This is a genomic window from Leifsonia aquatica H1aii (assembly GCF_000633535.1).
GTDB classification, from domain to species: Bacteria; Actinomycetota; Actinomycetes; order Actinomycetales; family Microbacteriaceae; genus Leifsonia; species Leifsonia aquatica_A.
Genome location: NZ_AYMR01000002.1, coordinates 1 through 57,671, shown reverse-complemented (window position 1 = coordinate 57,671; position 57,671 = coordinate 1). Strand labels below are relative to the sequence as shown.

At 70.8% G+C, this 57,671-nt stretch carries 48 protein-coding genes (1 of these 48 running past the window's edge); 23 read left to right on the top strand and 25 right to left on the bottom strand.

Features of this window, described 5'->3' with window-relative positions; translation table 11 throughout:
* The 5 genes from U870_RS0101575 to zapE all read right to left on the bottom strand — a co-directional run.
* A protein-coding gene (locus tag U870_RS0101575) for an O-acetylhomoserine aminocarboxypropyltransferase/cysteine synthase family protein (protein WP_025155668.1) crosses the window boundary here: on the bottom strand, positions 1 to 1,178 show its 5' portion. Its footprint begins 118 nt before the window's first position; only the first 1,178 of its 1,296 coding nucleotides appear in the window; the start codon lies at positions 1,176 to 1,178; its stop codon lies off the left edge, out of view.
* Positions 1,179 to 1,284: 106 nt separating this feature from the next.
* On the bottom strand, positions 1,285 to 1,677 hold the full coding sequence (locus tag U870_RS22285; protein WP_240183608.1) for a type II toxin-antitoxin system PemK/MazF family toxin: 393 nt from the start codon (positions 1,675 to 1,677) through the stop codon (positions 1,285 to 1,287).
* Positions 1,678 to 1,705: 28 nt separating this feature from the next.
* Entirely contained in the window at positions 1,706 to 2,956 is a 1,251-nt protein-coding gene (locus U870_RS0101565) for an ammonium transporter (RefSeq protein WP_025155667.1), read from the bottom strand.
* Between the two features lie 141 nt (positions 2,957 to 3,097).
* Positions 3,098 to 4,372: an ammonium transporter gene (locus U870_RS0101560; RefSeq protein WP_025155666.1), complete on the bottom strand. Its 1,275-nt coding sequence runs from the start codon at positions 4,370 to 4,372 to the stop codon at positions 3,098 to 3,100.
* Positions 4,373 to 4,575: 203 nt separating this feature from the next.
* Complete coding sequence (zapE, locus tag U870_RS0101555) at positions 4,576 to 5,631, bottom strand: cell division protein ZapE (protein WP_025155665.1); 1,056 nt, start codon at positions 5,629 to 5,631, stop codon at positions 4,576 to 4,578.
* Between the two features lie 159 nt (positions 5,632 to 5,790).
* On the opposite strand from zapE, the gene U870_RS0101550 reads away from it, so the two are divergent.
* Both U870_RS0101550 and U870_RS0101545 read left to right on the top strand, forming a co-directional pair.
* On the top strand, positions 5,791 to 6,690 hold the full coding sequence (locus U870_RS0101550) for a sulfurtransferase (protein WP_025155664.1): 900 nt from the start codon (positions 5,791 to 5,793) through the stop codon (positions 6,688 to 6,690).
* A 9-nt stretch (positions 6,691 to 6,699) separates the two neighbouring features.
* Complete coding sequence (locus tag U870_RS0101545) at positions 6,700 to 7,134, top strand: SufE family protein (protein ID WP_025155663.1); 435 nt, start codon at positions 6,700 to 6,702, stop codon at positions 7,132 to 7,134.
* Between the two features lie 26 nt (positions 7,135 to 7,160).
* Here U870_RS0101545 and U870_RS0101540 read toward each other — a convergent pair whose 3' ends face one another.
* Positions 7,161 to 8,348, bottom strand: coding sequence for an alpha/beta hydrolase family protein (locus tag U870_RS0101540; RefSeq protein WP_025155662.1), 1,188 nt, complete (start codon positions 8,346 to 8,348; stop codon positions 7,161 to 7,163).
* Positions 8,349 to 8,448: 100 nt separating this feature from the next.
* Between U870_RS0101540 and U870_RS0101535 the strand changes: the two genes are divergently transcribed.
* From U870_RS0101535 to U870_RS0101520, 4 genes are all read left to right on the top strand, one after another.
* Complete coding sequence (locus U870_RS0101535; protein WP_025155661.1) at positions 8,449 to 9,042, top strand: DUF3000 domain-containing protein; 594 nt, start codon at positions 8,449 to 8,451, stop codon at positions 9,040 to 9,042.
* On the top strand, positions 9,035 to 10,231 hold the full coding sequence (locus U870_RS0101530; protein WP_025155660.1) for an HRDC domain-containing protein: 1,197 nt from the start codon (positions 9,035 to 9,037) through the stop codon (positions 10,229 to 10,231). The genes U870_RS0101535 and U870_RS0101530 overlap by 8 nt, the downstream gene beginning before the upstream one ends.
* 72 nt (positions 10,232 to 10,303) lie before the next feature.
* Positions 10,304 to 11,512, top strand: coding sequence for a thiolase family protein (locus U870_RS0101525; RefSeq protein WP_025155659.1), 1,209 nt, complete (start codon positions 10,304 to 10,306; stop codon positions 11,510 to 11,512).
* Between the two features lie 6 nt (positions 11,513 to 11,518).
* Positions 11,519 to 13,657: a 3-hydroxyacyl-CoA dehydrogenase NAD-binding domain-containing protein gene (locus tag U870_RS0101520; protein WP_025155658.1), complete on the top strand. Its 2,139-nt coding sequence runs from the start codon at positions 11,519 to 11,521 to the stop codon at positions 13,655 to 13,657.
* Between the two features lie 58 nt (positions 13,658 to 13,715).
* Here the strand turns inward: U870_RS0101520 and U870_RS0101515 are convergent, their stop codons facing one another.
* A complete protein-coding gene (locus U870_RS0101515) occupies positions 13,716 to 14,333 on the bottom strand; it encodes a TetR/AcrR family transcriptional regulator (protein ID WP_052357497.1) in 618 nt (205 codons plus the stop codon).
* An 83-nt stretch (positions 14,334 to 14,416) separates the two neighbouring features.
* On the opposite strand from U870_RS0101515, the gene U870_RS0101510 reads away from it, so the two are divergent.
* Genes U870_RS0101510 through U870_RS0101495 form a run of 4 tightly spaced genes read left to right on the top strand, consistent with a single transcriptional unit; the run spans position 14,417 to position 20,524 of the window.
* Positions 14,417 to 15,754, top strand: coding sequence for an extracellular solute-binding protein (locus U870_RS0101510; RefSeq protein WP_025155656.1), 1,338 nt, complete (start codon positions 14,417 to 14,419; stop codon positions 15,752 to 15,754).
* Positions 15,751 to 16,638 carry a carbohydrate ABC transporter permease gene (locus tag U870_RS0101505; protein ID WP_025155655.1) on the top strand — a complete coding sequence of 296 codons (888 nt, stop codon included), beginning with the start codon at positions 15,751 to 15,753 and terminating at the stop codon, positions 16,636 to 16,638. Before U870_RS0101510 ends, U870_RS0101505 begins: the two co-directional genes overlap by 4 nt.
* A complete protein-coding gene (locus U870_RS0101500) occupies positions 16,635 to 17,558 on the top strand; it encodes a carbohydrate ABC transporter permease (RefSeq protein ID WP_025155654.1) in 924 nt (307 codons plus the stop codon). The genes U870_RS0101505 and U870_RS0101500 overlap by 4 nt, the downstream gene beginning before the upstream one ends.
* Positions 17,555 to 20,524 carry a glycoside hydrolase family 2 TIM barrel-domain containing protein gene (locus U870_RS0101495; protein ID WP_430623513.1) on the top strand — a complete coding sequence of 990 codons (2,970 nt, stop codon included), beginning with the start codon at positions 17,555 to 17,557 and terminating at the stop codon, positions 20,522 to 20,524. Before U870_RS0101500 ends, U870_RS0101495 begins: the two co-directional genes overlap by 4 nt.
* 106 nt (positions 20,525 to 20,630) lie before the next feature.
* On the opposite strand, the gene U870_RS0101490 is transcribed toward U870_RS0101495, so the two are convergent.
* The 8 genes from U870_RS0101490 to dut form a co-directional block, all read right to left on the bottom strand.
* On the bottom strand, positions 20,631 to 21,611 hold the full coding sequence (locus U870_RS0101490) for an aldo/keto reductase (RefSeq protein WP_025155652.1): 981 nt from the start codon (positions 21,609 to 21,611) through the stop codon (positions 20,631 to 20,633).
* On the bottom strand, positions 21,608 to 21,997 hold the full coding sequence (locus U870_RS0101485; RefSeq protein ID WP_025155651.1) for a MerR family transcriptional regulator: 390 nt from the start codon (positions 21,995 to 21,997) through the stop codon (positions 21,608 to 21,610). Before U870_RS0101485 ends, U870_RS0101490 begins: the two co-directional genes overlap by 4 nt.
* Positions 21,998 to 22,112: 115 nt before the next feature.
* Positions 22,113 to 24,050, bottom strand: coding sequence for a 1-deoxy-D-xylulose-5-phosphate synthase (dxs, locus tag U870_RS0101480; RefSeq protein ID WP_025155650.1), 1,938 nt, complete (start codon positions 24,048 to 24,050; stop codon positions 22,113 to 22,115).
* 78 nt (positions 24,051 to 24,128) lie between these two features.
* Complete coding sequence (gene acnA, locus U870_RS0101475; protein WP_430623512.1) at positions 24,129 to 27,020, bottom strand: aconitate hydratase AcnA; 2,892 nt, start codon at positions 27,018 to 27,020, stop codon at positions 24,129 to 24,131.
* Positions 27,021 to 27,112: 92 nt separating this feature from the next.
* Positions 27,113 to 29,500, bottom strand: a complete 2,388-nt coding sequence (locus U870_RS0101470; RefSeq protein WP_025155648.1) for an HAD-IC family P-type ATPase — start codon at positions 29,498 to 29,500, stop codon at positions 27,113 to 27,115.
* A 20-nt stretch (positions 29,501 to 29,520) separates the two neighbouring features.
* Positions 29,521 to 30,414, bottom strand: a complete 894-nt coding sequence (locus U870_RS22280; RefSeq protein WP_081815134.1) for a DUF3159 domain-containing protein — start codon at positions 30,412 to 30,414, stop codon at positions 29,521 to 29,523.
* Between the two features lie 6 nt (positions 30,415 to 30,420).
* Positions 30,421 to 31,065, bottom strand: a complete 645-nt coding sequence (locus U870_RS0101460) for a DUF3710 domain-containing protein (protein ID WP_052357501.1) — start codon at positions 31,063 to 31,065, stop codon at positions 30,421 to 30,423.
* Positions 31,066 to 31,103: 38 nt separating this feature from the next.
* Entirely contained in the window at positions 31,104 to 31,562 is a 459-nt protein-coding gene (gene dut / locus U870_RS0101455; RefSeq protein ID WP_025155645.1) for a dUTP diphosphatase, read from the bottom strand.
* A 39-nt stretch (positions 31,563 to 31,601) separates the two neighbouring features.
* Between dut and U870_RS0101450 the strand changes: the two genes are divergently transcribed.
* The gene (locus U870_RS0101450; protein WP_025155644.1) at positions 31,602 to 32,048 is read left to right on the top strand and encodes a DUF3093 domain-containing protein; all 447 of its coding nucleotides are present in this window, start codon (positions 31,602 to 31,604) and stop codon (positions 32,046 to 32,048) included.
* Positions 32,049 to 32,075: 27 nt separating this feature from the next.
* Here the strand turns inward: U870_RS0101450 and U870_RS0101445 are convergent, their stop codons facing one another.
* Positions 32,076 to 32,369, bottom strand: a complete 294-nt coding sequence (locus tag U870_RS0101445) for a DUF4193 domain-containing protein (RefSeq protein WP_025155643.1) — start codon at positions 32,367 to 32,369, stop codon at positions 32,076 to 32,078.
* Between the two features lie 206 nt (positions 32,370 to 32,575).
* Here U870_RS0101445 and sepH point away from each other — a divergent pair, with 206 nt between their 5' ends.
* Positions 32,576 to 33,730 (top strand): septation protein SepH, encoded by a 1,155-nt coding sequence (gene sepH, locus U870_RS0101440; protein ID WP_025155642.1) that lies wholly within the window; start codon positions 32,576 to 32,578, stop codon positions 33,728 to 33,730.
* A 2-nt stretch (positions 33,731 to 33,732) separates the two neighbouring features.
* Here sepH and U870_RS0101435 read toward each other — a convergent pair whose 3' ends face one another.
* Entirely contained in the window at positions 33,733 to 34,857 is a 1,125-nt protein-coding gene (locus U870_RS0101435) for an alkaline phosphatase family protein (RefSeq protein WP_052357496.1), read from the bottom strand.
* Between the two features lie 66 nt (positions 34,858 to 34,923).
* On the opposite strand from U870_RS0101435, the gene U870_RS0101430 reads away from it, so the two are divergent.
* Entirely contained in the window at positions 34,924 to 37,416 is a 2,493-nt protein-coding gene (locus tag U870_RS0101430; RefSeq protein ID WP_025155640.1) for a DNA gyrase/topoisomerase IV subunit A, read from the top strand.
* A 103-nt stretch (positions 37,417 to 37,519) separates the two neighbouring features.
* Here U870_RS0101430 and U870_RS0101425 read toward each other — a convergent pair whose 3' ends face one another.
* On the bottom strand, positions 37,520 to 39,604 hold the full coding sequence (locus tag U870_RS0101425) for a DNA gyrase/topoisomerase IV subunit B (protein ID WP_025155639.1): 2,085 nt from the start codon (positions 39,602 to 39,604) through the stop codon (positions 37,520 to 37,522).
* A 211-nt stretch (positions 39,605 to 39,815) separates the two neighbouring features.
* Here U870_RS0101425 and U870_RS0101420 point away from each other — a divergent pair, with 211 nt between their 5' ends.
* Genes U870_RS0101420 through alr form a run of 3 tightly spaced genes read left to right on the top strand, consistent with a single transcriptional unit; the run spans position 39,816 to position 41,875 of the window.
* Entirely contained in the window at positions 39,816 to 40,052 is a 237-nt protein-coding gene (locus tag U870_RS0101420) for a DUF7455 domain-containing protein (protein WP_025155638.1), read from the top strand.
* Positions 40,053 to 40,088: 36 nt separating this feature from the next.
* A complete protein-coding gene (locus U870_RS0101415; protein ID WP_115644382.1) occupies positions 40,089 to 40,802 on the top strand; it encodes an alanine racemase in 714 nt (237 codons plus the stop codon).
* Positions 40,799 to 41,875 (top strand): alanine racemase, encoded by a 1,077-nt coding sequence (gene alr / locus U870_RS0101410; RefSeq protein ID WP_025155636.1) that lies wholly within the window; start codon positions 40,799 to 40,801, stop codon positions 41,873 to 41,875. The genes U870_RS0101415 and alr overlap by 4 nt, the downstream gene beginning before the upstream one ends.
* Positions 41,876 to 41,932: 57 nt before the next feature.
* On the opposite strand, the gene U870_RS0101405 is transcribed toward alr, so the two are convergent.
* The 5 genes from U870_RS0101405 to U870_RS0101385 all read right to left on the bottom strand — a co-directional run bounded on the left by U870_RS0101405 (position 41,933) and on the right by U870_RS0101385 (position 47,822).
* Positions 41,933 to 42,649, bottom strand: coding sequence for a type 1 glutamine amidotransferase (locus tag U870_RS0101405; protein WP_025155635.1), 717 nt, complete (start codon positions 42,647 to 42,649; stop codon positions 41,933 to 41,935).
* Complete coding sequence (locus U870_RS0101400) at positions 42,646 to 43,920, bottom strand: MurT ligase domain-containing protein (RefSeq protein ID WP_025155634.1); 1,275 nt, start codon at positions 43,918 to 43,920, stop codon at positions 42,646 to 42,648. Before U870_RS0101400 ends, U870_RS0101405 begins: the two co-directional genes overlap by 4 nt.
* A gap of 4 nt (positions 43,921 to 43,924) precedes the next feature.
* Positions 43,925 to 45,244 (bottom strand): RNA polymerase sigma factor, encoded by a 1,320-nt coding sequence (locus tag U870_RS0101395; RefSeq protein WP_025155633.1) that lies wholly within the window; start codon positions 45,242 to 45,244, stop codon positions 43,925 to 43,927.
* A 243-nt stretch (positions 45,245 to 45,487) separates the two neighbouring features.
* Complete coding sequence (locus U870_RS0101390) at positions 45,488 to 46,828, bottom strand: MFS transporter (RefSeq protein WP_025155632.1); 1,341 nt, start codon at positions 46,826 to 46,828, stop codon at positions 45,488 to 45,490.
* Between the two features lie 64 nt (positions 46,829 to 46,892).
* Entirely contained in the window at positions 46,893 to 47,822 is a 930-nt protein-coding gene (locus U870_RS0101385) for a proteasome assembly chaperone family protein (protein WP_025155631.1), read from the bottom strand.
* 106 nt (positions 47,823 to 47,928) lie between these two features.
* On the opposite strand from U870_RS0101385, the gene U870_RS0101380 reads away from it, so the two are divergent.
* The 3 genes from U870_RS0101380 (at position 47,929) to sucB (ending at position 52,485) form a co-directional block, all read left to right on the top strand.
* The gene (locus tag U870_RS0101380; protein ID WP_025155630.1) at positions 47,929 to 49,416 is read left to right on the top strand and encodes a leucyl aminopeptidase; all 1,488 of its coding nucleotides are present in this window, start codon (positions 47,929 to 47,931) and stop codon (positions 49,414 to 49,416) included.
* 103 nt (positions 49,417 to 49,519) lie between these two features.
* Positions 49,520 to 50,893, top strand: coding sequence for a dihydrolipoyl dehydrogenase (gene lpdA, locus U870_RS0101375; RefSeq protein WP_025155629.1), 1,374 nt, complete (start codon positions 49,520 to 49,522; stop codon positions 50,891 to 50,893).
* A 68-nt stretch (positions 50,894 to 50,961) separates the two neighbouring features.
* A complete protein-coding gene (gene sucB, locus U870_RS0101370; protein ID WP_025155628.1) occupies positions 50,962 to 52,485 on the top strand; it encodes a 2-oxoglutarate dehydrogenase, E2 component, dihydrolipoamide succinyltransferase in 1,524 nt (507 codons plus the stop codon).
* 6 nt (positions 52,486 to 52,491) lie between these two features.
* On the opposite strand, the gene U870_RS0101365 is transcribed toward sucB, so the two are convergent.
* Positions 52,492 to 54,291 (bottom strand): hypothetical protein, encoded by a 1,800-nt coding sequence (locus U870_RS0101365; RefSeq protein WP_162819069.1) that lies wholly within the window; start codon positions 54,289 to 54,291, stop codon positions 52,492 to 52,494.
* A gap of 139 nt (positions 54,292 to 54,430) precedes the next feature.
* Between U870_RS0101365 and lipB the strand changes: the two genes are divergently transcribed.
* The 3 genes from lipB to U870_RS0101350 are packed head-to-tail and all read left to right on the top strand — an operon-like array spanning position 54,431 to position 56,833.
* Positions 54,431 to 55,099, top strand: coding sequence for a lipoyl(octanoyl) transferase LipB (lipB, locus tag U870_RS0101360; protein ID WP_025155626.1), 669 nt, complete (start codon positions 54,431 to 54,433; stop codon positions 55,097 to 55,099).
* Complete coding sequence (gene lipA / locus U870_RS0101355; RefSeq protein WP_025155625.1) at positions 55,096 to 56,085, top strand: lipoyl synthase; 990 nt, start codon at positions 55,096 to 55,098, stop codon at positions 56,083 to 56,085. The genes lipB and lipA overlap by 4 nt, the downstream gene beginning before the upstream one ends.
* Positions 56,086 to 56,134: 49 nt before the next feature.
* Positions 56,135 to 56,833 carry a DUF4191 domain-containing protein gene (locus U870_RS0101350; protein ID WP_025155624.1) on the top strand — a complete coding sequence of 233 codons (699 nt, stop codon included), beginning with the start codon at positions 56,135 to 56,137 and terminating at the stop codon, positions 56,831 to 56,833.
* Between the two features lie 81 nt (positions 56,834 to 56,914).
* Here U870_RS0101350 and U870_RS0101345 read toward each other — a convergent pair whose 3' ends face one another.
* A complete protein-coding gene (locus U870_RS0101345; protein ID WP_025155623.1) occupies positions 56,915 to 57,337 on the bottom strand; it encodes an RDD family protein in 423 nt (140 codons plus the stop codon).
* A gap of 137 nt (positions 57,338 to 57,474) precedes the next feature.
* Between U870_RS0101345 and U870_RS22275 the strand changes: the two genes are divergently transcribed.
* Positions 57,475 to 57,671 (top strand): glutamine synthetase (locus U870_RS22275; protein ID WP_043709161.1); only part of this gene is annotated, 197 nt, incomplete at its 3' end.

Here is a 57,671-nt window from a genome sequence, read left to right as displayed (position 1 = left end):
GGCGTGAGCTTGGCGTGGATCGTGCTCGCGAGGTGGATGGCCAGGCTGCGCACGTCGCCGATGTGGGTCATCGGGGTCACCAGGCGCAGGGCGTCGATGAACCGGCGCGCCGCCTCCCGCCCGCCGGTCAGCTCGAACGACACGATCGAGCCGGTGCCCTTCGGCAGGTAGGTGCGGGCGAGAGCGTGGCCCGGGTCCGTCTCCAGCCCCGGATAGAACACGCGCGCGACCTCCGGACGCCCGGCGAGCAGCTCGGCGACGGTCTGCGCGTTGGCGACGTGCCGGTCCATCCGCACCGAGAGCGTCTCGATGCCGTGCAGCAGCAGGAACGTGCTCGACGGCGGCACCGTGGGGCCGTACTCGAGCACGATCACGGTGCGCACGTACGCCAGGTAGGCTCCCGCGCCGCAGCGGTCGACGAACGACGGAACTCCCGCGCGCGGCGGCTCGGTCAGCTGCGGGAAACGCTCGGCGTTCGCCGCCCAGTCGAACCTCCCCGCGTCCACGATCGCGCCGCCGAGCACGGCTCCATGGCCGGCCAGCCATTTGGAGGTCGAGTGGATGACGATGTCGGCGCCGTCCTCGATCGGCCGCCACAGGTACGGCGTCGGGACCGTGTTGTCCACCACCAGCGGCAGCCCCGCGGCGTGGGCGATGCGCGCAAGGCGGCGGATGTCGACCACCTGGTTGAGCGGGTTCGGCAGGGTCTCGGTGTACACCGCGCGCGTGGTCGGGCGCACCCGGGCGGCCCACTCCTCGTCCGACGCGTCGTCGGCCACGTATTCGAAGTCGATGCCCTGGCGGGCCAGCACGCCACGGAACATCTCGCGCGTGCCCTCATAGAGGGAGCGGGTGACGAGCACGTGGTCGCCGGAGGCGGCCAGGGCGGTGAGCGCGGCGGCGATCGCCGCCTGTCCGCTGGCGACGACGATGCCGTCGACCCCGCCCTCCAGGTCGGCGATCCGGCGCCCGGCGACCGCATTGGTCGGGTTCTCGTTGCGCGAGTACGCCCGCTGGGTGCTGCGCCCGGCGAACCGCTCCTCGCCGTCGTCGAAGTCCTCGAAGACATAGCCGGCGGTCTGGTAGATCGGCGTCACCCGCGCGTGCGTCTCGGCGTCGATCACCGCCCCCGCGTGGATCTGGCGCGTCTCGAAGTCCCAGCTACAGTCCTCTGGCATGCGGCCACCCTAGTGTCCGCTTGCCGGCACGGCGCGGTCGCGTTGCGCTGTGCGACGCTCCATGACGAACGGTGTCGTGGAGGGCGACCGACGTGACCCCGCTCGCTCAGCGCCAGCCGTACCGCTGCCGCAGGGCCGCGCGCACGGCGTCGAAGGGCGCCCGGCCGAGCGCGGCCGCCTCGCGGCGCATCCCGGCCTGATGCAACCGGTAGACCCGGTCCACGCGCGCATAGCTGGGCCGGTGGCGGCCGTCCCACGCGCCGGCGCCGATCGGCACGTACTCGGGCCGCCCCGGATGCTCCTGGCTCGTCAGCGCGACGGCCAGCACCGTCCCACCGGCCTCCGCCGCCACGACGAGGACGGGCCGGTCCTTGCCCCGACCGTCCGCCTCCTCGTACGGCACCCAGGTCCAGACGATCTCACCCGGGTCGGCATCGCCGTCCGTGCTCGGCACGTACGAGGTGCGGATGGCGCCCAGCCGCCGCGGGTCGACCGGCACCGTGGCTGCGGCGCCGGTGCGGCCGGGTTCAGCGGTCGGAGCGGAGCGAGCGCCGGGAGCGGAGGGCGCGGGGCGCGGGCTCGGCCGGAACAGCCGCCGGAGCGCGGTCAGGAGTCGTCGAGGGGAGGCCACGCTCCGCACCATAGCGGACCCGGGTGAGGCCGATGGTGAAGCGCAGCAGCAGAGCGAGCAGGAGGGCCACGACGAACGCGTAGACCAGCACCGCGACGGCGGAGATGCCCTGGGCGATGAACAGGTCGAAGTTGCCGCTCTCGACCATCCCGCCGCCACGCCCGAACAGCCCGACGAAGAGGAGGCCGACCATGCTGCCGACGATCATGATGACGCACAGCGCGAGCGCCGGTCCGAAGCGGGCCCGCGCCGCCACGTCGACCATCGTCGCGCACGCCAGGGCGGCGAGGGCGCCGAGCAGCAGCGACCAGCCCAGCGTCAGCACGCCGGACGCGGGGGTGATGGCCACCATCCCGGAGAACGCTCCGCAGAACACGCTGGCGAGCGTCGGCCGGCGCAGCAGGATGCGGTCGACCAGCATCCACATCAGGCACCCGGCCGAGGCGGCCAGGAAGGCGTTGATCGCGATCGGCGCGGTGTACTGGTCGACGGCGCCCTCCGACCCGGTGACCAGCCCGAGCCAGCCGATCCAGACGAGCGTGCCGCCGACGGCGACGATCGGGAGGCTGCGCCCGCTCTCCACGAGGTGCTCGCCACGCCCGCACGCCACGATGACGCCGGCGGCCGACGCCCCCGCAGCGAGCCCGACCGGGAGCGCGCCTCCGTAGTCCACGACACCGAGTAGAGAGACCGCCCAGCCGTCGCTGAGGGCGAAGACGGCGTACCCGGCGGGGAAGAGCACGAGCACGCTCCAGAGGGCGGAGAAGACCAGCCACGCCCGCAGGGTGATCCGCGACGCGACAGCAGCCCCGAGGACGGCGACCGCGACGGCACAGACGGCGATCAGCGAACCTGCGCGGGCGAGCGCGTACGCGCCGTGCTGACCGGCGAGGCCGAGATCGGGCACACCGATCAGGTGCGGGATCAGCGGGTCTCCGGCCAGCATCCCGTAGCCGCCCAGCACGGCCAGCACGACCACGACGGCGGTGCCGGTGAGCACGAAGAGGAGCGCCCGTCGGGCGCGGGCGCGACCGGCGAGGCCGCCGACGAAGAACGCCAGGCCCGGGACGATCAGCAGGGTCAGCGCGCCGCAGAAGAGCAGCAGCAGCGCATCCACCTGCGCGCTCGTCGCTGTCGCCGTCGCCATCCCGCTCCTCCGCTTCGAAAGGCCAGCATCACCCTACCGAGCCCGGACCCGGACGCCTCGACGCCGGACGGCCCGACGCCGAACGGGGCACCGCCGGATGGCGGCACCCCGTTCGGTGTGCTGTGTGTCGGGTCGAGCGGGTCAGACCGTCTCGAGGGCGTAGCCCTCTTCACCGTGGACCACGGTGTCGACGCCGGCCAGCTCGTCCTCGTTGTTGATGCGGAAGCCCATCGTCTTCTGGATCGCCCAGCCGATGGCGTAGGCCAGGACGAAGGAGTAGATCAGGACGGCTGCGGCACCGAGTGCCTGGACGCCGAGCTGCTGGAAGCTGCCGCCGTAGAGGAGGCTGGAGAACGGCTTGCTGGCGTCGCCGTCCACGTGGGTGAACCCGAAGAAGCCGATCCACAGGGTTCCGATGATGCCGCCGACGAGGTGGATGCCGACCACATCGAGCGAGTCGTCGAAGCCGAGCTTGAACTTCAGGTCGACGGCCAGGGCGCAGACCGCGCCGGCGACGACACCGAGGAGGATGGCCCACCCGGGGGTGAGGATGTTACAGGCCGGCGTGATCGCGACGAGACCCGCGACCGCGCCGGAGGCGGCGCCGATGGAGGTCGGCTTGCCGTCGCGGAGCTTCTCGACGACCAGCCAGCCGATGGTCGCGGCGGCCGGGGCGGCCAGCGTGTTGACCCAGGCGAGGGCGGCGACCCCGTCGACCGCGGCCTCGGAGCCGGCGTTGAAGCCGAACCAGCCGAACCAGAGGAGTGCGGCGCCGAGGAGGGTGAGCGGCACGTTGTGCGGCTTGCTCATGCCCTTCTGGAAGCCGACGCGCTTGCCGAGGACCAGGGCGAGCGCGAGACCTGCCGCACCGGCGTTGATGTGCACCGCGGTGCCGCCGGCGAAGTCGTTCACGTGCAGACCGGCCGCGATCCAGCCGTTGGAGAGGTTGAACACCCAGTACGCGACCGGGAAGTAGACGACCGTGACCCAGATGCCGGCGAAGACCATCCACGAGCCGAACTTGGCGCGGTCGGCGATCGCGCCCGAGATCAGGGCGACGGTGATGATGGCGAAGGTCGCCTGGAAGCCCGCGAAGGCCAGGCCGCCGAGGTCGGGGGTCAGGCCATCCTTGCCCATCAGGCTGCTGAGGAACCAGTCGGGCGTGCCGAGGACGCCCTTGATCGACTCCGGGCCGAACGAGAGGCCGTAGCCGTAGACGACCCAGAGGACGCCGACGAGGGCCATCGCGCCGAAGCTCATCATCATCATGCTGACGACGCTCTTGGCCCGGACCATGCCGCCGTAGAAGAAGGCGACACCCGGGGTCATGAGCAGAACGAGGGCCGCGGCGACCAGGAGCCACAGGGCGTTGACCGTCCCGGCTTCTGCGTAGTCCGCTGCTGTGTGGAGCACCATGCGTATTGTCTACCTCTCTGTGCGTGCCCCGGCTCTCGTGCGCTCCCATTCGGGGCGGGAGCGGTTCGGGGTGGAGCCAGTCTGAACGCGGGAGGTTTCGGTCGCAGACAACGCGTGTTTCGCGGGTGTTACGCGTGCGGCCCGCGTGTAAACACTGTGTTTCCGCGGGCTGCCGATGTGCTCGGCGGTCGGTGCGAGACCGCCTACGCGTCGTGCGGGGGCAGCTCCCCCGCCGTCAGCGCGATCATGCGCGACACCGAGCGGAGGTACTTCTTGCGGTAGCCGCCGCCGAGCATGTCGTCGTCGAAGATGTCGTTCAGCGGCACCCCGGTCTGCACGATCGGGATCTCGGCGTCGTAGACGCGGTCGATGAACGCGACGAGGCGCAGCGCCGCCATCTGGTCGTGGAGCACGTGCACGCCGTCCAGGCCGATCACGTCGACGCCGTCGAGGATCTTGATGTAGCGCGAGGGGTGCACCGTCGCAAGGTGGGCGATCAGGTCGTCGAAGGTGTCGGAGGTCGCCGTCTCCCCCCGTGCGGCGAGCGCCGCCAGCACCCGGGCGTACTCGTCGGGCTGCACGGTGACGGCGCTGCCCGTGGTGTCGCGGCGGCGGTAGTCGAGGCCGTCGATGCGGAGGGTCTCGAAGTTGGCGGAGAGCGACTGGATCTCGCGGAGGAAGTCGCTGGCGGCGAAGCGGCCCTCGCCGAGGGCGTTCGGCGGGGTGTTGCTGGTCGCGGCGATGCGGGTGCCGGAGGCGACGAGCTCGCCGAGCATGCGGGTCATCATCATGGTGTCACCCGGGTCGTCGAGCTCGAACTCGTCGATGCAGATGAGGGTGGAGCCGCGCAGGAGGTCGACGGCACCCGCATAGCCGAGCGCCCCGACGAGGGCGGTGTACTCGATGAAGGTGCCGAAGTACTTGGGCCCGGGCGCCTCGTGCCAGAGCGCCGCCAGGAGGTGGGTCTTTCCGACGCCGAATCCGCCGTCGAGGTAGACGCCCGGCTTCATCGCGGCGACCTTCTTGCGGTTGCGGCTGAACAGGCCGGCCGGGCGCTGCGGCTCCCAGGACTTCGCGAACAGCTTGAGTGTGGAGACGGCGTCCGCCTGTGACGGGTAGTCGTGGTCGGGGCGATAGGTGTCGAAGGTGGCGCGCTCGAACTGCGACGGCGGGACCAGGCTGGCGGCGATCTCCGCTCCGGTGATCTGGGGCGAGCGGTCCGCGAGGCGCGGGAGAGCGCCGATCTGATCGAGGGTCATGACGGGAGGGCACCTTCGTGGTCGGGAGCGGAGCGAGTGGAGGTCGCAGTGTTTCGCCGTGTGTGCGCTCGCCTGTCACGGCCGGTCCGCGCCGCGTAGCCTGAGGACTGCGTTCCCTGCTTTTCGCAGGATCCCAGCCTATCCCGGAGGAAGAACAGCATGGCCATCGAGACCGACCCGTCGACCGACTTCGCCGACTACGCCCACCCCGAGCGTCTGGTCAGCACCGCCTGGCTGGCCGAACACCAGGGGGAACCCGGGCTGGTCGTGGTGGAGTCCGACGAGGACGTCCTGCTGTACGAAACCGGGCACATCCCCGGCGCCGTGAAGATCGACTGGCACACCGACCTCAACGACCCGGTGGTGCGCGACTACGTCAGCGCCGAGCGCTTCGCCGAGCTGCTCGGCTCCAAGGGCATCGCCCGCGACACCACCGTCGTGATCTACGGCGACAAGAACAACTGGTGGGCGGCGTACGCGCTCTGGGTGTTCACGCTGTTCGGCCACGAGGACGTCCGTCTGCTCGACGGCGGCCGCGACAAGTGGATCGCCGAGGGCCGTGAGCTGACCCGCGACGTCCCGGTGCCCGCCCCGGTCGAGTTCCCGGTGGTCGAGCGCGACGACACCCGTGTGCGCGCCTTCAAGGACGACGTGCTCGCCCACCTGGGCAGCCCCCTGATCGACGTGCGCTCCCCCGAGGAGTACAGCGGCGAGCGCACCGAGATCCCGGGCTACCCGACCGAGGGCGCGCTGCGTGCCGGCCACATCCCCTCGGCCGCCTCCGTCCCGTGGGCGCGGGCGGCCGCCCCCGACGCGACCTTCAAGCGCCGTGCCGAGCTGGAGTCCGTCTACCTCGGCGACGCGGGACTGAAGCCCGGCGACGACGTGATCGCGTACTGCCGCATCGGCGAGCGCTCCAGCCACACCTGGTTCGTGCTGACCCACCTGCTCGGCTTCGAGAACGTGCGCAACTACGACGGCTCGTGGACCGAGTGGGGCTCGGCCGTGCGCGTGCCGATCGCCACCGGCTCCGAGCCGGGCGAGGTCCCGGCGAAGTAGCCTGGAACGATGACCGAACTGACCGGCGTCCTGGCCGAGATCCGCGACGACTTCCTGGCACTGGAGCAGCCCGACCGCCTGCAACTGCTGCTGGAGTTCTCGGACGAGCTCCCCGCGCTTCCCGAGCGCTACGCGGACCACCCCGACCTGCTGGAGCGGGTCGAGGAATGCCAGGCGCCGGTCTTCATCTTCGTGGAGGTCGACGAGACGAACGTGGTGCACCTGTTCGCCACCGCCCCGCCGGAGGCTCCGACGACGCGCGGTTTCGCGTCCATCCTGGTGCAGGGACTCGCGGGTCTGACCGCGGACGAGGTCCTGGCCGTCCCGGACGACTTCCCGCAGACCCTCGGCCTCACGCAGGCGGTCTCCCCGCTGCGCATCCGTGGGATGTCGGCCCTGCTGGGCCGCACCAAGCGGCAGGTGCGGCAGAAGCTCGCCGCCTGATCCGCTCGAACGTACGATCCGCGCGCTCAGCGCAGGGTCGCGGCCAGCCAGTCCGAGATCGCCGCCGTCCACTTCCGCTCGTCGTAGTTCCAGAGCTTGGTGTGCAGCGCGACGGTGAACGGCACCAGCGTGACGATGTCGTTGCGCGCCTCGGCGAGCGCGCGCGAGGAGGTGGAGGGCACGAAGCCGTCGTCGTCGCTGTGCAGGATCAGGGTCGGCAGGGTCAGGTCGCTCGCCCGCGAGACGAAGTCCATGCTCGCCAGGTCGATCGCGGCCCCCTGGCCGGTGATCGGTCCGCTCCAGGTGGACTCGATCAGCCGGATGGCGCCCTGCGCGATCGGGTCGGGCAGCCGCAGCAGGTGGGCCTGATACTCCAGCGTGTCCACCCAGTCGACCACCGGCGATTCCAGGACGATCCCCGTGACGAGGTCGAGGCGGTCCGAGCGCGTGATGGTCTGGAGCACGACCGCTCCGCCCATCGACCAGCCCATCAGGACGATCGAGCGCGCGCCGTGCGCGGCGGCGTAGCCGAGGGCGGCGTCGATGTCGCGCCACTCGGTGCCGCCCAGGCCGTAGCGGCGGTCGGCACTGTCGGGTGCGTCTCCGTCGTTGCGGTAGGAGGAGAGGAGGCAGGTGTAGCCGGCGTCGTGGAAGGTGCGCACCGCACGCAGCCCCTCCTGGCGGCTCGCGCCCCAGCCGTGCACCTGGATCACCCAGCGTCCCTCGTCCGTCGCGTCGTCGTCCGCCGGGAAGATCCAGGCCGGGGCCTGGCCGAGCTCGGTCGGGATCTCGACACTGGTGACGGGCAGTCCCAGCTCCTCCGGCTGGAGGTAGTAGTAGCCGCTGATCCGCGCGCGTCCCGGCTGCAGGTCGCCGAACTCCACCCGCTCCAGCTCCCGGGTGACGGTCGCGTCGTCGACGGCGAGCAGGCCGCCGACCTTCGCGTGCCCGGTCTCCCCGCCGAACCAGACGCCGAAGCGGCCGGGCATCCGGCTGTCCGGGGTGGAGGCCAGGGTGATGGTGCCGAGCGCGGTGTCTACCGAACGGATGCTCTGGTTCTGCGGTCGGCGGCGCACCGGGGTGATGACGGTGCGGGCGACCCGGCTGATCACGTAGGCGGCTCCGGCCGCGGTGGCCAGCGCCAGCCCCCCGGCCACGATCGCCGACACGGCGAGGGCCTTCACGAATCCGACTGACCTGTTCTCGCGCGCCATGCGGTCAGCGTACCGGCGCGGCCCGGCGCGCACCCTCAGGAGTTCCCCAGGCGGCGTGCCTTACCGTCGCCGACCCGCAAAGACTCCTAGTGTTCTTGTCGTGTCGACTCCACCCGCCACCCCGCACGTGCCGGCCGCGTTCGCCGCGGCCCTCGCGTCGGTCCGTGCCGCCCCGGCCCGTCCGGAGCTCACGGTGACCGAGATCCCCGCACCCGCCCAGCTCGCACCGTTCGCGGTCGCCCTGGCCGCGGACGTGCGACCCGCTGCGCACGGCGACGACTCCGAGCTGGGCACCGGCCGGTTCATCCTGCTCTACGACCCCGACGAGCCGGAGGCCTGGGGAGGGCCGTTCCGCATCGTCTGCTTCGCCCAGGCGCCGCTGGAGACCGACATCGGGCTCGACCCCTTCCTCGCCGATGTGACCTGGTCCTGGCTGGTCGACGCGCTCGACGCCCGCCAGGCGCGCTACACCGCGGCGAGCGGCACCGCGACCAAGATCATCAGCACCGGCTTCGGCGAGCTGGCGGCCCAGGGCGACGGGTCGCAGATCGAGCTGCGCGCCTCCTGGAGCCCCCTGGAGACGGACATCACCGCCCACGTGGAGGGGTGGGGCGAGCTGCTGTGCATGCTGGCCGGCCTTCCCCCCACCGCCGAGGGCGTGAGCCTGCTGACGAGACGGAGCCCGCGTGCCTGACCATTCCGTCATCGACACCCGCGAGGGCTACCTCGAGGCCGTCGACGTCATCGCGGCCGGCAACGGCCCGATCGCCGTCGACGCCGAGCGCGCGAGCGGCTTCCGATACTCTCAGCGCGCCTACCTCATCCAGGTCTTCCGCCGCGACGCCGGGACGTTCCTGTTCGACCCCCCGGCGGTCGGCCGGTTCGACGAGCTGAACACCGCCATCGCCGGCGACGAATGGGTGCTGCACGCCGCCACTCAGGATCTGACCTGCCTGCGCGAGGTCGGACTCGACCCGGCACGGATCTTCGACACCGAACTCGCCGCCCGCCTGCTCGGGATGCCGCGCGTCGGACTCGGCACGGTCGTGGAGGAGCTGCTCGGCGTGCACCTGGCCAAGGAGCACAGCGCCGCCGACTGGTCCACCCGCCCCCTCCCCCAGCCCTGGCTGACCTACGCCACGCTCGACGTCGAGCTGCTGCCCGACCTCCGCGACGCGGTCGCCGGCCTGCTGGAGGAGTCGGGCAAGACGCAGATCGCGCAGCAGGAGTTCTCCTCCGAGCTGACCCGGGAGCTGACGCCGGTCCGTCACGAGCCGTGGCGGCGCCTGTCGGGCATCCACTCGATCCGCGGACTGCGCAACCTGGCCGTCGCGCGCGAGCTGTGGCTGAGCCGCGACGCCCTCGCCCAGGAGCTGGACACGGCACCGGGGCGCCTGGTGCCCGACGCCGCGCTCACCGCCGCGGCCAAGGCCCTCCCGGACACCAAACGGGGCCTCGCCGCCCTGCGCGAGTTCACCGGCCGCGCCAGCCGCACGGAACTGGACCGCTGGTGGGGCGCGATCGAGCTCGGGCGCACGACCGAGGACCTCCCGGTGATGCGCGGCACCGGCGACACCCTGCCGCCTCCCCGCGCCTGGGCGGACCGCAACCCGGAAGCGGACGGCCGGCTCAAGGCCGCCCGCGCGGCGCTCACCGCGCTGTCCGAGGAGCGCAGCATCCCGCTGGAGAACCTGCTGACGCCGGAGACACTCCGCCGCGTGGCGTGGACGCCGCCCGCCGAGATCGCTCCGTCGACGATCGCGGAGGCCCTCGCCGCCCACGGGGCACGGCCGTGGCAGATTGAGGCAACCTCACAGTTGATCGCCGATGCCTTTGTGGAAAGCACCCAAACGGCGACCGAGTCGTCCGAGACGGATTCGTAGAAAGAATCAAACGATTCCCGTCGTCCGCGACGGCCTCCCTAGGATCGACACGGACCTGAAATGGGAGGCACTGTGGCCGAAAGAACCGATGTCGTGTTCGTCGACGGAGTCCGGACTCCGTTCGGACGGGCCGGCGAAAAAGGGCAGTACTGGAACACCCGTGCGGACGACCTGGTCGTGAAGGCGATCATCGGTCTGCTGGAGCGCAATCCGAACGTGCCCAAGGACCGCATCGACGACGTGGCCATCGCGGCCACGACGCAGCAGGGCGACCAGGGGCTCACCCTCGGCCGTACCGCGGCGCTGCTCGCCGGGCTGCCGAAATCCGTCCCGGGCTTCGCCATCGACCGGATGTGCGCGGGAGCGATGACCAGCGTCACCACCCTCGGCTCCGGCATCGCCTTCGGCGCCTACGACCTCGCGATCGCGGGCGGCGTGGAGCACATGGGACGGCACCCGATGGGCTTCGGCGCCGACCCCAATCCGCGTTTCCTCTCGGAGCGCCTGGTCGGCGAGGACGCCCTCAACATGGGCAGCACCGCCGAGCGCATCCACGACCGCTTCCCCGCTCTCACCAAGGAGCGCTCCGACCGGTTCGCGATGCGCAGCCAGCAGAAGACGGCCGCTGCGTACGAGAACGGCAAGCTGCAGCCCGACCTCATCCCCGTGGCGATCCGCTCCGAGTCCGGCTGGGGTCTCGCCACCCGCGACGAGGGCATGCGCCCCGAAACCAACATGGAGTCCCTCGCGACCCTGCGCACCCCGTTCCGTCCGCACGGCCGCGTCTCGGCGGGCAACTCGTCGCCCCTCACGGACGGCGCCACGGCCAGCCTCCTCGCCTCCAGCGACGCGGTGAAGGAGTTCGGCCTCACCCCGAAGATGCGCATGGTGAGCTTCGCGTTCGCGGGAGTCGAGCCGGAGATCATGGGTCTCGGCCCGGTCCCCTCGACCGAGAAGGCGCTCCGCAAGGCGGGCCTGTCCATCGACGACATCGGCCTGTTCGAGCTGAACGAGGCCTTCGCCATCCAGGTGCTCTCGTTCCTCGACCACTTCGGCATCGACGACGACGACCCCCGCGTCAATAGGTGGGGCGGCGCCATCGCCATCGGCCACCCGCTCGCCGCGAGCGGCGTCCGCCTGATGATCCAGCTCGCCCGCCAGTTCGAGGAGCACCCGGAGGTCCGCTACGGCGTGACCGCCATGTGCGTCGGCCTGGGCCAGGGCGGCACGGTCATCTGGGAGAACCCCCACTTCGACAAGCGCGCTGCACGGAAGGCCTGAGACCGAGTGACCGACTACACCACGATCGACTTCTCCCCCCTCGTCGCCCTCACCTCCGACGAGGTCGTCACCCACTCCTTCGTGAAGGACGTGCCGCTGCCCAGCGGCAAGACCCTGGCGTTGGTGACCCTCGACAACGGGCGCGACCACACGCGGCCCAACACGATGGGCCCGGCCACCCTCCTGGAGCTCGGAAAGACGTTCGACGAGCTCACCGAGCGGGCCGGCCGCGGCGAGATCGACGCCGTCGCCGTCACCGGCAAGCCGTTCATCCTCGCCGCCGGCGCCGACCTCAGCCGCGTGGGCGACATCCCGAGCGTCGAGGTCGCGAAGCTCCTCCCGCAGCTGGGCCACTTCGTGCTCGGCAAGCAGGCGACCTTCGGAGTCCCGTCGTTCGTCTTCACGAACGGCCTCGCACTGGGCGGCGGAGTGGAGATCGGCCTCAACGCCGACTACCGCACCATCGACCGCAACGCGGCCGCGTTCGCCCTGCCCGAGGTGTTCCTCGGCCTGATCCCCGGCTGGGGAGGCGCGACCATCCTGCCGAACCTCATCGGCATCGAGAACGCGCTGAAGGTCGTCATCGAGAACCCGCTCAAGCAGAACCGGATGCTGAAGCCGCAGGAGGTCTTCGACCTCGGCATCGCCGACGCGATCTTCGACTCGGCGAACTTCCTCGAGGAGTCGCTGCTGTGGGCCGACAAGGTCCTCACCAAGCAGGTCGAGGTCAAGCGACCCAACGTCCCCGGCAAGGTCGAGCGCATGGTCAAGTGGGACGCCGCCATCGGCATCGCCCGCAAGATGCTCGAGAGCCGCATCGGCACCGTCCCGAAGTCGCCGTACAAGGCGCTGGAGCTGCTGAAGGCCGCGAAGTCGAACGACCGCGCCGCGGGCTTCGAGCTCGAGGACGAGGCTCTGGCGGAGCTGATCTCCGGCGACCAGTTCCAGGCGAGCATCTACGCCTTCAACCTGGTGCAGAAGCGGGCCAAGCGCCCGGCGGGCGCCCCGGACAAGAAGCTGGCCAAGAAGGTCACCAAGGTCGGCGTGATCGGCGCCGGATACATGGCCAGCCAGTTCGCCCTCCTGTTCGTGCGCCGCCTGCGCGTGCCCGTGGTCATCACGGACCTCGACCAGGCGCACGTCGACAAGGGCGTGGCGTACATCCACGACGAGATCGCGAAGCTGCAGGAGAAGGGCCGCATCTCCCCCGACGAAGCCAACCGCCTGCGCGCCCTGGTCACGGGCACGACCGACAAGGCCGACTTCGCCGACTGCGACTGGGTCATCGAGGCCGTCTTCGAGGAGCTCACGGTCAAGCAGAACGTCTTCGAGGAGGTCGAGCAGTACCTCTCCGACGAGGCGGTCATCGCGACCAACACGTCGTCCCTGTCGGTGGAGCAGATCGGCGCCAAGCTGAAGCACCCGGAGCGCCTGGTCGGCTTCCACTTCTTCACCCCGGTCGCGGTCATGCCGCTGATCGAGGTCGTGAAGACGCCGCACACCGACGAGGCCACGCTCTCGACCGCGATGGTCACGGCCACCGCGCTGAAGAAGAACGCGGTCATCACCGCCGACACCCCCGGGTTCGTGGTCAACCGCGTGCTGGCGAAGGTGCTCGGCGAGGCGATGCGCGCGGTCGACGACGGCACCTCGTTCGAGACCGTCGATGAGGCGTTCGCCCCGCTCGGCCTGCCGATGCCGCCGTCGCGCCTGCTCGACCTCGTCGGCCTGAAAGTGGGCGCGCACGTGCTGGACACCCACCACGCGGCCTTCCCGGAGCGGTTCTACCGCAGCGAGAACCTCCACAAGCTCGCCGAGTACGGCACGCTGCTGGAGAAGGACGCGAAGGGCAAGGTCAAGGGCGTCGACAAGGGCGCCGCGAAGATCATCGCCGGCGGCACGAACCCGTGGACGAAGGAGGAGATCCTCCGTCGTCTGGAGGACGGCCTCGCCGACGAGATCCACCGCATGCTGATCGACGACCACATGGTCGAGGCGCCGGAGGACATCGACCTCTGCATGATCCTCGGCGCGGGCTTCCCGTTCCAGATGGGCGGCATCACGCCGTACCTCGACCGGGTCGGCGCGTCCGAGCGCGTCTTCGGCGACACGTTCCAGCACCCGCCGGTGAAGGGTGTCGCCTGACCGTTCCGCGCCACCACCCGCAGAACGCCCCGCTCCCCGTGAGCGGGGCGTTCTCGCGTCACGGCCGTACGGGGGCCGGCGAGGGCGCGATGACGAGGTCCAGGTACGCCCGGAGGGCCGCCGGCACGTCGATGCGGTCGGGGGCGTACAGCCACTGCAGCTGGATGCCCTCCCAGAGGGCCACGACCGTCGCCGCCGCCAGGTCGGGCTCGACCCCCGCACGCAGTCGGCCGACCGCAGCGAGGGCCCGGAACTCGGCGGCGTACTCCGCGCGCAGCCCGTCGTAGCGGTCGAGCACGTGGGCGTGACCGGGATGGTCGCCGGAGACGGCCTCCGCCGAGAGCCTGCTGTAGAGGGAGATCAGGCCGGGGATCGTCTCGTTGTGCTCCGCCTGGGCGAGGATGTGCTCGTCGAACGACTCGTCGGGTGCGTGCGGGACGGCGCCGTGGCCGAGCTCGTCGCGGCGGGCGATGACCGCGACCAGCAGCTCCTCCTTGCTGGAGAAGTGGTGCTGGAGGTTGCCTAAGCTGATACCGACGGCTCCGGCGATCTCACGCAGGGAGCCGCCGTGATACCCGTGGACGGCGAAGACGCGATGCGCTTCGTCGACGATCTGCTGACGCAGCGCCGCCGTCTTCGCGTAGGGGCCACGACGGCGGGGCACCGGTTCTGACACGGTCGATCTCCAAATTAGGTCACCTGCATTACTTTCGGCTAACGTCGAGCCTAACCGATTCCCGCCACGACGAAGTGAAGGAAATGACGGAACTCACACGACGATCTCTGCTCGGTCTCGGCGCCGCCGCCGCGACCACAGCGCTCCTGTCCGCCTGCAGCACACCAGGCACGTCCTCGGTCAACAGTGCACCGACCCTCCAGCCCATCGCACACGGGGAGAAGATCACCCTCACCTACTGGGCGTGGCTCAAGGACCTCCAGAAGGTCGCGGACGTGTGGAACGCGTCGCACCCCGACGTCCAGGTGGAGGCGGTCTGGATCCCCGGCGGCAACTCCGGCGGCTATCAGAAGCTGTATTCGGCCCTCGCCGCCGGCGGCGGCCCGGATCTCGCCCAGATCGAGTTGCGCAGCGTGCCCGAGTTCATGCTCGTGAACGGGCTCGTCGACCTCGCCCGGTACGGCGCGGGCGACTACGCCGACCGCTACGACCCCACCCTGTGGAGCCAGGTGAGCTACGTGGACGGCGTCTACGCCATCCCCCAGGACTCCGGCCCGATGGCGCTCTACTACCGGCCGGACCTGTTTCAGAGGGTCGGCGCGGGCGCACCCGCCACGTGGGACGACTGGGCGGCGACCGGCCGGGAGCTGAAGAAGGCCGGGATCTTCATCGACGCCTTCAACTACTCCGACCCGTCCTGGTTCGCGGCACTCGCCGGCCAGGCCGGCGCCTCCTGGCTGCGCGTCGACGGCGACCGCTGGCTCATCGACATGACCGACGACGCGACGCTGCAGACCGCACGGTTCTTCGACGCGGCGATCGACGACGGCATCCTGCAGACCGGCTACGGCGACTTCTCGACCGGGTGGTTCGCCGCGGCGGCGAAGGGAACGATCGCCGGCTGCGCCAGCGCGAGCTGGGGCGACGCCCTGCTCCAGGGCGTCTCCGGCGGCGAAGGCAAGTGGCGGGTCGCCCCGCTGCCCCGCTGGGGGTCCGGCTTCGGCTCCAGCGCGCTCGGCGGCTCCACCGCCGCCGTCCTCGCCAACAGCAAGCATCCGAAGGAGGCGATGGAGTTCGCCGTCTGGATGACCACCAGCCCGGAGGGCATCGACGCGATGATCGAGCACTCCGGGATCGGCTGGTCCCCCGACGACGACTACATCGGCGCCGAGCGGACCAAGCCCTCGAAGTGGTTCGGCGGCCAGAACTACAACGAGGAGGTGTTCCTCCCCGCCTCCAAGGAGCAGAACCCCGACTGGTCCTGGTGGCCGATCACGCAGCAGTCGTTCAACATCCTCGCCGACGGCTTCCGCAAGAAGCCGGGCGGGCAGAGCCTGGTCGACTCCATCGCCCAGAGCGAGACGGCCATCATGAACGCCTTCCGCCAGAAGGGCCTGACGATCGAGAAGGCCCGCTCGTGAAGGGCGTGCGCACGACCTGGGCGCCGTGGCTGCTGCTCGCGCCGTTCCTCGCGCTGTTCCTGCTGACCTTCCTGCTGCCCATCATCGTCGCGATCGGCTCCAGCTTCACCACGGTCACCCGCTCGGGCGTCTTCGGCGAGAAGGGCGTGACGACCGGCTTCGCGTGGTTCGCCAACTACGCCCAGGCGCTCGGCAACCCCAACTTCATCGCCTCGATCGGCCGGATGCTGCTGTTCGGCGTCGTGCAGGTCACGCTGATGATCGCCCTCTGCACCGTGCTGGCGCTCCTGCTGGAATCGGCGTCCGCCCGCTGGCCCGGCCTGTTCCGCGCGGTCTACTTCCTGCCGTACGGCATCCCGGGTGTCATCGCCACCATCCTGTGGTCGTTCCTCTACGTGCCGGGGCTCAGCCCACTGGTCGACCTGGGCGCGACATTCGGGCTGCAGCTGGACTTCCTCGGGCCGAACACCGTCCTCTGGTCGATCGCGAACATCGTCACCTGGACGTACACCGGCTACAACATGATGATCATCATCGCCCAGCTGAAGTCCATCCCGACGGAGGTCTACGAGGCGGCAAAGGTGGACGGCGCCGGTCCGTGGCGGGTCGCCCGCAGCATCCAGCTGCCGCTCATCCGTCCCGCGCTGACGCTCACGATCGTGTTCTCGATCATCGGGACGCTGCAGCTCTTCGCCGAACCGCAGGTGCTGCAGTCCGTGGCACCGGCGATCGACAGCGAGTACACCCCCAACCTCAGCGCCTACACGACGGCGTTCGCCTACAACGACTACAACGTCGCGGCGGCCCAGTCGGTGCTCATCGCGCTGGTGGCCTTCCTGCTCTCGTTCGCGTTCCTGCGACTGACCAACCGGAGGTCACGATGACGTCGACCGGCACCACCGATCCCACCCCCACGTTCTCGGTCGGCGCGCAGGCGCCCCGTTCTGCGCACGACCGCTCGGCCGGTCGCCGGTCGGGCATGCGCATCCTGGTCACCGCGATCCTCGTGGTCGTCGCGGTTTACTTCCTCGTCCCGGTCTACTGGGTCGTCGTCGCGGCGACCAAGACCACCCAGGATCTCTTCGCGACCAACGGGTTCGTGTTCTCGGCGGACTTCGCGCTCTGGCACAACCTGGCCGAGGTGCTGAACTTCCAGGACGGCATCTTCCTGCGCTGGTTCCTCAACTCGGTGATCTACGCGGGCGTCGGCGCCCTGTTCGCGACGTACTTCGCGGCCGCGGGCGGGTACGCCCTGTCCAAGTACGTGTTCCGCGGCCGCGGCTTCGTCTTCGGCCTGATCCTGGGAGGCGTGCTCGTTCCCGGCACGGCGACCGCGCTCCCGCTGTTCCTGCTGTTCAGCGAGCTCGGGCTGGCGAACACCTACTGGGCGGTCCTCCTCCCGTCGCTGGTGTCTCCGTTCGGTCTGTTCCTCTGCCGCATCTACGCCGACGCGACGGTGGACACGGCGCTCCTGGAGGCCGCCCGGCTCGACGGTGCCGGCGAGCTGCGGATCTTCCACACCGTCGGGCTGCGGGTCATGACCCCGGCGCTCGTGACCGTCTTCCTGTTCCAGCTGGTCGGGATCTGGAACAACTACTTCCTCCCGCTCGTCATGCTCTCCGACGAGCGGCTCTACCCGATCACGCTCGGACTGAACAACTGGCGCAGCCAGACCGACCGGCTGCCGGAGTTCTACGAGTTGACCACCGGCGGCGTCCTGCTGTCGATCATCCCCCTCGCCATCGCCATGATCGTGCTCCAGCGGTTCTGGCGCGGCGGCCTCACCGAAGGATCCGTGAAATAGTGCTCGCACCCGCGTACCTCAGCGACACCGCACCCGGCAGCGGAGCGCGCGTCGCGCCCCGCGCCTGGCTGCGGAGCGACGCTCCGACGCTGTCGCTCGACGGGACCTGGCGGTTCCGGCTCTCGCCGACGGCCGACCTTCCTGACGACGTCGCGGAACCCGCGCTCGACGACTCCGGGTGGGACTCCCTCCCGGTCCCGTCGCACTGGGTGCTGCAGGGCGACGGCGAGTACGGCCGGCCGATCTACACCAACGTGCAGTTCCCGTTCCCGCTGGACCCGCCGCACGTGCCGGACGAGAATCCGACCGGGGACTACCGGCGCACGTTCGAGCTCGCGGCGGACTGGCCGGAGGGTGCGCGGACCGTGTTGCGGTTCGACGGGGTGGAGTCGCTGTACCGGGTGTGGCTGAACGGGGTCGAGGTCGGTATCGCGACCGGCAGCCGGCTGGCGCAGGAGTTCGACGTGACCACCCTGGTGCGGCCGGGGACCAATCATCTCGCGGTGCGGGTGCACCAGTGGTCGCCGGCGAGCTATCTGGAGGATCAGGACCAGTGGTGGCTGCCGGGCATCTTCCGCGAGGTGACGCTCGCCGCTCGACCCGCGGACGGCCTCGGCGACGTCTGGCTGCGGACCGGATGGGCGGACGGCGCCGGCTGGATCGAGCCGGAGGTGATCGCCGGTGACGCCGCCTTCCCCATCACCCTCCGCATCCCGGCGCTCGGCGTGGAGACGGTGTGGACCGGCCGGGAGCAGATCGGACGCATCGAGGTCGGCGCAGTGGAACCGTGGACGGCCGAATCCCCCACGCTCCACGACGCCACGGTCGGCTCCACCGGCGAGACGGTCTCGCTCCGACTCGGGTTCCGCACGGTCGAGATCCGCGGAGACCGCTTCCTGGTGAACGGCGAGCGCGTCGTCTTCCACGGGATGAACCGACACGAGGCGCATCCCGTGCGCGGCCGGGTGTTCGACGAGGCGCACGCGCGCGAGGATCTGGCCCGGATGAAGCGGTTCAACGTGAACGCCATCCGCACCAGCCACTACCCGCCGCACCCGCGCCTGCTCGATCTGGCCGACGAGCTCGGCTTCTGGGTGATCCTCGAGTGCGATCTGGAGACCCACGGCTTCGAGAAGAACGGCTGGAGGGGCAACCCGAGCGACGACCCGGCCTGGCGAGAGGCCTACCTCGACCGGATCGAGCGGACCGTCGAGCGCGACAAGAACCATCCCAGCATCGTCATGTGGTCCCTCGGCAACGAGTCGGGAACCGGGGCGAACCTGGCGGCCATGTCGGCCTGGGTGCACGCCCGCGACGCCTCGCGCCCGGTGCACTACGAGGGCGACTACACGGGCGAGTACACGGACGTCTACTCGCGGATGTACTCGACCGTCCCCGAGACCGAGCAGATCGGCACCGACGGTTCCACCGCTCCCCTGCTGGGCTGCACTCCGGCGCAGGGCGCACGTCAGCGCACCAAGCCGTTCCTGCTGTGCGAGTACGCGCACGCGATGGGCAACGGCCCCGGCGCGCTCGACCAGTACGAGGCGCTGGTGGATGCGCATCCGCGCCTCCACGGCGGGTTCGTCTGGGAGTGGCGGGACCACGGCATCCTCTCGCGCACCGCCGACGGCACGCCGTTCTACGCGTACGGCGGCGACTTCGGCGAGGTGGTGCACGACGGCAACTTCGTGATGGACGGGATGATCCTGAGCGACGACACCCCGACGCCCGGCCTGTACGAGTTCGCTGCGGTCGCAGCGCCCGTGCGGTTCGCCTTCGACCGGACGGGCGCGGTGACGATCGAGAACCGGCGGCACAGCGCTGCGACGGACGACCTGCGCTTCGACTGGCGGGCCGAGCACGACGGCCGGGTCGTCGCGAGCGGTGTGCTGCCCGTCCCCGCCATCCCGGCAGGCGCCTCCCGGCGCGTCGAGCTGCCGGACGTCCCGGTCGCCGCGGACGGGGAGACCTGGCTGACGGTGGAGGCCGTGCTCGCCGCGCCGGCTGCATGGGCGCCCGACGGACACGTCGTCGCGTCCGCGCAGCTCGATCGCACGGCACGGCCGCTCGGCGCAGATGCGCCGGCCGCCCCGCGGATCACCGCCTGGCGCGACGCCGAGGGGTCCACGACCCTCGGGTCCGCCGTCTTCGAGGGCGGACGTCTCGTCCGCCTCGCCGGACGGGCGGTCGGCGGCCCGCGGGTCGAGCTGTTCCGTGCACCGACCGACAACGACGAGGGCGGCGCCTTCAGCGATCCGACCGGCAGCGACGGCGCCGTGCCCGGGGTGTCGAACGCATCCCTCTGGCGCGCGCACGGCCTCGACCGGCTCGTGCACCGGTTGGTGGCGATCCAGGAGGCGCCGGGTGCCCTGCGCACGCGCACCCGTGTCTCCGCGGCCGATTCCGCCCTCTCGCTGACCGTGGAGACCGTCTGGGCCCTCGTCGGCGATGAGCTGGAACTCCGGGTCGAGGTCTCGCCCTCCGCCGGCTGGCCGACGGTCTGGCCGCGGATCGGCGTGCGCTTCGACCTGCCCGACGACGGGGATCCGATCCCGAGCGCGGAGTGGTTCGGGCTGGGTCCCCGCGAGTCGTACCCCGACAGCATCCGATCGGCCCGGCTGGGCCGCTATGCGGCCACGGTCGAGGAGCTCTCCGTCCCCTACGCACGACCGCAGGAGACGGGGCACCGCTCGGCCGTGCGCGAACTGGCGGTCGGCGGGCTCACGCTGCGCACCCTTCCGGACGGCCGGGGCCGTCTCCCGGGCTTCGTGCTGACGCGCCACACCCCGCAGCAGCTCGCCGCCGCCGGCCACCCGTACGAACTCCCCGCGTCGGGCACCACCTACCTGTTCCTCGACGCCGCCCAGCACGGGCTGGGCTCGCGGGCGTGCGGCCCGGACGTCTGGCCGGAGTTCTCCCTGCGGCCGGAGGCCCGCACACTCCGCGTCCGGTTCGGCGCCTGAGCCCCGGGCCCTCCCGCTGCGGGGTCGCGAATCGTCGCTTCGACGAGGTCGGAGCGACGATTTGCGACCCCGGCACCCGGCACTGGCCGGGCCACCGTGGGAGTCGTCAGCGGTTGAGGGGCGTCATGTCCGCGTAGCGGTCGCCGACCGGCGCGGCGACGGCGTCGAGACGCTCCACCTGCTCGGGGCTGAGCTCGATCTCCACAGCCTCCACGTTCTGCTCCAGGTTCTCCACCCGGCGCGTGCCCGGGATCGGGACGATGTCCTCGCCCTTCGCGAGCAGCCACGCGAGCGCGACCTGTCCGGCCGTCGCCCCGGCCTCCCGCGCCACGGCGTCGACCTGCTCCACGATGCGGATGTTCGCCTCCAGGTTGTCGCCCTCGAACCGCGGGTTGAACCGGCGGAAGTCGTCCGGCGAGAGCTCGTCGAGCGAGCGGATCGTCCCGGTGAGGAACCCGCGGCCGAGCGGCGAATACGGCACGAAGCCGATGCCGAGTTCGCGGACGGTCGGCAGGACCGCCTCCTCCGGGTCGCGGGTCCAGAGCGAGTACTCGGTCTGGACGGCGGTCACCGGGTGCACGGCGTTGGCGCGGCGGATGGTCTCCGGCGCCGCCTCGGACAGCCCGTAGTGGAGGATCTTGCCCTCCTCGATGAGCTCTTTGAGGGCGCCGACGGTCTCCTCGATCGGGGTCCCCGGATCCATCCGGTGCTGGTAGTAGAGGTCGATGCGGTCGGTCTGGAGACGCTTCAGCGACCCCTCGACGGACAGGCGCACGTTCTCGGCCGATCCATCCAGCCCGCGCTCATCGTTCTGCCGGTGCAGCAGGGTGCCGAACTTCGTCGCGATCACGACGCGATCGCGGCGGCCGTCGGCGAACGCGCGGGCGAGCAGCTCCTCGTTGGCGTAGGGCCCGTACATCTCGGCGGTGTCGAAGAACGTGACGCCCAGGTCCAGCGCGCGGTGCAGCGTCCGGATCGAACCGGCGTCGTCCTGTCCCGCGCCCGTGTAGAACGCGGACATGCCCATGCAGCCGAGTCCCAGTCGCGAGACCTCGAGCCGCTCGGTGCCCAGTGTGGTCGTCTTCATGCGTCCGTTCCTGCTTTCTTCTTCTCGTAAAGACCGATCTTGTAGTCGATGGCGGCGAGGCTCGCCGTCATCTCCTCCAGCTGCCGCGCCACCGTCATGCGGTGCAGCAGCAGCAGCTCGAGCCGCTCGGCCGTGGTGTCGTCGCCGCGCCGGGCGAGCTCGACGTAGCGCCGGACCGTCACGATCGGCATCGCGGTGGACCGCAGCTTGGTGAGGAACACGACCCAGGTGAGGTCGGCCTCCGAGTAGCGGCGGTGGGAGGAGGAGGCGCGCTCGATGGGGCTCAGCATGAGTCCCTCGCGCTCGTAGTAGCGCAGCGTGTGGGTGGAGAGCCCGGTGCGCTCGGCGACGTCGGAGATCGACATCGCCGTCATGCTGTCGGTCATACCGCCACGATAAGACTTCGAGTGCACTCGAAGTCAACGCCTCCGCCCGCACATTCGTGCCGAATGTCGCTTGTGGGCGCGCCATTCTCGACATTCGTGCGGAATGCGATGGGGCTCAGCCCTCCGAGCGGCGGTGGGAGAGCTCCTGCTCGGGCAGCGGACGCGCGATCGGGACCCGGCTGCCCAGCACCTGCGCGACGAGGTCGCGGGCGATCTTCTGGGCGGTCAGGCCGGCCTCCTCGAGGATCTCGTCCCGGGTGGCGTGGTCGATGAACTCGTCGGGCAGGCCCAGCTCGTCCACCGCGGTGTCGATGCCGGCCTCGCGGAGGTCCTGACGCACACGGGTGCCGATGCCGCCGACGCGGATGCCGTCCTCGATGGTGACGACGATGCGGTGCTCGGCAGCGAGCGTCAGGACGCTCTTCGGCACCGGGACGACCCAGCGCGGGTCGACGACCGTCGCGCCGATGCCCTGGGCGGCCAGCCCGTCGGCGACCTTCAGCGCCAGGTCCGCCATCGGGCCGACGGCGACGAGCAGCACGTCCTTGCGCTCGTCGTCGCGCAGCACGTCGACGCCGTCCTCCAGCCGTCGCACGGCGGGGATGTCCGGCTGCACGCTGCCCTTGGGGAACCGCAGGACCGTGGGCCCGTCGTCCACGGCGACCGCCTCCGCCAGCTCCTCACGGAAGCGGGTGGCGTCGCGCGGGGCGGCGAGGCGGATGCCCGGGACGACCTGGAGGATCGCGAGGTCCCAGATGCCGTGATGGCTCGGGCCGTCCGGCCCGGTCACGCCGGCCCGGTCGAGGACGAACGTCACACCCGCCTTGTGCAGGGCGACATCCATCAACACCTGATCGAAGGCGCGGTTGATGAAGGTCGCGTAGATCGCGACCACCGGGTGCAGGCCCCCGAAGGCGAGACCCGCAGCGCTCGTCGCAGCGTGCTGCTCGGCGATGCCCACGTCGTGGACACGGTCCGGGAAGCGCTCGGCGAACTTATGGAGCCCGGTGGGCCGGAGCATGGCCGCGGTGATGCCGACCAGCTTCGGGTCCTTCTCGGCGAGGCGGACGATCTCGTCGGCGAACACGCCCGTCCAGCTCGGCTTGCTCGAGCTCTCGATCGGCTCGCCCGTCTCCGGGTCGATCTGCCCGACGGCATGGAACTGGTCGGCCGCATCGCGCAGGGCCGGCTCGTAGCCGCGCCCCTTCTGCGTGATCGCGTGCACGATGACGGGCGCGCCGTAGTTCTTCGCCTGGAGGAGCGCCTCCTCCATCGCGTGGATGTCGTGACCGTGCACCGGTCCGATGTACTTGATGTCGAGGTTCGAGTAGAGGGCCTCGTTGTTCGAGAACCGGCTCAGGAAGCCGTGCAGTCCGCCGCGGACGCCCCGGTAGAACGAGCGGCCCGGCGCGCCGAGCTTGTCGAACGCGCGCTGGCTCGTCAGGTAGAGGTTGCGGTACGCGCTGCGCGTGCGCACGGTGTTCAGGAAGCGCGCCATGCCGCCGATCGTGGGGGCGTAGGAGCGGCCGTTGTCATTGACGACGATGATCAGCCGCCGGCTGTTGTCGTCGGAGATGTTGTTGAGCGCCTCCCAGGTCATGCCGCCGGTGAGGGCGCCGTCGCCCACCATCGCGATGACGTGCCGGTCGTTCTGCCCGGTCATCTGGAAGGCGCGGGAGATGCCGTCCGCCCAGGACAGCGACGAGGAGGCGTGCGAGCTCTCCACGATGTCGTGCACCGACTCCGAGCGCTGCGGGTAGCCGGCCAGGCCGCCCTTCTGCCGCAGTTGGGAGAAGTCCTGGCGACCGGTGAGGAGCTTGTGCACGTAGGACTGGTGGCCGGTGTCGAACACGATCGCGTCGCGCGGCGAGTCGAACACGCGGTGGATGGCGATCGTCGTCTCGACCACACCGAGGTTCGGTCCCAGATGGCCACCCGTCTTGGCGACGTTGGCGATCAGGAACGCGCGCACCTCCGCGGCGAGCTGGACGAGCTCCCGGTCCGTGAGCCGGTCGAGATCGCGCGGCTCGTGGATCGTTTCGAGGATGCTCATGGATTCGAGTGTAGGGCCGCTGAATCGAGAGGAGGCTCGGAACCGGTGATTCCGAGCCTCCCCTTGACAACGGTCTGGTTACACCAGGCTCCGGAGCACGTACTGCAGGATGCCGCCGTTGCGGTAGTAGTCCGCCTCACCCGGGGTGTCGATGCGGACGACCGCGTCGAACTCGATCGTCTGCTTGCCTGCGGGCGAGTCGGAGCTCGGCTCGGCGACGACGTGGACGGTCTTCGGGGTGCGGCCCTCGTTCAGCTCCTCCAGGCCCGAGATCGAGACGACCTCGGTGCCGTCGAGGCCGAGCGACGCCCAGCTCTCGCCGGCCGGGAACTGCAGCGGGACGACGCCCATGCCGATGAGGTTCGAGCGGTGGATGCGCTCGAAGCTCTCGGTGATGACCGCGCGGACGCCGAGGAGGCTGGTGCCCTTGGCCGCCCAGTCGCGCGACGAGCCGGAGCCGTACTCCTTGCCGCCGAAGATCACCAGCGGGGTGCCCTGCGCCTGGTAGTTCTGCGACGCGTCGTAGATGAACGACTGCGGGCCGCCCTCCTGGGTGAAGTCGCGGGTGTAGCCGCCCTCGACGCCGTCCAGGAGCTGGTTCTTCAGACGGATGTTCGCGAACGTGCCGCGGATCATCACCTCGTGGTTGCCGCGGCGCGAGCCGTAGGAGTTGAAGTCCTTGCGGTCGATGCCGTGCTCGTCGAGGTAGCGGCCGGCGGGGCTGTCGGCCTTGATGTTGCCGGCCGGGCTGATGTGGTCGGTGGTGACCGAGTCGCCCAGCTTGGCGAGCACGCGGGCGCCGGAGATGTCGGAGACCGGCGTGGTCTCGAGCGTCATGCCCTCGAAGTACGGAGGCTTGCGCACGTAGGTCGACTTCTCGTCCCACTCGAACACCGAGCCGGTCGGGGTCGGCAGCGACTTCCAGCGGTCGTCGCCCTCGAACACGCTCGCGTACTCGTGGGTGAACATGCCCTCGTTGATCGAGGAGTCGATCGTCTCCTGCACCTCGGCGGCGTCCGGCCAGATGTCCTTGAGGAAGACGTCGTTGCCGTCCGAGTCCGTGCCGAGGGCGTCGGTCTCGAAGTCGAAGTTCATCGACCCGGCGAGGGCGTAGGCGATGACCAGCGGCGGGGACGCCAGGTAGTTCATCTTGACGTCGGGGTTGATGCGGCCCTCGAAGTTGCGGTTGCCCGAGAGCACCGCGGTCACGGCGAGGTCGTTGTCATTGACGGCCTGCGAGATCTCGTCGATCAGCGGGCCCGAGTTGCCGATGCAGGTGGTGCAGCCGTAGCCGACGGTGTAGAAGCCGAGGGCCTCGAGGTCCTTCGTGAGACCGGCCTTCTCGTAGTAGTCGGTGACGACCTTCGATCCCGGGGCGAGCGTGGTCTTGACCCACGGCTTCGACTTCAGGCCCTTCTTCGCCGCGTTGCGGGCGAGGAGACCGGCCGCCAGCATGACCGACGGGTTCGACGTGTTGGTGCACGAGGTGATCGCCGCGATCGCGACCGCGCCGTGGTCGAGCGTGAACGAGGTGCCGCTCTCGGCGATGGTCACCGGGGTCGGGCTCGACGCGGTCTTCGGCGCGTGGCTGTGGTGGTGGTGCTCGTGCGTGCTGCGCGAGTCCTCCGGGCTGAGCTCACCGGGGTCGGACGCCGGGAAGGACTCCGAGATGGTGAGGTCGACGAGATCGTGCGAGACGTCCGCGTAGTTGGTCAGGTCCTTCTCGAACTGGTCCTTCGCCTCGCTGAGCTCGATGCGGTCCTGCGGACGCTTCGGGCCGGCGATCGAGGGGACCACCGTGGAGAGGTCGAGCTCGAGGTACTCGCTGAAGACCGGCTCGGTCTCCGGGTCGTGCCAGAGGCTCTGCGCCTTGGAGTACTCCTCGACGAGCTTCACCTGGTCCTCGCTGCGGCCGGTGAGGCGCAGGTAGTCGAGGGTCACGTCGTCGATCGGGAACATCGCGGCGGTCGAGCCGAACTCCGGGCTCATGTTGCCGATGGTGGCTCGGTTCGCGAGGGGGACCTCGGCGACACCGGCACCGTAGAACTCGACGAACTTGCCGACGACGCCGTGCTTGCGCAGCATCTCGGTGATCGTGAGCACGACGTCCGTCGCGGTCACGCCGGTCGGGATGGCGCCGCTGAGCTTGAAGCCGACGACCTTGGGGATGAGCATGGAGACGGGCTGGCCGAGCATGGCCGCCTCGGCCTCGATGCCGCCGACGCCCCAGCCGAGCACGCCGAGGCCGTTGACCATCGTGGTGTGCGAGTCGGTGCCGACGCAGGTGTCCGGGTACGCCAGCAGCTCTGTCGATCCGTCGCTGGCACCGACCTCTCGGGTCATGGTGACGCGCGCCAGGTACTCGATGTTCACCTGGTGGACGATGCCGGTGCCCGGCGGGACGACCTTGAAGTCGTCGAACGCGGTCTGGCCCCAGCGGAGGAACTGGTAGCGCTCCCCGTTGCGCTCGTACTCGATGTCGGTGTTGCGCTCGAGCGCGTCCGCCTGGCCGAAGAGGTCGGCGATGACGGAGTGGTCGATGACCATCTCGGCCGGCGCGAGCGGGTTGATCTTCTTGGGGTCGCCGCCGAGCGCCGAGACGGCCTCGCGCATCGTGGCGAGGTCTACGATGCAGGGCACGCCGGTGAAGTCCTGCATGATGACGCGGGCCGGCGTGAACTGGATCTCGGTGTCCGGCTCGGCCGTCGGGTCCCACGATCCGAGCGCGCGGATGTGGTCGGCGGTGATGTTGGCGCCGTCCTCGGTGCGCAGGAGGTTCTCCAGCAGCACCTTGAGGCTGAACGGCAGTTTCTTGTAGCCGTCGACGGTGTCGATCCGGAAGATCGTGTACTCCTTGTCGCCGACGCTCAGGGTGCTCTTCGCACCGAAGCTGCCGAACGCGGAACCTGTTGTCGCTGACACGTTGCCCTCTCCTTCATCGGCAGGCGCTGTAACGCGAGCCTCATCCATCTTGGTTGTCCGTCGAAGCGTGTTTCCAGCAAGGTAAGCCTAAGTCGTCGGCACCGGGATTTATCTTGACGTCAAGATAAAATCTACCACGTTCACTGCCGATCGAAGACCAGGCCGCGCCGCTTGGCGAACCGGTAGAACAGCTCGATCCCCGCCGCACCGACCGCTCCGACCGCGATCCCCCACAGCAGGCCCGCCGACAGGCTCAGGTGCATCTGGAAGAACTCGGCCGTGGACGGGATGACGCACACCAGGACGAACGCCGCAGCGACTCCGCCGAGCAGACCCCAGCGCGCGCCGTTCAGCGGACGCGTGAGCACGCACAGGATCCAGAGCGAGACGCAGAACAGGGTCACGGTCGCGATGCTGCGGGCCTCGTGCAGCGGCATCGCACGATGGATCGGCGCGTAGGAGACGATCGCCGCCAGCCCGGCGATCAGCCCGGTCGGCACCGAGTACTTCAGGATGCGCGGCAGCACGCCCGGCGTGTAGATGCGACGGTTGGGCGCGAGCGCGAGGACGAACGAAGGGATGCCGATCGCCAGCGACGAGACGAGCGTCAGCTGGCGCGGGAGGAACGGGAACGGCCAGAGCAGCGCGGCGCTCACCAGGGCGAGCAGGATGCCGTACACCGTCTTGGCGAGGAAGATGTTCGACACCCGCTCGACGTTCGCGATCACCCGGCGGCCGGAGGCGAGCACCCCGGGCAGTCGATCGAAACGGTTGTCCAGCAGCACGAGTCGCGACACAGCCTTCGTCGCCGCCGTCGCCGACCCCATCGCGATGCCGAGGCTGGCGTCCTTGATCGCCATCGCGTCGTTCACCCCGTCGCCCGTCATCGCCACGACGCGTCCTTGGGCGCGCAGCAGGCCGACGGCGGTGCGCTTCTGCTCCGGGCTGACCCGGCCGAGCACGTCCGCGGTGCGGAGCGCCTCCTCCAGCTCCTCGTCGGTGCGGAGCGCGGACGCGTCGACGGCCTCCCCCGGCAGGTCCAGGGCGCGGGCGATCGCGCCGACCGTCACCGGGTTGTCCCCCGACATGATCACGACCCGCACGTTCTGCTCGGCGAAGTAGGCGAGGGTGTCGGTCGCCTCCGGTCGCAGCGTCTCGCCCAGCACGACCAGCTTCGCGGGCACCAGCGGGACGCCGGCGAGCTCGATCCGTGCGCTGTCCGGCAGCGGGGCCGCGGCGCGGGCCAGGGCGAGCGTCCGGCGACCGGTCGCCGCGATCTCGGTGGCGCGGGTCAGCTCGTCGGGGTGATCGGCGAGGACGCGCTCCGGTGCGCCGAGCACCCAGGAGCTCTCCTCCGCGTCCGCGCCCGAACCGACGCGGATCACCACGCCGCTGTACTTGGTGACCGAGCTGAACGGCACGCGCCGGAGCACCGTGTACGCGTCGCTCCGGAACGTCCCGGCGAGGATGCCCGCGGTCGCGTTGCCGGCGTCGTCGGCGCCGAACGCCGCGAGCGCGAAGTCGGCCTGCTCGACCGGGACGTCGCGCCCGAGCGGCTCCGTGCCCTCCAGTTCCAGCTCGCCGGTGGTGAGGGTGCCGGTCTTGTCCAGGCAGAGCACGTCGACGCGGGCGAGGACCTCCACCGCGGCGAGCTCCTGCACGAGCACCTTGCGCGAGGCGAGCTGGATCGCCGCCACTCCGAACGCGAGGCTGGTGAGGAGCACCAGGCCCTCCGGGATCATCCCGACGACGGCCGCCACCGCGTCGACGAGGGCGCGCCGCCAGCGGGCGTCGACGAAGAGCTGGCTCCACCCGCCGTAGGCGAGCACCCGGCCGATCAAGGTGATCAGGATCACCGGTCCGAGGATCCAGGAGAGGTACACCAGGATGCGGTTGGTCGCGTCCCGCAGCTCCGAGTGCACCAGAGAGTGCCGCTTGATCTCACTGGTGAGCTTGCTCGCATACGAGTCGGCGCCCACGGCGGTCACCACGGCGTAGCCGGTCCCCGTGACGACATGCGAACCCGACAGCAGGCGGGCGTCCGCGTCCTTGAACACCGGGTCGGACTCGCCCGTGAGCAGCGACTCGTCGAGGGCGAGTCCGGTGCTTTCGACGACGACGGCGTCGGCCGGGATCTGATCGCCCGGGCGCAGCACCAGGAGGTCGTCGAGCACCACGTCCTCCAGCGGCACCGCCACGACCTGGCCCTCGCGGCGCACCCGGCTCTCGGGCGCGGCCAGGAGGGCGGCGCGGTCGAGGACGAGCTTCGCACGGATCTCCTGGACGATGCCGATCAGCGCGTTGGCGACCACCACCCCGTAGAAGAAGCCGTCACGCAGGTCGCCCAGCAGCAGCACCGCCACGAAGCACACCGTGAGGATGCCGTTGAAGAGGGTGAAGATGTTCTCGCGGAGGATGTCGCCGATCGACCGGGAGCTGGACTGGCGCTGCACGTTGTGACGTCCGTCGGCACGCCGCTGCGCCACCTGGGCCGCGGTCAGGCCTTCGCTCACTCGCGCATCGGTCATGCGTCCCCCCGGTCGTCGGCCTACGTGTCCGCCGGCTTCTGCGGCGTCTTCTGCGGTGGGGTCTTCTGCGGCGGCGCCTTCTGGGGGAACTGCCCGCGCACGACGAAGTACGTGACGAGCAGCAGCGGGGCGTAGAGGGGGACGCCCATGAGGAGCTTGGTCAGCGCGAGAGCGCTGGTCGCCTCCGGCGAATGCGCCAGATACAGCGGAACCTGCACGAGCAGTCGCGCCGCGAAGAGGAGGAACCACAGGAAGGTCAGCGCCTGCATCACCCGGAACTTCGAGCGCACGCCGCGCCAGGCGAGCCCGTCGCCCATCAGGTAGCCGGCGGCGAGGCCGATCAGCGGCCAGCGCACGACGATCGAGATCAGCAAGGCGGCCCCGTAGGCGGCGTTGGTCCAGATCCCGAGCAGGAAGTTGTCCTCGCCGCGCCCGGTGATGAGGGCGAGGATGGCCGAGACGCCCACGCCGATGAGCCCGGCGATCGCCTGCGTCACCGGGGTCTTGCCGACGATGCGCACCACGGTGAAAATCACCGCGACGAGCACCGAGCAGCCGATCGACAGCGGGACGTTCTCGGTGAACGTGAAGAGGATGAGGAAGACCAGCCCGGGCAGGATGGTCTCGGCGAGACCGCGCACACCGCCGAGGGCGCCCAACAGGGCGGCGCCGGTCGGAGCCTCCCCCTCGGTCAGCTGGCCGAGACCGGACTTGCGCGCGGCGCGGGCCAGGCTCTCGCCGACACTCGCGGCGAGGTCGTCGTTCGACGCGGTGTCGCGATCGGTGGGCACGTGGTCGGTGCGCGCCTGGTCGGTGGGCGCATGGTCGGTCGGCACTCGGTCGGCCGGCTCCCGGTCGGATGGGGCCGCACCGGGCTCGCGAGGCTCGTCGCTGCGCGGTTCCTGCTCTGCCATGCGTGCCTAGAGAGAGGTGTAGCCGCTGTCGGCGCCCGCCGTCGGCGCGGCCGGCATCCGCAGCGGGATGAGGTCGCGCGGCGGCATCGGCACGGAGCCGCGGACCACGACGATGCTGCGGAACAGGTCCTCCACCAGAGCGGCGGCTTCCGGCTTGATGGCCGCGTCGCCCGCGATCACGCCGCGGAGGAACCAGCGCGGGCCGTCCACCCCGACGAAGCGCGCCACCCGGGTCTCGCCCGGCTTGCCCTGCGGCGCCGCGACCGGGATCTCGGCGATCAGCTCGGGGCCGAACACGCCGTCGCGCTCGCTGATGCGACCGCCCTGCCGCTCCACCTGGTCGGCGATCTGGCCCCGGATCTCGTGCCAGAGGCCGCTGGAGCGCGGCGCCGCGAAGGGCTGGACCTGGAGGGTGGAGTCGGCGTAGTCGAGGCCGACGGCGACGACGCGCTGCGACTCCTCCTCCACCTCCAGACGCAGGTGCAGGCCCTCGCGGGGAAGGATCTTCACGCCGCCCAGGTCGACGTACGGGCGGACCGGGTTGGCCTCGCTCTCGTCGAGGGGACCCTCGGTCTCGCGGTCCTCCGGCGCCGACTTCGCGTCGTCGGGGGCGTCCTGCGTCTCCGGAGCGTCGAGCTCGTCGGCGCCGATCTGCTCGGCGCCGTCCTCCGGGGTGTCGCTGGTCTCGCTCAAGCGTGCTCTCCTGACTGGGTCACTGTGTATCCGGACGAACCGAAGCCCGCGGTGCCGCGGTGGCTGTCCGGCAGGGTGTCGACGGGGATGAACCGGGCGCGTGTGACCGGCATGACGATCAGCTGGGCGATCCGGTCGCCGACGGCGATATCGTACGGCATCGATCTGTCCGTGTTGAGGACGGTCACCCGGATCTCGCCGCGGTAGCCCGCGTCCACCGTGCCCGGCGCGTTCACGATCGTCAGCCCGTGGCGCATGGCGAGCCCGCTGCGAGGGACGACGAACGCGGCATACCCGTCGGGCAGGGCGATCGAGACGCCGGTGGGGACCGTGTGCCGCTCCCCCGGGCCCAGCGTCACGGCCTCCGCAGCGCACAGATCGGCCCCGGCGTCGCCCGGGTGGGCGTAGGAGGGGAGCTGCTCGGCGATGATCGGGACGTCGACGGAATCGGTCACGTGTCGAGGGTAGTGCAGAAGTCTGATCGAATAGGGAGCATGGACCTCTACCGTGAGCGGCTCTGGGCGACCCCCTGGCTCTTCATCTCCACCCTGCTCGTCATCCCCGCGGTCATGCTGGTGTTCGCCCCGATCAACTTCTCGGTGGGCGTCGTCCTGGCGATCGTCTTCTACGCCGCGATCGCGGTGGCGCTGATCGTCTCGGCCCCGACCCTGCGGGTGACGAAGGACGAGCTGATCGCCGGCCGCGCGCGCATCCCGCTGGGCCTCACCGGCACGCCGGCGGCGTTCGCCGGAGACGCCGCGACCCTCGAGCGCGGACAACGGCTCGACGCCCGCGCCTGGCTGCTCATCCGCGGCTGGATCAAGCCGGTCGTCAAGGTGCCGGTCGCCGATGCCGATGACCCGACGCCCTACTGGCTCCTCTCAACAAGAAACCCGGACCAGCTGGTCCGGGTTCTCGAGGAGGCCCGCCGGAGTTCCTGAGAACCCCGGCGCGGTGGGGTGCGTCGCTCAGGCGGCGCACTCCACGCAGATCGGGCCGAGCTTGCTCTCGTGGTCGATCTGCGAGCGGTGCTTCACCAGGAAGCAGCTCACGCAGGTGAACTCGTCCGCCTGGGGCGGGAGCACCACGACGTCCAGGTCGAGGTCCGAGAGATCGGCGCCGGGCAGCTCGTAGCCGCCCGGGTTGTCGGCATCCTCGACGTCGACGACACCGGACATCTTGTCCGGAACTCGCTCCTTGAGGGCCTCGATCGACTCGGAGTCGTCCTCGGTCTTCCGCGGTGCGTCGTAATCCGTTGCCATGCCCATCCACTTCTCGTGCGTAACGGCCGATTCTCGCAATCGGCGGCGATAGTTTGCATCAATCGCCGAGGAATAGCAAAACCACTCGGAAGCCTCTCAGCGATTGCGGAGGTATCAACTTCCGGCACGCCCGGCGTATTCCCTCGATCACCCCCGTTCCCGTGGCATCCTGGCCCGGTACGCACGCGAGTTCGGAAGGCATCCACATGCAGGATTTGAAGGTCATCGGGGTCGAGAACGGTGCGATCGTCGCCGTCGGCGACGACGGTGAGCGATTCCGCATCGCCGTCGACGACGCCCTGCAGTCGAAGATCCGCCAGGTACGTCAGCAGGCCTCCGTCGAGGGGGTCAAGCTCTCGCCCCGCGAGGTCCAGGCGCATATCCGCTCCGGCATGTCCGCGGAGGACGTCGCCGCGGTCACGGGAGCGCCGCTGGAGTACGTGCAGCGGTTCGAGGGCCCGATCGTCGCCGAGCGCGAGCACATCGTCGCCAGCGCGCTCAGCGTGCCGGTGCGCACGGCCGTCGAGGTCGACCCGCTGGGCGACCCCGACACGTTCGGCTCCGTCATCCGCGACCGCCTCGCGTCGCTGGGCGTGACCGGCGAGCGCTGGGCGAGCTGGAAGGACTCCGAGACCGGCTGGATCGTCAAGCTCGAGTTCACCGCCGACGAGATCGACCACGACGCACGCTGGTCGTACGACGCGCGCAAGCACGGTCTCGCGCCGCTGAACTCGGAGGCGACGACCCTTTCGCAGGCGGGCGAGCTCCGCGGCGGGACGCTGATCCCCCGGCTGCGCGCCGTGCTCCCCGACGAGGGCGAGCCCGACACCTCCCGCTTCGACAGCGGCGCCTTCACCTTCCCCGAGCCGGTCGCCGACCTGCTCGGCCCCGAGATCACCACGCCGATCGAGCCCCTCACCACCGCGCGCAACGGCTCGAGCGCCTCGGCTCCCACGGGCGCCGTCACCCGCGCCGCGATCAACCGCGCCGACGATGAGACCCCGCGCGACCTGCACCAGACCGCCGACCTGCTGGAGGCCCTGCGCCGCCGCCGGGGCGAGCGCGAGGCCGCCACATTCGACGACGCCCCCGCCGACCACCACCCCGCGGCTCCCGCCGCACGTTCCGAGCGCGACGAGCCGGCCCTCGTGTCGGCCCCGACGCCGTTCCGGATCGTCGACGAGGCGATCGCTGCCCAGCCGTCCCCGGCGGGTGCCACGGCTCCGCCCGCGACGTCCACGGACGCCGGCAGCGCCGCGACCGATCAGGGCAGCGCCGGCGGACGTCGCAAGGGACGCGCAGCCATGCCGAGCTGGGACGAGATCGTCTTCGGCGCCCGCACGGACGACGACCTGGCCTGAGGCTAGGCCGCGGCTCCGAACCGCAGCAACGGCACCCGGGTCTCCTCCGCCGTGAGCGAGCCGTGCTGGCCGACCATGGTGCGGCCCGTGCGCGCGGCGTCCCGGGAGTCGTAGTAGGCGATCCGCTTGCGCGTCGCGACCAGCACGTCGCCGATCCGCGGCGCCACCGCCGGGGCGACCGCGCCGCCGAACCAGCCCGCGTCGACGGCCTCGGCACGGCTGGCGACCCATGACCGCTCCCCCTCGACGTCGCGCCAGCGGTCGGCGACCGCGTCGGGATCGGCTCCCGGCTCGGTGTAGAGGTGCAGGAAGCGCGGCTCGCCGCCGATGGCCGCCACACCGTCCAGCAGCTCCGGTGCGGTGTCGAACAGCACATGGCCGCTCTCGGGGACGTCGATCACGCCATGGTCCGCCGTGAGCAGGGCCGCTCGCCCGGGACCGAGCCGTCGGGCGAACGCGGACACCAGCGCGTCGAGCGTCTCCAGCGCGGCCGTCCAGTCCGGTGACTCCCAGCCTTTGGCGTGGGCGAGCTGGTCGAGCTCCGCCACGTAGAGGTAGGTGAGGCCGGGGCCGGTCGATGCCACCACGGACTCGGCGATGGCGAACCGGTCGGCCATCGTGCGCCCGCCGACGAACTCCGCTCCACGCAGCGCGGCGGCTGTGAAGCCCGAGTCGGCGTACTTCGGCAGACCGATCGCGCGCGAGGGGATGCCGTGCTCGGCGGCACGCTCGAAGACCGTGCGCGAACGCTGCCAGGTCGCGGGGTCCATCCCCTCGTCCCACCCGCTCAGCTGGTTGGTCAGACGCCCGGCGTCGTCGCGCACGCGGTAGCCGACCATCCCGTGCTCCCCCGGCATCGTCCCGGTCGTCAGGGTGGTCAGGGCGGCGGCGGTCGTGGTCGGGAAGCCGGCGTCGATCGTGGTGGTCTTGGCCAGCAGCGGAGCGAGCGTGCGCGCGTGCCCCGACCGTGCGCGCAGGGAGGCCGCACCGAGCCCGTCGACGACGATCACCACGACGTGCTCCAGAGCGGGCAGCGCCAGGTCGTTCGCCTCCCCCCGCACCGCGGCGAGCGAACTCGGCAGAACCGCGGCAAGGCTCGTCCTGGTCGTGAACGCGGCCGGTAGCATGGGGGACATCCGGCCCAGTCTGGCACACAGCAGGCGGGACCCACCGCCCCTCCCGAGAATGCACGCATGACACCAGCAGACGATCAGAACCCGGCCGGCATCACCGAACGCATCGAAGACGTCGACGTCACGACCGAGATGCAGGGCTCGTTCCTCGAGTACGCCTATTCGGTCATCTACTCCCGCGCCCTGCCCGACGCCCGCGACGGCCTCAAGCCGGTCCAGCGCCGCATCCTGTACATGATGACCGAGATGGGGCTGCGGCCCGACCGCGGCCACGTGAAGTCGGCGCGCGTCACCGGCGAGGTGATGGGCAAGCTGCACCCGCACGGCGACAGCGCCATCTACGACGCCCTGGTGCGCATGGCCCAGGACTTCACGCTGCGCGTCCCGCTGGTCGACGGCCACGGCAACTTCGGCTCGCTCGACGACGGCCCCGCGGCCGCGCGGTACACCGAGGCGCGCCTCACCGCGGCCGCCCTCGCCCTGGCGGAGGACCTCGACGAGGACGTCGTCGACTTCGTCCCGAACTACGACGCGCAGCTCATGCAGCCGGACGTGCTCCCTGCGGCGTTCCCGAACCTCCTCGTGAACGGCGCCAGCGGCATCGCGGTCGGAATGGCGACCAACATGGCCCCGCACAACCTCATCGAGGTCGTCGGCGCCGCGCGGCACCTGCTGGAGAACCCGGACGCGACCCTCGACGACCTGATGGCCTACGTCCCCGGCCCCGACCTGCCCTGCGGCGGCACCATCGCCGGTCTGGCCGGCGTGCGCGACGCGTACGCCACCGGACGCGGCAGCTTCCGGATGCGCGCCAAGGTCTCCGTCGAATCCATCACCGCGCGCAAGAGCGGCCTGGTCGTCACCGAACTGCCCTACGGGGTGGGGCCCGAGAAGGTCATCGAGAAGATCAAGGACGGGGTCGGCGCCAAGAAGCTCAGCGGCATCTCCGACGTCACCGACCTGAGCGACCGCCAGCACGGACTGCGCCTGGTCATCGGCATCAAGACCGGCTTCAGCCCGGACGCCGTGCTCGAGCAGCTCTACCGGCACACGCCGCTCGAGGAGGGCTTCTCGATCAACAACGTCGCCCTGGTCGAGGGCGGACCGCAGACGCTGGGGCTGCGCGAGCTGCTCTCGGTCTACCTCGACCACCGTGTCCGCGTGGTCACCCGCCGGTCCGAGTTCCGGCTGGCACGCCGCCGGGAGCGCCTGCACCTCGTCGAGGGTCTGCTCATCGCGATCCTCGACATCGACGAGGTCATCCAGGTCATCCGCAGCTCGGACGACACCGAGGCGGCGCGCACGCGCCTGATGCAGGTGTTCGACCTCAGCACGCTGCAGGCCGACTACATCCTGGAGCTGCGGCTGCGCCGGCTGACCCGGTTCTCCCGCATCGAGCTCGAGACCGAGCGCGACCAGCTGCGCGCCGAGATCGCGGAGCTGGAGGCCCTGCTGGCGAGCCGCCAGCGCATCAACGAGCTGGTGTCGGACGAGCTGGAGCAGGTGGCCGCGAAGTTCGGCACCCCGCGCCGCACCCTCCTGACGGAGGCGAAGCCCTCCATCGCCGGGACGTCCGGTCGCGGCAAGGCCGCGCAGGTGCAGCTCGAGGTCGCCGACGTGCCCTGCCGCGTCTACCTCTCGACCACCGGCCGCATCCTGCGGGTCGACGAGCCGCCCGCGGCCGAGGGCGTCGAGCCGGGCGCGCTCGGCCGCATCCAGCCGCCGGCCCGGCGCAGCAAGCACGATGCGATCCTCTCCCAGCTGGAGACGACGAGCCGATCCGAGATCGGTGCGGTCACGAGTACCGGCCGTCTCATCCGGTTCTCCCCCGTCGACCTGCCGGCCGCCCCACTGAACTCCATCCAGCTCGGCGCCGGGGTGAAGATCGGCGACTACCTCGCCCTCGCCGACAAGAAGGAGCGCGTGCTCGCGGTCGTCTCCCTCGGCGACGCACGGACGATCGCCCTCGGCACCCGGCAGGGCGTCGTCAAGCGCCTCGTGGCGGGCGACTGGGCGAACAAGCCGGAGTTCGAGGTCATCAGCCTGAAACCCGGCGACGAGGTCGTCGGTGCGGTGCAGGTGGAGGACGCCGACGAGCTGGTGTTCGTGGCCAGCGACGCCCAGCTCCTGCACTTCCCCGCCTCGTCGGTCCGCCCGCAGGGCCGCTCCGCCGGCGGTATGGCGGGCATCAACCTCGGCGACGGCGCACGCGTCCTCTCCTTCGGCGCGGTGGCGGCGGGCGAGAAGGACGCGGCGGTCGTCGTGACGATCGCCGCGGGCGGCCAGACGCTGCCCGGCACCGACCCCGGCAGCGGCAAGGTCAGCGACCTCGCCGAGTTCCCCGCCAAGGGACGTGCGACCGGAGGCGTCCGCGCCCAGCGCTTCCTCAAGGGCGAGGGCGAGCTCGTGCTCGCCTGGGTCGGCCGCGGGCCGGCCCTCGCGGTCGGGACGGACGGGGCCGCGCGCACCCTCCCCGAGGCCGGCGCCCGCCGCGATGCCTCCGGCACCCCCCTCGACATGGTCGTGGGCTCGGTCGGCCGTCAGATCGGCTGAGCCCCGCACCGCTCACGAACAGCGGGGTCGCATCCTGTCGTTTCCGGCCCTCCGGAGCGACGGGATGCGACCCCGCTGTCGTGTGTGCGGGGCGCGCGTTCGCTCAGGCGTCGATGCGGGCCCGGCTGAGGTCGTCGGCGCCGGCGATGATGAACTCCTTGCGCGGAGCGACGTCGTTGCCCATCAGCAGCTCGAAGACGCGGGAGGCCGCCTCGGCGTCGGGCACGCGCACCCGGCGCAGGGTGCGGTGGGCGCGGTCCATCGTGGTGGTCGCCAGCTGGTCCGCGTCCATCTCGCCGAGGCCCTTGTAGCGCTGGATGGGCTCCTGGTGCTTCTTGCCACGCTTCGCCAGATCGGCGAGCACCGCGTTCAGCTCGGCCTCCGAGTAGGTGTAGATCGTCTCGTTGGGCTTGGAGCCGGGATTCTGGACGATCACACGATGCAGCGGCGGCACCGCGGCGAACACACGCCCCTCCTCGATCATCGGTCGCATGTAGCGGAAGAACAGCGTCAGCAGCAGCGTGCGGATGTGCGCACCGTCGACGTCGGCGTCACTCATGATGATCACCTTGCCGTAACGGGCCGACGCGAGGTCGAAGCTGCGGCCGGAGCCGGCGCCGATCACCTGGATGATCGCGGCGCACTCGGCGTTCGAGAGCATGTCCGAGACGGAGGCCTTCTGCACGTTCAGGATCTTGCCGCGGATCGGCAGCAGCGCCTGGTACTCGCTGTCGCGCGCACGCCGGGCGGTGCCGAGGGCGGAGTCGCCCTCGACGATGAACAGCTCGCTGTTGGCGACGTCGCTCGATCGGCAGTCGACCAGCTTGGCCGGCAGCGAGGAGGTCTCCAGGGCGTTCTTGCGCCGCTGCGTCTCCTTGTGCGCTCGCGCGGAGATGCGCGACTTCATCTCGGCCACGACCTTGTCGAGCACGAGCGCCGCCTGCGCCTTGTCGTCGCGCTTGGTGGAGGTGAACCGTTCGCTGAGGGCCTTCTGGATGACCTGCGCGACGATGTTCCGCACGGCCGGGGTGCCGAGCACCTCCTTGGTCTGGCCCTCGAACTGCGGCTCGGGGAGGCGGACGGTCAGCACGGCGGTCATCCCGGCGAGCACGTCGTCCTTGTCCAGCTTGTCGTTGCCGACCTTGAGCCGCCGGGCGTTCTGCTCCACCTGGGCGCGGAGGAACTTGAGCAGCCCCTGATCGAACCCGGTCTGGTGGCTGCCGCCCTTGGGGGTGGCGATGATGTTGACGAAGCTGCGCATGACCGTGTCGTACCCGGTCCCCCAGCGCAACGCGATGTCGACCTCGCAGGTGCGGGTCAGCTCGGTCGGGATCATCGCCCCGGTGTCCGAGAGCACGGGCACGGTCTCGGTGAACGTGCCCTCGCCCTGCAGACGCCAGGTGTCGGTGATCGGCGCGTCCGGAGCGAGGAACTCGACGAACTCCGAGATCCCGCCCTGGTACTGGAACGTGGTGCGCTCGCCCTCGGGTGTGCGCTTATCGTCGATCGTGATCGCGAGACCCGGCACGAGGAAGGCGGTCTGGCGGGCGCGGCCGACCAGGTCCTCCACCGAGAAGGCGGCACCCTTGGTGAAGATCTGCCGGTCCGCCCAGTAGCGCACACGTGTGCCGGTCCTGGCCTTGGCCACCTTGCCGACGACCCGCAGCTCGCTGCCGCTGACGAACGGCGAGAAGGCCGCGTCCGGACTCGGGCCGCCCGATCCGTCGGCGAACACTCCGGGCTCGCCGCGATGGAACGACATCGCCCAGGTCTTGCCGTCGCGGTCGACCTCGACGTCGAGGCGTTCCGAGAGGGCGTTCACGACCGAGGCGCCCACGCCGTGCAGGCCACCGGACGCCGCATACGAGCCGCTGCCGAATTTGCCGCCCGCGTGCAGCTTCGTGTAGACGACCTCCACACCGGTGAGCCCGGTCTTGGGCTCGACGTCGACAGGGACGCCGCGCGCCGTGTCGCGCACCTCGACGCTGCCGTCGGGATGCAGGAGGACGTCGATCGCGGTGCCGTGACCGGCCAGCGCCTCGTCGACCGAGTTGTCGATGATCTCCCAGAGGCAGTGCATGAGCCCGCGGGAGTCGGTCGAGCCGATGTACATGCCGGGGCGCTTGCGGACGGCCTCCAGCCCCTCCAGCACCGACAGATGCCTGGCCGAATAGTCTGAGCTCGCCACGAGTGCTCCTTGCGTTCCGGTGCGCGCGGAGGATGCGGGCGCACTGCTCCTTCCAGCGTAGACAACCCTGAGGAACGTCCCCGCCACCGACACTCGTCGCGCGGGAGGCTACGCGTTGAGCGAAATAGCAGGCAATGCGCGACGGATTCGGGGTCAAGCGTGGTTCTATAGACGTACCGAGTTCACCGGTTGCGACTGAAAGGAGCATCACATGTCGACGATCACTTCGGAGAATGATGCGGTTGACGAGCTCGCTTCGGGGCCGCAACTCACTGCTGCGGACCGTTGCGACAGCTGCGGAGCCCAGGCGTACATCCGCGTCGTCGTGAACAACGGGGAGCTGCTGTTCTGCGCCCACCACGGCAAGAAGCACCAGGAGAAGCTCTCGGAGATCGCCCACAGCTGGCACGACGAGAGCGCACGCCTGTTCGAAGAGCAGCGCGCGTAACGCGATCGCGTCGCGACCCGCGAGGCTGACCGGACGATGACCGCAGGGCACGGCGTGCGCAGGCGCGCCACGATCGACCTGTCCGTCGTCCGATCCACTGCCGCGGCTCTCGCCGCCTCCCTCCAGGACTCCACCGCCGATCTCCGCGCGGACGCGTACGGCCACGGGCTCATCCCCGTGGCCCGTGCGCTGTCCGATGCGGGGGTCGGCGGTTTCGTCGTGTCCCGCATCGAAGACGCCGCCGCGCTCGCGGATGACGGCATCGACACCCGCGTCACCGTCGGCGGGGCCGGTCCAGGCTCCGGTGCGCTGCTCGGGCCGGCGCTCTTCGGCCTCGACCCGGCCACGCCGACCGCCCCCGCGATGCGTCTGAGGGGCGAGATCATCGCCGTCAAGCACGTGGAGGCCGACCGCGGCGTCTCGTACGGCTACACCTACCGCACCGCGCAGCCGACCACGCTCGTGCTCGTGGCGCTCGGCTACGCAGACGGCATCCTCCGCGTGGCATCCAACAAGGCACCCGTGCAGGTCGGAGCGACCCGTGGACGGGTGACCGGGCGGATCGCCATGGATCAGTTCGTCGTCGACATCGGCGGCGGCGCAGCCTCCCCCGGCGACCCTGTGGTCCTGTTCGGCGACCCGGCCCGCGGCGAGCCGACCGTACTCGACTGGGCCGACGCGATCGGCGTCGCCGCGCCCGTCATCACCAGCCGGCTGGGCCGGCGCATCGAGAGGGTGCACTGCGCATGACGATCGTCGACGCCATCGCCGAGCCGCTGCCGCGCGCCGTCATCGACCTCGCCGCCCTGCGGCGCAACGTCGCCCATCTCGCCGCGATCGCCGCGCCTGCGGAGGTCATGCTCGCCGTGAAGGCGGACGCCTACGGGCACGGCCTGCTCCCCATCGCCGAGGCCGGGCTGGAGGCGGGTGCCACCTCCCTCGCGGTGCTCGAGGTCCCTGCTGGACTCGTCCTGCGCCGTGCCGGTGTCACCGCTCCCCTGCTCGCCTGGCTGCACGGTCAGGACACCGAGTGGCAGGCCGCCATCGAGAACGACATCGAGCTCGGCATCTCCGCCCGCTGGCAGCTCGACGCGATCGCCGCGGCCGGCGCGGACCGTCCCGCCGTCGTGCATCTCAAGGTCGACACGGGACTGAGCAGGAACGGCGCCACCCGCGCCGATTGGCCCGGTCTGGTCGACGCCGCTCTGGCCCTGCAGGAGCGCGGCGTCGTGCGCGTCCGCGCCGCCTGGTCGCACCTGGCGGACGCCTCCCTGGAAGAGGACCGACGCGCACTGGCCGAGTTCCGCGAGGCCGTCGCCGAGGCCGAGGCCCGCGGCGCCCGCTTCGAGATCCTGCACCTCGCCGCCAGCTCGGCGGGGATGCGCATGCCCGACGCTCGTTTCGATCTCGTCCGCTTCGGGATCGCCGCCTACGGCTTCTCCCCCTTCGACGATGCCACCGGCGCAGAACTCGGCCTCGAGCCCGTCATGCGCCTGGAGGCTCCCGTCACCGAGGTGCATGTGGACGGCACGACGCACGTCCGGATCGCGATCGGCTACGGCGACGGCGTCCCGACGCTCGGCATCGCGAAGGCGTCGGTTCTGCTGGACGGCCGGCGCTGCCCGGTCCTCGCGGTGGACGTCGACTCGATGCTCGTGGACGCGGGCACCGCCCGCGTGCGCATGGGTGACCCGGCCATCCTCTTCGGCCCGGGCGTCGACGGGGAGGCCACCGCGGAGACCTGGGCGGACTGGGCGGAGACCATCGCGGACGAGATGATCACGGGCGTCGCCGCGCGGGTTCCGCGCGTCTACGTCGGCTGATCCTCCGATCGAACGCAGCGGAACCGCGTCGCAGTCGCCCGCACGTCCGCTCGCTCGCTACAGCGACACCCCGAGGCGGCTCGCGATCGCCCGGCGCGCGTTGGTCGCGTAGCGGTCGACCCGCTCCGTCTGCGGCACCGGGGGCAGCTCGGCGCGCAGAGCGGTCGCCAGCATCCGGTCGGCGAGCACCGGGTTCATCGGCAGCACGGGGCCGTGCAGGTGGGTGCCGATGGCCGCTCCGACGGTCACGCCCTCGGTCGCTCCGTCGTTGCCGATCCCGCTGAGCACGCGGCCCAGCGGCTCGCCGCCCTCCAGCTCGGTCCGGGCGGAGTGGTTCTCGAAGCCGGCCAGGCTGCCCGTCTCGGGACTGCGCACGACCATCTCGCCGACGTGACGGGCCCGGCTCAGCACGGCGCGGCTGGGGAACACCCCGGCGCCGGTCAGCGTCTCCCCCTCCGGAGTCACGAACTCACGGCCCAGCAGCTGCCAGCCTCCCGCGACCGCGAGGAGCGGCACCCCGGCGTCGCGCCAGTCGCGCAACCGGGAGGCGATGCGCTGGACGTCCTCCAGCACCACACGCTGGGCGGAGAGCGGGCCGGAGCCGATGTGGACGATGTCCACGCTCGGCGGCAGCTCGGCTCCCGGGGCGTGCGTCACGACCTCCACTTCGATGCCCCGCCACCGGGCGCGCTCCGCCAGGGCGAGCACGTTGCCCGCGTCGCCGTTGATCCCCAGCTCGCGCGGGTACAGGTGCAGGATGCGCAGCACGCTCACCGTTCGCCGCCTTCCAGGTCGAGGAATCCGAGCTGCTTGCGGATCAGCATCATCTGCTCGTAGTTGACGATCATGGTCTTGGTGCCGCGCGACGGCTTCGGCAGGGCGAGGAAGGCGGTCAGAGCCGGCTTCAGCTCGGGGACGACCTGGTCGACCTCGATGCCCGCGTACGCGAAGCGGGTCGCGAACTGCCACGCCTTGGTGCCGGAGGCGATGTCGACGTGACCGATCTTCGAGAGGTCGATGTCGTAGACCCAGGACGGGTCGGGCGTGCCCTCGTCGACGGCGACGAAGACCTGCTCGGGCGACTCCGCCAGGTAGTCCAGGTTGAGCTGGAGGCTCGGCGGATTCTTCATCATGATGATCTCGATGTCCTCGTCGCCGACCCGCAGGGTCTCCCCTCGGCCGTAGACGGTGCGCAGCGACGCCATCGCCGCGACGACGGCGGTCGGGCGGAACCGGTCACCGAGCAGGCGCCGCGCCAGGGCGGTCGCGCCCGCGGCGTCCACCGCGTAGTGCAGGCCGCGCGCCGGCAGCCCGATGCGCACGTGCTCGCCGCCGATCGTGAGCTGGGCGCTCTGCAGTTCGAGCGCCGAGACGAAGACCGCGGGCACCGGGAGGGCTCCGGCGGCCACGCCGGTGAGGTCCTCCACGTTCGCCAGCCCGTTCGGGGCGGCGTCGATGATCGACGGTGCCACGGCGAACGTCGACACGTCGCGACCGGCGGCCGCGAGGTCCGCCCCCACGCGCGCCAGGCTGTCGTCGTCGGCGTTCACCACGACGAACTCCGAGGAGGTCTCGGCGATGGACCGCAGCATCCCGACGACCCGCGTCGGCTCGAAGAACCGGTTGAGCTGGTCGATCTGCACGTTCAGCAACAGGGAGGCGCGCGGCTTCAGGAGGGTGGCCAGGTCGACGCCGTAGGCCTCGTCCACCTCGATGACGCCGACATCGCCGCGGACGTAGCCGTCGAGCGGGACGTCGGCGAGGAGCGCGGACGCGATCCCCTGCGGCAGGTTGCCGCCCGACGGGTTGGTGAAGACGTCGAGGCCGTGCTCGCGCAGGATGGCCGTGAGCATGTTCGTGGTGGTCGACTTGCCGTTGGAACCGGAGACGAACACGACACCGAGCGGCAGCCGGCTGACGGCGCGCTCCAAGAACTTCGGTGCGATGGCGAGCGCGACCCGGCCGGGCACCGCCGACCCCCCGCCCCGCAGGCGCAGCAGCCAGCGGGCGAGGCGGCCGGCGACGACCGCCAAACGATAACGCACCGGTTTACTCGAGGTAGTCGCGCAGCGACTGCGAGCGGGACGGGTGGCGCAGCTTCGCCATCGTCTTCGACTCGATCTGGCGGATGCGCTCACGCGTCACGCCGAAGGTGTCACCGATCTGGTCGAGCGTCTTCGGCATGCCGTCCCCGAGGCCGAAGCGCATGCGGATCACGCCCGCCTCGCGCTCGGACAGGGAGTCGAGCAGGCTCTCCAGCTGCTTCTGCAGCATGGTGAAGCCCACCGCGTCGGCCGGGACGACCGCCTCGGTGTCCTCGATCAGGTCGCCGAACTCGCTGTCGCCGTCCTCGCCGAGCGGAGTGTGCAGCGAGATCGGCTCGCGACCGTACTTCTGCACCTCGATGACCTTCTCCGGGGTCATGTCGAGTTCCTTCGACAGCTCCTCGGGGGTGGGCTCGCGACCCAGGTCCTGCAGCATCTGGCGCTGCACGCGGGCGAGCTTGTTGATGACCTCGACCATGTGCACCGGGATGCGGATGGTACGGGCCTGGTCCGCCATCGCGCGCGTGATGGCCTGACGGATCCACCAGGTCGCGTACGTGGAGAATTTGAAGCCCTTGGTGTAGTCGAACTTCTCGACGGCGCGGATCAGACCGAGGTTGCCCTCCTGGATCAGGTCCAGGAACTGCATGCCGCGGCCGGTGTAGCGCTTGGCGAGGCTGACCACGAGGCGCAGGTTGGCGCCGAGCAGGTGGCTCTTGGCGCGCTGGCCGTCGCGGGCGACCCAGCGCAGCTCGCGCTCCAGCTCCTTCGGCATGCTCGGCGTGTTCGCGAGCTTGTCCTCGGCGAAGAGTCCCGCCTCGATGCGCATCGCGAGCTCGACCTCCTCCGCCGCGTTCAGCAGCGGGACCTTGCCGATCTGCTTCAGGTAGTCCTTGACCGGGTCGGCCGTCGCACCGGTGATCGTGCTGGAGTACACGGGGATGTCATCGTCCTCGTCGACAGCGCGGAGCACCAGAGCGTCGGTCGGCAGCGGCGCCGCGGCGACCGCGGCCGCAGCGGCGTCGGCCGGCTTGAGTGCCGCGTCGTCGGAGTCGTCCGCGTCGTCCGACGCCTCGGCGTCGTCGCCCTCGGCCGTCTCGTCCTCGTCGATCGCGACCTCGGCGTCCTCGTCGACCTCTTCGTCGTCGTCCGCCGCGCGCCCCTTGGGCTTGGTCGCACCCTTCTTCGCCGCCGGCTTCTTGGCAGCGGTCTTCGTCGTCGTCTTCTTCGCGGCCGTCGGGGTCGTGGCCGCGCCCTCGGCGCCCGCCACCGTCTCCTCGACCGTGTCGGCCTCCGGGGCCTTCGTTGCTGCACGGGTTGCCATGTGAACACCTTTCAATACCAAGCGGAGACCGGATTCCTCGTGGCTCCGTCGTGGCTCAGGGTTGCGTGCGGACATTACTAAGACCCATGTCAAGTCTCGGGGGGAACGTCGGGCATCGTCGAATGCTCCGACCCACGAGATATGAACGGGTCCAGACACCAATTATTGCACGGATTGACCTGATCCCCCGACCACGACGACCGCCACGCGCCGGACGGGATCGCCTTCTCCTGAGCCCTGCGGTCAGCGCGTCTCGCGACCGCTCCTCCTCCGCCATGCGTCGGAGAGTGCAACCCAGATCGGGGCCACTTCTATTCCCTCTTCCTCGCGCAGCCGTCGTCGCGTGCGCCGCCGGGCGCGGACCAGCAGGACCACGCCTGCTCCCACGATCACGTACTGGATCGCGAACGCCCAGCGGAAGGAGTCGAGGGCGTACAGGTCGGCCGCCCCTCCCGCGGCGACGCGGGCGCCGTTCTGCAGGTCGAGCGCGACACCGATGAGGAACATCATCACGAAGCTCGCGAGGAAGCCGCCGACGTTGACGATGCCGTTGGCCGACCCGAGACTGTGCAGCGGGTTGGAGGTGCGCGCGAAGTCGAACCCGATCAGGGAGCCCGGTCCGCCGATCCCGAGCGCGATCAGCAGCGCGATCAGCAGCCACACCGGGGGGACGCCCGGCCAGAGCAGCACCACCGCCCATACCACGCCCATCATCGCCACGATCCCGAGCACCAGGTTGCTGCGACGCAACGGGAAGCGCGCGGTGAGCAGGCCGAGCACGGGCCCCGCGATCAAGCCGGTGACGACGGACACGATCAGCAGCGCCGACGCCTCCGCCGGGTCGATCCCCAGCGCGAACGCCATGAACGGCAGCCCCCACATCAGACTGAACACCGTCCCGGAGGACTGGGTGACGAAGTGCGACCAGAAACCGAGCTGCGTCCCCGGCCGCGCCAGGCTGATCCGCAGCTGTCGGAACGAGTCGGACCAGGTCGCCGGCCGAGGACCTTCGGAGGACCCGACCGGCCGGTCCGCGATGGCGACCGCGATCGCGATCAGGGCGAGCACGGAGAGGGAGGCGGCCGAGAGGAACGCGGTCGTCCAGCCCGAGAGATGCAGGAGGAGCGCGAACGGGACGGCGGAGAGCACCTGTCCCAGCTGGCCGATGTTCCCGATCCACTGGGAGAGCTGCGGGACGATGCGGCCCCGGAACCAGGAGTTCGTGAGGCGCATCACCGAGGTGAACACGGTGGCGTCTCCGGCCCCCACCAGGACGCGCCCGAGGATGGCGACGGTGATGTTCGGCGCGAACGCCACAGCCACCTGCCCCGCCACCATCAGGGCGGTGCCGATCAGCATGAGCCGGCGCGAGCCGATCCGGTCGATCAGCACCCCCACGGGGATCTGCATCGCCGCGTAGACGATCAGCTGCACGACGGCCAGGGTCGACAGGACGGACGCCGAGACGTGGAAGCGGTCGGTCGCCGCGACGCCCGCGACACCGATCGTGGTGCGCTGCATCACCGCCACGAGATAGGCGAACGCGCCGATCCCGAAGACGAACCAGGATCGCCGCGAGTTCACCCCACGAGTCTAGGCGGAGCGTCCCGGCGGTCCGGGGAGCCCGCCTTGCGGGCGGCGCGACGGCTCAGCGGTCGCCGCGCCCGTTCTCCTCGTCGCCGTGGCGGCGGAAGGCCAGGAAGTTCTCCAGCTCGGCGGCGATCTCATCGGCGGACGGCAGCTCGCCGTCGCGGTCGGTGAGCGGCGAGCGCAGCTGGTTGTCCTCCATGTACGTGTCGTGCCGCTCCTCGAGCGTGCCGACGAGCTTCGCCAGTTCGGGGTTGCCTGCGACCTGCTCGTCGATGTTCGCGATGAAGTCGCGATCCTCCTGACGCAGCCGGTCGCTGGGGAAGATGAGCCCGGTCGCCGCGCTGATCGAGTCGAGACCGGCGATCGCGGCCGCCGGGTACTCGGTGTCGGCGAGGTAGTGCGGGATGAGCAGGACGAACCCGGCGGTCGGGTGGTCGAGCGCCTGCAGCCGGAACTCGAGGAGGTGGAGCGCATTGCCCGGCACCTGGGTCTGCGGCTTCCACACCGACATGGTCTCGATCAGCTCGGTCCGGTTGCCGCTCACCGTCACCCCGATCGGGCGCGTGTGCGGGACGGGCATCGGGATCGCGTGCACCCAGGTGACGCTGCGCACGCGGTAGCGCTCGATCAGACCGAGCACGGCCTCCGTGAACGCCTCCCAGCGGAAGTCGGGCTCGAATCCGGAGAGCAGCAGGAACGGCTGGCGCAGTTCGTCGTAGGCGAGGTACAGCTTGAGGGTCGCCGGCTGATAGTCGGCCAGGTGATCCTGATCGAAGTAGATCAGCGGCCGGCGGGCCCGGTAGTCGAGCAGGATGTCCGCGTCGAAGGTGGCGACGACCTCGCTGTCGAGGGTGCCGAGCAGATAGGTGCCGAGCTGGCTGACCCCCGCGCCCGCATCCGCGAACCCCGTCAGGCCCGCGACGAGCGGGAGCCCCTCCGGGACCTCGACGGTCGGGTTGAGCTCGAACAGATCAGCGGGGAGTCGCATGCGTCAACTCTAGGCCGCCCCGGAACCCCCGACCGGTACTGCGGGCCGCCTCGCAGCACGCCCACAGCGAACAGTGAGACGCGCACGGGCGGGCTAGGGTCGGAGCATGACGGTTCCTGCTCTCTCGCTCGCGTCCGATTCCTCCTCCCTCACCCCGGCCGACGTGCTCGTGGTCGGCGCCCGCGTCGTCCGCGACGAGGTCGTCGTGCTCTCCGGCCCCGATCAGGGCACCCTCGCCGGCCAGCTGACGGCGGTCGGCTTCGCCGGCGGTCGGGACGAGCTGGTCCGCCTCCCGGGCACGGCCGGCGGACCGTCGCTCGCGGTGATCGGCCTCGGCGACGAGCTCGACGAGGACGCCCTCCGCTACGCCGCAGGCAGTGCCGTCCGCCAGCTGGCCGGCACCGCCCACGTGGCCATCGAGCTCCCCGCCGACGGGGACTCCCTGCTCGGCGCGGTCATCGAGGGCGCGGCCCTCGGCTCCTACGCGTACACGGAGTACCGGGAGAAGAGCACGGCGAAAGCACCGGTACCCGCGATCACCGTGATCGGCGCTCCGGCCGGCGCGACCGCCGACGACCTGCTGGGGCGCGCCACGGCCGTCGCCGGCGCGGCCTCCCTGGTCAAGGACCTCGTCAACATGCCACCGCTCGACCTCTACCCCGAGACGTTCGCCGAGCGCGCGCAGGAGGCCGCAGCCGGTCTCCCCGTCGACATCACCGTCTGGGACGAGGCGGCCCTCGCCGAGGGCGGCTTCGGCGGCATCCTCGGGGTCGGCCAGGGCTCCACCCGGCCGCCGCGGCTCGTCAAGGTCGACTACGCCCCGGCCGGAGCGACCCGGCACCTCGCGCTGGTCGGCAAGGGCATCACCTTCGACTCCGGCGGGCTCTCCCTGAAGCCGCCGACGGGCATGGTCGGCATGAAGTACGACATGACGGGCGCCGCCACCGTGCTCGCGGTCGCCCTCGCCGCCGCGCGGCTCGGCCTGCCGGTGCGGGTGTCGGCGTGGCTCTGCCTGGCCGAGAACATGCCGTCCGGCTCCGCGATCCGACCGAACGACGTGCTGCGCATCCGCGACGGCCGCACCGTCGAGGTGCTGAACACGGACGCCGAAGGCCGGCTGGTGCTGGCCGACGGGCTCGCCGCCGCGAGCGAGGACCGCCCGGACGCGATCGTCGACGTCGCCACCCTCACCGGCGCCGCCATGGTCGCGCTCGGCACGCGCTACGCCGCCGTGATGGGCTCCGAGGGGCTCGTCGACGAGGTGCTGCAGGCCGCCAAGGCGAGCGGCGAGCTGCTCTGGCCGATGCCGCTCTCGGGCGAGCTGCGCGCCACCATCAACTCCGACGTGGCCGACATCGCCAACGCCAACCCGGGCCAGTCCGCGGGCGGCATGCTGCTGGCCGGCGTGTTCCTCCAGGAGTTCGTCGGCCGCACCGGCGACGAGGACGACGCCCCGCGCATCCCGTGGGCGCACCTCGACATCGCCGGCCCCGCCAAGGGACCGGCCTCGCCGTACGGCTTCACCGGCAAGGGACCGTCCGCCGTCAGCGTACGGGCGCTCGTCCGTTTGGCCGAGGAGTTTTCGCGGAAGTAGTAGGGTCGTATGGGCGAGAAGATCTCGTCCGTCAACGCCTGCCCGGAGTCACCCCTCGGGGCAGGATCGTGTCACGAATCCTGATGCGCGAGGGAGTAACTGGGTGTCTGAGCAGAACTTTGACATTGTGGTGCTCGGCGGTGGGAGTGGAGGCTACGCAGCAGCGCTGCGTGCGGCCGAGCTCGGTTTCACCGTGGGCATGATCGAGAAGGACAAGGTCGGCGGCACCTGCCTGCACCGCGGCTGTATCCCGACCAAGGCGCTGCTGCACGCGGCCGAGGTCGCGGACTACTCCCGCGAGTCGGCGAAGTACGGCATCATCACCCAGCTCCAGGGCATCGACATCAACGGTGTCACCGAGTACCGCCAGGGCATCATCGCCAAGAAGTACAAGGGCCTGCAGGGCCTGGTGAAGGCCCGCGGCATCACCGTCATCGAGGGCGAGGGCCGCCTCACCTCCCCGACGACCGTCCAGGTCGGCGAGGACACCATCGTCGGCAAGCACGTCGTGCTGGCGACCGGCTCCTACTCGCGCAGCCTCCCCGGTCTCGAGATCGGCGGGCGCGTCATCACCAGCGAGCAGGCGCTCGAGCTGGACTTCGTCCCGAAGAAGGTCGCCGTGCTCGGCGGCGGCGTCATCGGCGTGGAGTTCGCCAGCGTCTGGAAGTCGTTCGGCGCCGAGGTCACGATCATCGAGGCCCTCCCCCACCTGGTCCCCAACGAGGACGAGTCGATCAGCAAGTCGCTCGAGCGCGCGTTCCGCCGCCGTGGCATCGACTACCGCCTCGGCGTCCGGTTCGCCGGTGTCACCCAGAACGAGAACGGCGTCGTCGTCTCGCTCGAGAACGGCGACACCGTCGACGCGGAGCTGCTGCTCGTCGCCGTCGGCCGTGGCCCGCAGACCGCGAACCTCGGCTACGACGAGGTCGGCATCACGATGGACCGCGGCTTCGTCCTCACCGACGAGCGCCTGCAGACCAACGTCCCGGGCGTCTACGCCGTCGGCGACATCGTCCCCGGCCTGCAGCTCGCGCACCGCGGCTTCCAGCAGGGCATCTTCGTCGCGGAGGAGATCGCGGGCCTGAACCCGATCATCGTCCCCGACGTGAACATCCCCAAGGTCACGTACTGCGACCCCGAGGTCGCCTCGGTCGGACTCAGCGAGGCCAAGGCCGTCGAGCAGTACGGTGCGGACAAGGTCAGCAGCTACGACTACAGCCTCGCCGGCAACGGCAAGAGCGAGATCATCGGCACCAGCGGCACCGTCAAGGTCGTCCGGGTGAACGATGGCCCGGTCGTCGGCGTGCACATGATCGGCGCTCGCGTGGGCGAGCTCATCGGCGAGGCTCAGCTCGCCGTGAACTGGGAGGCGTACCCGGAGGACATCGCTCCGTTCATCCACGCCCACCCGACCCAGAACGAGTCGCTCGGCGAGGCCTTCCTGTACCTCGCGGGCAAGCCACTGCACACCCTCTAACGTCCGAGCCGCCGCACCTGCGGTTGCAATAAGCTACTGAACATCAGGTTTTGAAGGAGAGAAAGCTCATGAGCGAATCCGTCAGCCTCCCGGCACTCGGCGAGAGTGTCACGGAAGGCACGGTCACCCGCTGGCTGAAGAATGTTGGCGACCGTGTCGAGGTGGACGAGCCCTTGCTCGAAGTCTCGACCGACAAGGTCGACACCGAGATCCCGTCGCCGGTCGCCGGCGTCATCGAGGCGATCCTGGTGCAGGAGGACGAGACCGTCGAGGTGGGCACCGCGCTCGTGACCATCGGCGACGGCTCCGGCGCGGGTGCAGAGGCTCCGGCCGCCCCCGCCGAGGCCGCCCCCGCCGAGGCGCCGGCTCCGGCCGCCGAGGCTCCCGCTGCGGAGGCTCCGGCTGCCGCTCCGGCTCCCGCCGCTGCTGAGGCCCCCGCCGTCACTCCGGCTGCTGCTGAGGCTCCGGCTGCTGCTGAGGCTCCGGCCGCCGCTGAGGCTCCCGCCGCTGCTCCGGCCCCGGCTGCCGCTCCGGCTCCCGCCGCTGCTGAGGCTCCCGCCGCTGCTGAGGCTCCCGCCGCTGCTCCGGCCCCCGCCGCCGCTCCGGCTGCGGAGGCCCCGGCTGCTGCTCCGGCTGCCGCTGCGGCTCCCGCCGCTGCTCCGGCTCCGGCCGCGTCGACCGGTGGCGCGCACGCCGGCAACGCCGGCTACGTGACCCCGATCGTCCGCAAGCTCGCGAACGAGCAGGGCGTCGACCTGGCGAGCGTCACCGGCACCGGTGTCGGCGGCCGCATCCGCAAGGAGGACATCCTCTCGGCAGCTCAGCCCGCCGCCGCGGCGTCGGCTCCGGCCGCCGCCCCGACCGTCGAGGTCTCGCCGCTGCGCGGAACGACCCAGCCGATGTCCCGGCTGCGCAAGGTCGTCGCCGAGCGCGCCGTCATCTCCATGCAGTCGACCGCTCAGCTCACCTCGGTGGTGGAGGTGGACGTGACCAAGGTCGCCGCCTTCCGCGACAAGGTGAAGGGCGACTTCCTCGCCAAGACCGGCGTGAAGCTCTCGTTCCTGCCGTTCTTCGCTCTCGCGGCGGCCGAGGCGCTCAAGACCTACCCGGTCATCAACGCCACCGTCGACGGCGACAACATCGTGTACCCCGACCACGAGAACATCTCGATCGCGGTCGACACCGAGCGCGGCCTGCTGACGCCGGTCGTCAAGGACGCCTCGTCGCTCGACCTCTCGGGTCTCGCGAAGGAGATCGCTGATCTCGCCGAGCGCACCCGCGACAACCGCCTCAAGCCGGACGAGCTCGCGGGCGGCACGTTCACGCTGACCAACACCGGTTCGCGTGGCGCCCTGTTCGACACCCCGGTCGTCTTCCTCCCGCAGGTCGCGATCCTGGGCACCGGCATCGTCACGAAGAAGCCCGTCGTCATCACGGCGGACGGCACGGAGTCGATCGCCATCCGCTCCACGGTGTACCTGGCCCTCTCCTACGACCACCGCATCGTGGACGGCGCCGACGCGGCCCGCTTCCTGGTGGCCGTGAAGAACCGGCTCGAGGGCGGCGACTTCGAGGGCAGCCTCGGCATCTGATCCGCCTCACGAGTACACCGCTCGTATCCGCCAACCGGCCTCGCCCCTCACCAGCAGGAGCGAGGCCGGTTCGCTGTCCGGACCTCCCTGCGGATCGGTCCGGACCGTCACCAGCACGGCCTCCCCCCAGCGCTGCGTGATCACCGCGCTCCCCTGACCGGCGCCGCTCGAGCCGCCGTGGGCCGCCAGCCACGCCATCGCCACCCGCACGGGATCGTCCGCATCCGGCCCGACGGCCGAGCACGCTCCCCCGCCCTCTCGCGGGCCGCCGGCCGCGCCGTCGTCGTCCCCGCCGGTTGCATCCCCTTCCCCGTTCAGGTCGAACACGTCCGGTTCCGCACAGCGTGCACCGCCGTCCGGGGGCCCCGACGCCGCTCCGGACCGTCGCGTGCCCTCGGTGGCGTCGTCCCCGGGCGAGGCTCCGACGGCGACCGGTGCACGCGACGCCGACGCCGACGGTGTCGCCTCTGATCCGCCATGCGTGGCCGTCGACACGGTCCGCGCCGCCGGACCGGGGCCGGCCGCGTCGACCGGGACGGCCACGAACAGGACAGCGGCCAGCACCGCCGGAAGAGCTGCGAGCGCCACCGTCTTCGGCCGGCGCCGGAGGTACGCGACCGCGGCGACCCGCGCGTCCCGCAACGGGTTCCCGTCCAGCACCGCGTCCCACCACGCCGCGGCGCCCGCCCGCGAGGCGCTCCGGCCCCCGGCCCTGCTTCCGGAGCCTGACCGCCCGCCACCCAGTCGACCGCGCTTCCTCTGCTCCGGACCGGCGGGGTCGCGGCGGCGTTCACCGCCGTCGCCCCCTCCGATCCCGGCCGGCGCTCCCCGGCGTTCACGCAGCACGGCTCGTCCGACCTCGGGAGTCACGGCTCCGCCGTTCCCGCCGGCTCCGGTGCGCCGGAGCGCCGCCCGCCTGTTCGTGCGCCCGCGGACGCGACGGCGCGACTCCGCCCGTGCGCGATCCGCCAGGTCGCGACGGCGTACCGCCCGGGACGGATCGACCGCCGGGCGAGCACCGCCGCGTCGTGGACCGGCGAGCTGCACGGCAGCGGGTGGCGCCGCCGCCAGGATCGCGGCGCGGAGCCCGCCCGCTCCCGACGCGAACACCGTCTCGACCCGGTTCGCCAGGTCGGCGCCGCGCCCGTCGGCGACGGCCGCCGTCACGTCCCGGACGAGTCGGAGGAATGCCGCGGCGTCGCCCTGCGCCCGCTCCGGTGTCAGCGGACCGGCCCCCTCCCCGGCGGCGACGACCGGGCAGCCGTCGTCACGGAACCGGATGCTCGCGCACCGCGGCTCGATCCCTCCGCAGCCACTGCCGTGGGCGGCGTGCATGACCTCGGCGACGGCGAGAAGGATCGTCACCGCCTCCCCCACGCTCAACGGCCCGGCGGCCATCCGGCCGGCCAGGCTTCCCGCGGGCAGATGCTCGAGCAGCCGCACCTGAACCGTCCCGCCGCGGACCCGCCGCACCGGAAGCGCGTGCTCCTCGGCGAGGTGCTCGCTGTCGACGACCGGGCCGTCTCCGGGCCCGGCGCGGCTCCCAGGACCGCCGCGCCCACCGGCCCCGCCGCGCCCACCGGGCCCGTCCCGCTCCCGGGATTCCGTCCCCTCGTCGCCCGTCTCACCTCGTCGCATCCGCAGACACAGCACGGCGGGCCGCACCAACTCCCCTCCCTCCACGACCACGTGATACGTGTCAGGCGGCGACGGGAGGACCCGGCGCGTGCGCGCTCCCAGCTCTCGTGCCACGGTCTGCGCGAGTCTCGCCAGATCGGCACCGTGGCCCGGTCGGAATCTCCTCATGGCCTCCATTCCAGTGCCCTCTCGTCCCGCCGGGGCGGCGTGGACCCGATCGGTGCAGAGGTCGTGCCGGCCCGACCGATGTGGAGAACTTCAGACCAGGGACGATAATTACTGGACTCAGTCCATATATGCTGAACCGGTGACTGCATACGACCTCTCGAGGCTCAGCACCAACGCCGTCCCGTACGACGAAGCACTCCAGCGGCAGCGTGAGGTGCACGCCGCCGTCGTCGCCGGCCGGGCGCCCGACACCCTCCTCCTGCTGGAGCACCCGCCGGTCTACACGGCCGGCAAGCGCACCGAGCCGGACGAGCGGCCGACCGACGGCACCCCGGTGATCGACGTCGACCGCGGAGGCAAGATCACCTGGCATGGTCCGGGCCAGCTCGTCGGCTACCCCATCCTGCGCCTTCCCGATCCGATCGATGTCGTCGGCTACGTGCGCCGTCTGGAGTCCCTGCTCATCGCCGTGCTCGCCGACCTGGGCGTGCACGGCGAGCAGGTCGAGGGTCGCTCCGGCGTGTGGCTGCGCGCCGACGGCCGCGACGAGAAGATCGCCGCCATCGGCATCCGGGTCGCCGAGGGCGTCACGATGCACGGCTTCGCCGTGAACTGCTCCAACGACCTGGAGCCGTACGAGCACATCGTCGCCTGCGGCATCCGCGATGCCGGCGTCACCACCGTCTCGCACGTTCTCGGCCGCACCGTCACGCCGGAGGACGTCGCTCCACTCGTGGTCGCCGCCTTCGAACGCTGGGCCGAGGCGCCCGCCGCGGGGACGACGACCGCGACGGAGGCCGCCGCGTGAGCGCCGTGCCGGAGGGGCGCCGGATGCTGCGCCTCGAGGTCCGCAACGCCCAGACCCCGATCGAGCGCAAACCCGAGTGGATCAAGACCAGGGCGAAGATGGGGCCGGAGTACCGGCAGCTCCACTCGCTCGTGAAGTCCGAAGAGCTGCACACGGTCTGCCAGGAGGCCGGCTGCCCCAACATCTACGAGTGCTGGGAGGATCGCGAGGCCACCTTCCTCATCGGCGGCTCCCAGTGCACCCGCCGCTGCGACTTCTGCCAGATCGACACCGGCAAGCCGGCCGCGTTCGACCGTGACGAGCCCCGGCGCGTCGCCGAGTCGGTCGCCCGCATGGGCCTGCGCTACTCGACCGTCACCGGCGTCGCGCGCGACGACCTGGAGGACGAGGGCGCCTGGCTGTACGCCGAGACCATCCGCGAGATCCACCGGCAGAGCTCCGGCACCGGCGTCGAGATCCTCGTCCCGGACTTCACCGGCCGCCCCGAGCTCCTCGGCGAGGTGTTCTCCGCCCGCCCCGAGGTGTTCGCCCACAACGTCGAGACCGTCCCCCGCATCTTCAAGCGCATCCGACCGGCCTTCCGCTACGAGCGCTCCCTCGACGTGCTGACGCAGGGCCGTGCGGCCGGGCTGATCACCAAGTCCAACCTGATCCTCGGGATGGGCGAGGAGCGGCACGAGGTCGGCCAGGCGCTGCGCGATCTGCACGACGCCGGCACCGACATCATCACCATCACCCAGTACCTGCGGCCGAGCCCGCGCCACCTGCCCGTCGCGCGCTGGGTGCACCCGGACGAGTTCGTCGAGCTGAAGGAGGAGGCCGAGGCCATCGGCTTCCTCGGTGTGTTGGCCGGGCCGCTGGTGCGCTCCTCGTATCGCGCGGGCCGGTTGTGGGCTCAGTCGATGCAGGCGAAGGGCCGTCCTGTGCCCGCGGAGCTGCAGCATCTCGCGGACGCCTCGCTCGGGTTCGCCCAGGCCGTCTCCTGACGGCGAACGTCGTCTGCCGGACGCCCCGCGGGACGGTATCCTTGTGCGTATGGCACGCAAGGACAAGTCCACCAAGGAGCCCGGTCGGCTGAAGCAGATGTGGCAGGTCTTCCAGATGACCCGCCGCTACGACGACCGCGCACTGCTCTACATCATCCTGGGCTTCGTCCTCCCGATCATCGCGGGCGTGCTCCTGGCGATCTTCTTCTCCGGCGGCAACGTCTTCACGATGGTCCTCTGGATCATCGCGGGCGTGTTCGGCGGCGTGCTGGCGGCCCTGATCATCCTCGGCCGCCGCGCGGAACGCGCCGCGTACTCGCAGATCGAGGGGCAGCCGGGCGCCGTCGGCGCTGTGCTGCGCAGCTCGCTCAAGCGCAGCTGGCGCGGCTCCGAGATGCCGGTCGCCGTCAACAGCAAGACGCAGGACGCGGTCTATCGTGCCACCGGCCGCGGCGGCGTCGTGCTCATCAGCGAAGGTCCGAAGACCCGCACCCAGCGCATGGTCGACGAGGAGCGCCGCAAGGTCACCCGCGTGCTGCCGAACGTGCCCGTCACCGTCATCAGCGTCGGCCCGGACAGCGACGCGGTCGCGCTGCACAAGGTCCCCCGCACGCTGGCCAAGATCAAGCCGACGCTGACCAAGGCGGAGGTGCTCGCCATCAGCAACCGCCTGCAGTCGCTCGAGAACGCCCTGCCGATCCCGAAGGGCATCGACCCGATGAAGGTCCGCGCGCAGCGCGCCCGCTGACCCGACGCTTCGACACGAACGCGCCGCTCCCCACCGGGACGGCGCGTTCGTCCGTTCGTCCCCTGCGGTCGTCGGCGGATGTCAGCCGCGGAGCAGGACCGTCCCGGCGATCTTGTCGTGGAAGCCGCGCTGGTCGGAGTCCCACACCAGCGCCGGGATGGCGATGCAGAGCAGGACGGTGCGCACGATCGGCCGCCACAGCCCCACCCAGCCCCCGCGGAGCGCGACGACCCGGAGACCGAAGATGCGGTGGCCGATGCTGCCGCCGATGGTCGGGATGAACACCACCTGCATCAGCGCGAACATGCCGAGGTTGGCGAGCGGGTCGTAGTGGAAGAACGAGAAGGAGATGAGCGAGGCGATGGCCCAGTCCACGACGATCGCACCGAGTCGGCGGCCGAAGCGGGCGACGGAGCGCGGACCGGCCTCGGGAAGACCGAGGCGCTCCCCGGGATAGCGGCTGGGGGCGATGTCGCCGGAGCGGTTCGGGGGGTTCTGGGGCACCCGTCGAGTTTACCCGGGGCCGGTACACGTAACATGCCGGAAACATTTGCGTCACGGCGGGGAAACGGCCTCCCCCTACCGTGGGGGTGGGACTGCACGCGCAGTCCGGTCACCGCAAGCCATTGGGAGTCCTCCGTATGTTCCGTGATTCTTCCGAGGTGCTCAAGTTCATCAAGGACACCGACGTCAAGTTCCTTGATATCCGCTTCACCGACCTGCCCGGTGTGCAGCAGCACTTCAACATCCCCGCCTCGACCGTCGACGAGGAGTTCTTCTCCGTCGGTCAGCTCTTCGACGGCTCCTCGATCCGCGGCTTCGCGTCGATCCACGAGTC

What these genes read in the sequence shown, in the direction of transcription:
- U870_RS0101565 (WP_025155667.1), bottom strand. Translation starts at nt 2,956, where the DNA reads ATGGCGACGGCGACAGCGACGAGCGCGCAGGTGGATGCGCTGCTGCTG.
- U870_RS0101560 (WP_025155666.1), bottom strand. Translation starts at nt 4,372, where the DNA reads ATGGTGCTCCACACAGCAGCGGACTACGCAGAAGCCGGGACGGTCAAC.
- zapE (WP_025155665.1), bottom strand. Translation starts at nt 5,631, where the DNA reads ATGACCCTCGATCAGATCGGCGCTCTCCCGCGCCTCGCGGACCGCTCG.
- U870_RS0101550 (WP_025155664.1), top strand. Translation starts at nt 5,791, where the DNA reads ATGGCCATCGAGACCGACCCGTCGACCGACTTCGCCGACTACGCCCAC.
- U870_RS0101545 (WP_025155663.1), top strand. Translation starts at nt 6,700, where the DNA reads ATGACCGAACTGACCGGCGTCCTGGCCGAGATCCGCGACGACTTCCTG.
- U870_RS0101540 (WP_025155662.1), bottom strand. Translation starts at nt 8,348, where the DNA reads ATGGCGCGCGAGAACAGGTCAGTCGGATTCGTGAAGGCCCTCGCCGTG.
- U870_RS0101510 (WP_025155656.1), top strand. Translation starts at nt 14,417, where the DNA reads ATGACGGAACTCACACGACGATCTCTGCTCGGTCTCGGCGCCGCCGCC.
- U870_RS0101500 (WP_025155654.1), top strand. Translation starts at nt 16,635, where the DNA reads ATGACGTCGACCGGCACCACCGATCCCACCCCCACGTTCTCGGTCGGC.
- U870_RS0101490 (WP_025155652.1), bottom strand. Translation starts at nt 21,611, where the DNA reads ATGAAGACGACCACACTGGGCACCGAGCGGCTCGAGGTCTCGCGACTG.
- U870_RS0101485 (WP_025155651.1), bottom strand. Translation starts at nt 21,997, where the DNA reads ATGACCGACAGCATGACGGCGATGTCGATCTCCGACGTCGCCGAGCGC.
- dxs (WP_025155650.1), bottom strand. Translation starts at nt 24,050, where the DNA reads ATGAGCATCCTCGAAACGATCCACGAGCCGCGCGATCTCGACCGGCTC.
- acnA (WP_430623512.1), bottom strand. Translation starts at nt 27,020, where the DNA reads ATGGATGAGGCTCGCGTTACAGCGCCTGCCGATGAAGGAGAGGGCAAC.
- U870_RS0101470 (WP_025155648.1), bottom strand. Translation starts at nt 29,500, where the DNA reads ATGACCGATGCGCGAGTGAGCGAAGGCCTGACCGCGGCCCAGGTGGCG.
- U870_RS22280 (WP_081815134.1), bottom strand. Translation starts at nt 30,414, where the DNA reads ATGGCAGAGCAGGAACCGCGCAGCGACGAGCCTCGCGAGCCCGGTGCG.
- U870_RS0101450 (WP_025155644.1), top strand. Translation starts at nt 31,602, where the DNA reads ATGGACCTCTACCGTGAGCGGCTCTGGGCGACCCCCTGGCTCTTCATC.
- U870_RS0101445 (WP_025155643.1), bottom strand. Translation starts at nt 32,369, where the DNA reads ATGGCAACGGATTACGACGCACCGCGGAAGACCGAGGACGACTCCGAG.
- sepH (WP_025155642.1), top strand. Translation starts at nt 32,576, where the DNA reads ATGCAGGATTTGAAGGTCATCGGGGTCGAGAACGGTGCGATCGTCGCC.
- U870_RS0101435 (WP_052357496.1), bottom strand. Translation starts at nt 34,857, where the DNA reads ATGCTACCGGCCGCGTTCACGACCAGGACGAGCCTTGCCGCGGTTCTG.
- U870_RS0101430 (WP_025155640.1), top strand. Translation starts at nt 34,924, where the DNA reads ATGACACCAGCAGACGATCAGAACCCGGCCGGCATCACCGAACGCATC.
- U870_RS0101420 (WP_025155638.1), top strand. Translation starts at nt 39,816, where the DNA reads ATGTCGACGATCACTTCGGAGAATGATGCGGTTGACGAGCTCGCTTCG.
- U870_RS0101415 (WP_115644382.1), top strand. Translation starts at nt 40,089, where the DNA reads ATGACCGCAGGGCACGGCGTGCGCAGGCGCGCCACGATCGACCTGTCC.
- alr (WP_025155636.1), top strand. Translation starts at nt 40,799, where the DNA reads ATGACGATCGTCGACGCCATCGCCGAGCCGCTGCCGCGCGCCGTCATC.
- U870_RS0101395 (WP_025155633.1), bottom strand. Translation starts at nt 45,244, where the DNA reads ATGGCAACCCGTGCAGCAACGAAGGCCCCGGAGGCCGACACGGTCGAG.
- U870_RS0101385 (WP_025155631.1), bottom strand. Translation starts at nt 47,822, where the DNA reads ATGCGACTCCCCGCTGATCTGTTCGAGCTCAACCCGACCGTCGAGGTC.
- U870_RS0101380 (WP_025155630.1), top strand. Translation starts at nt 47,929, where the DNA reads ATGACGGTTCCTGCTCTCTCGCTCGCGTCCGATTCCTCCTCCCTCACC.
- sucB (WP_025155628.1), top strand. Translation starts at nt 50,962, where the DNA reads ATGAGCGAATCCGTCAGCCTCCCGGCACTCGGCGAGAGTGTCACGGAA.
- U870_RS0101365 (WP_162819069.1), bottom strand. Translation starts at nt 54,291, where the DNA reads ATGAGGAGATTCCGACCGGGCCACGGTGCCGATCTGGCGAGACTCGCG.
- U870_RS0101350 (WP_025155624.1), top strand. Translation starts at nt 56,135, where the DNA reads ATGGCACGCAAGGACAAGTCCACCAAGGAGCCCGGTCGGCTGAAGCAG.